Origin of the sequence: Paenibacillus sp. LjRoot153, from assembly GCF_964253085.1 — a bacterium.
Taxonomy (GTDB): domain Bacteria; phylum Bacillota; class Bacilli; order Paenibacillales; family NBRC-103111; genus Paenibacillus_E.
The window spans coordinates 2,824,899-2,882,569 of record NZ_CAXUQH020000001.1 but is presented as its reverse complement, the minus strand read 5'-3'; the positions used below and the strand labels follow the sequence as shown (position 1 = coordinate 2,882,569).

General features: G+C 43.5%; 39 protein-coding genes and 1 pseudogene (2 of these 40 cut by a window edge). 5 read left to right on the top strand and 35 right to left on the bottom strand.

Features of this window, described 5'->3' with window-relative positions; all coding sequences use genetic code 11:
- From ACSQ8P_RS12260 to ACSQ8P_RS12220, 9 genes are all read right to left on the bottom strand, one after another.
- Positions 1-164, bottom strand: partial view of an S-layer homology domain-containing protein gene (locus ACSQ8P_RS12260; protein WP_436235429.1) — the start only. Its footprint begins 1,714 nt before the window's first position; only the first 164 of its 1,878 coding nucleotides appear in the window; it begins with the start codon at positions 162-164; the stop codon falls past the left edge of the window.
- 220 nt (positions 165-384) lie between these two features.
- Positions 385-2,739 (bottom strand): family 43 glycosylhydrolase, encoded by a 2,355-nt coding sequence (locus ACSQ8P_RS12255; RefSeq protein ID WP_436235428.1) that lies wholly within the window; start codon positions 2,737-2,739, stop codon positions 385-387.
- 20 nt (positions 2,740-2,759) lie between these two features.
- A complete protein-coding gene (locus ACSQ8P_RS12250) occupies positions 2,760-4,772 on the bottom strand; it encodes an alpha-L-arabinofuranosidase C-terminal domain-containing protein (protein ID WP_436235427.1) in 2,013 nt (670 codons plus the stop codon).
- 23 nt (positions 4,773-4,795) lie between these two features.
- Positions 4,796-5,689 (bottom strand): carbohydrate ABC transporter permease, encoded by an 894-nt coding sequence (locus ACSQ8P_RS12245; RefSeq protein WP_436239510.1) that lies wholly within the window; start codon positions 5,687-5,689, stop codon positions 4,796-4,798.
- 13 nt (positions 5,690-5,702) lie between these two features.
- The gene (locus ACSQ8P_RS12240; protein ID WP_436235426.1) at positions 5,703-6,659 is read right to left on the bottom strand and encodes an ABC transporter permease; all 957 of its coding nucleotides are present in this window, start codon (positions 6,657-6,659) and stop codon (positions 5,703-5,705) included.
- 27 nt (positions 6,660-6,686) lie between these two features.
- Positions 6,687-8,285, bottom strand: a complete 1,599-nt coding sequence (locus tag ACSQ8P_RS12235) for an extracellular solute-binding protein (protein ID WP_436235425.1) — start codon at positions 8,283-8,285, stop codon at positions 6,687-6,689.
- 119 nt (positions 8,286-8,404) lie between these two features.
- Positions 8,405-9,997, bottom strand: a complete 1,593-nt coding sequence (locus tag ACSQ8P_RS12230; protein ID WP_436235424.1) for a response regulator transcription factor — start codon at positions 9,995-9,997, stop codon at positions 8,405-8,407.
- Positions 9,998-10,000: 3 nt separating this feature from the next.
- On the bottom strand, positions 10,001-11,779 hold the full coding sequence (locus tag ACSQ8P_RS12225; RefSeq protein ID WP_436235423.1) for a cache domain-containing sensor histidine kinase: 1,779 nt from the start codon (positions 11,777-11,779) through the stop codon (positions 10,001-10,003).
- An 85-nt stretch (positions 11,780-11,864) separates the two neighbouring features.
- Positions 11,865-13,652, bottom strand: coding sequence for a family 43 glycosylhydrolase (locus ACSQ8P_RS12220; protein WP_436235422.1), 1,788 nt, complete (start codon positions 13,650-13,652; stop codon positions 11,865-11,867).
- Between the two features lie 221 nt (positions 13,653-13,873).
- Here ACSQ8P_RS12220 and ACSQ8P_RS12215 point away from each other — a divergent pair, with 221 nt between their 5' ends.
- Complete coding sequence (locus tag ACSQ8P_RS12215; protein ID WP_436235421.1) at positions 13,874-14,716, top strand: helix-turn-helix domain-containing protein; 843 nt, start codon at positions 13,874-13,876, stop codon at positions 14,714-14,716.
- 238 nt (positions 14,717-14,954) lie between these two features.
- Here the strand turns inward: ACSQ8P_RS12215 and ACSQ8P_RS12210 are convergent, their stop codons facing one another.
- The gene (locus tag ACSQ8P_RS12210) at positions 14,955-15,803 is read right to left on the bottom strand and encodes a helix-turn-helix domain-containing protein (protein WP_436235420.1); all 849 of its coding nucleotides are present in this window, start codon (positions 15,801-15,803) and stop codon (positions 14,955-14,957) included.
- A 169-nt stretch (positions 15,804-15,972) separates the two neighbouring features.
- On the opposite strand from ACSQ8P_RS12210, the gene ACSQ8P_RS12205 reads away from it, so the two are divergent.
- Complete coding sequence (locus ACSQ8P_RS12205) at positions 15,973-17,040, top strand: Gfo/Idh/MocA family protein (RefSeq protein WP_436235419.1); 1,068 nt, start codon at positions 15,973-15,975, stop codon at positions 17,038-17,040.
- Between the two features lie 57 nt (positions 17,041-17,097).
- On the opposite strand, the gene ACSQ8P_RS12200 is transcribed toward ACSQ8P_RS12205, so the two are convergent.
- From ACSQ8P_RS12200 to ACSQ8P_RS12175, 6 genes are all read right to left on the bottom strand, one after another.
- Entirely contained in the window at positions 17,098-21,714 is a 4,617-nt protein-coding gene (locus ACSQ8P_RS12200; protein ID WP_436235418.1) for a family 16 glycoside hydrolase, read from the bottom strand.
- An 80-nt stretch (positions 21,715-21,794) separates the two neighbouring features.
- A complete protein-coding gene (locus ACSQ8P_RS12195; RefSeq protein ID WP_436235417.1) occupies positions 21,795-22,445 on the bottom strand; it encodes a hypothetical protein in 651 nt (216 codons plus the stop codon).
- On the bottom strand, positions 22,400-24,064 hold the full coding sequence (locus ACSQ8P_RS12190; protein ID WP_436235416.1) for a glycoside hydrolase family 2 protein: 1,665 nt from the start codon (positions 24,062-24,064) through the stop codon (positions 22,400-22,402). The genes ACSQ8P_RS12195 and ACSQ8P_RS12190 overlap by 46 nt, the downstream gene beginning before the upstream one ends.
- A 133-nt stretch (positions 24,065-24,197) precedes the next feature.
- A complete protein-coding gene (locus tag ACSQ8P_RS12185; RefSeq protein ID WP_436235415.1) occupies positions 24,198-25,826 on the bottom strand; it encodes an extracellular solute-binding protein in 1,629 nt (542 codons plus the stop codon).
- 28 nt (positions 25,827-25,854) lie between these two features.
- Positions 25,855-26,745: a carbohydrate ABC transporter permease gene (locus tag ACSQ8P_RS12180; RefSeq protein ID WP_436235414.1), complete on the bottom strand. Its 891-nt coding sequence runs from the start codon at positions 26,743-26,745 to the stop codon at positions 25,855-25,857.
- 31 nt (positions 26,746-26,776) lie between these two features.
- Positions 26,777-27,739, bottom strand: coding sequence for an ABC transporter permease (locus ACSQ8P_RS12175; RefSeq protein WP_436235413.1), 963 nt, complete (start codon positions 27,737-27,739; stop codon positions 26,777-26,779).
- Between the two features lie 278 nt (positions 27,740-28,017).
- Here ACSQ8P_RS12175 and ACSQ8P_RS12170 point away from each other — a divergent pair, with 278 nt between their 5' ends.
- Both ACSQ8P_RS12170 and ACSQ8P_RS12165 read left to right on the top strand, forming a co-directional pair.
- Positions 28,018-29,694, top strand: a complete 1,677-nt coding sequence (locus tag ACSQ8P_RS12170; RefSeq protein WP_436235412.1) for a sensor histidine kinase — start codon at positions 28,018-28,020, stop codon at positions 29,692-29,694.
- Positions 29,672-31,234: a response regulator transcription factor gene (locus tag ACSQ8P_RS12165; RefSeq protein WP_436235411.1), complete on the top strand. Its 1,563-nt coding sequence runs from the start codon at positions 29,672-29,674 to the stop codon at positions 31,232-31,234. The genes ACSQ8P_RS12170 and ACSQ8P_RS12165 overlap by 23 nt, the downstream gene beginning before the upstream one ends.
- 62 nt (positions 31,235-31,296) lie before the next feature.
- On the opposite strand, the gene ACSQ8P_RS12160 is transcribed toward ACSQ8P_RS12165, so the two are convergent.
- Both ACSQ8P_RS12160 and ACSQ8P_RS12155 read right to left on the bottom strand, forming a co-directional pair.
- Positions 31,297-33,636, bottom strand: coding sequence for an FAD-dependent oxidoreductase (locus ACSQ8P_RS12160; RefSeq protein WP_436235410.1), 2,340 nt, complete (start codon positions 33,634-33,636; stop codon positions 31,297-31,299).
- A 141-nt stretch (positions 33,637-33,777) separates the two neighbouring features.
- Positions 33,778-35,658 (bottom strand): right-handed parallel beta-helix repeat-containing protein, encoded by a 1,881-nt coding sequence (locus ACSQ8P_RS12155; RefSeq protein ID WP_436235409.1) that lies wholly within the window; start codon positions 35,656-35,658, stop codon positions 33,778-33,780.
- Positions 35,659-35,759: 101 nt separating this feature from the next.
- Between ACSQ8P_RS12155 and ACSQ8P_RS12150 the strand changes: the two genes are divergently transcribed.
- Positions 35,760-36,158 (top strand): helix-turn-helix domain-containing protein, encoded by a 399-nt coding sequence (locus ACSQ8P_RS12150; RefSeq protein ID WP_436235408.1) that lies wholly within the window; start codon positions 35,760-35,762, stop codon positions 36,156-36,158.
- A 153-nt stretch (positions 36,159-36,311) separates the two neighbouring features.
- Here ACSQ8P_RS12150 and ACSQ8P_RS12145 read toward each other — a convergent pair whose 3' ends face one another.
- From ACSQ8P_RS12145 to ACSQ8P_RS12065, 17 genes and pseudogenes are all read right to left on the bottom strand, one after another.
- Positions 36,312-37,157 carry a carbohydrate ABC transporter permease gene (locus tag ACSQ8P_RS12145; protein ID WP_436235407.1) on the bottom strand — a complete coding sequence of 282 codons (846 nt, stop codon included), beginning with the start codon at positions 37,155-37,157 and terminating at the stop codon, positions 36,312-36,314.
- Positions 37,142-38,056, bottom strand: coding sequence for a carbohydrate ABC transporter permease (locus ACSQ8P_RS12140; RefSeq protein WP_436235406.1), 915 nt, complete (start codon positions 38,054-38,056; stop codon positions 37,142-37,144). Before ACSQ8P_RS12140 ends, ACSQ8P_RS12145 begins: the two co-directional genes overlap by 16 nt.
- Before the next feature lie 73 nt (positions 38,057-38,129).
- Positions 38,130-39,527: an ABC transporter substrate-binding protein gene (locus ACSQ8P_RS12135; protein WP_436235405.1), complete on the bottom strand. Its 1,398-nt coding sequence runs from the start codon at positions 39,525-39,527 to the stop codon at positions 38,130-38,132.
- Between the two features lie 194 nt (positions 39,528-39,721).
- Entirely contained in the window at positions 39,722-41,314 is a 1,593-nt protein-coding gene (locus ACSQ8P_RS12130) for a response regulator (protein WP_436235404.1), read from the bottom strand.
- 24 nt (positions 41,315-41,338) lie between these two features.
- Positions 41,339-43,117 carry a sensor histidine kinase gene (locus tag ACSQ8P_RS12125; protein ID WP_436235403.1) on the bottom strand — a complete coding sequence of 593 codons (1,779 nt, stop codon included), beginning with the start codon at positions 43,115-43,117 and terminating at the stop codon, positions 41,339-41,341.
- 166 nt (positions 43,118-43,283) lie between these two features.
- Entirely contained in the window at positions 43,284-43,715 is a 432-nt protein-coding gene (locus ACSQ8P_RS12120) for a hypothetical protein (RefSeq protein WP_436235402.1), read from the bottom strand.
- 29 nt (positions 43,716-43,744) lie between these two features.
- Positions 43,745-44,134, bottom strand: a pseudogene (locus ACSQ8P_RS12115) (AbfB domain-containing protein); the annotation flags it as partial.
- A 15-nt stretch (positions 44,135-44,149) separates the two neighbouring features.
- Positions 44,150-44,635 (bottom strand): hypothetical protein, encoded by a 486-nt coding sequence (locus ACSQ8P_RS12110; RefSeq protein ID WP_436235401.1) that lies wholly within the window; start codon positions 44,633-44,635, stop codon positions 44,150-44,152.
- A complete protein-coding gene (locus ACSQ8P_RS12105) occupies positions 44,571-44,981 on the bottom strand; it encodes a hypothetical protein (protein WP_436235400.1) in 411 nt (136 codons plus the stop codon). Before ACSQ8P_RS12105 ends, ACSQ8P_RS12110 begins: the two co-directional genes overlap by 65 nt.
- Before the next feature lies 1 nt (position 44,982).
- Positions 44,983-45,918 (bottom strand): glycosyl hydrolase, encoded by a 936-nt coding sequence (locus ACSQ8P_RS12100; protein WP_436235399.1) that lies wholly within the window; start codon positions 45,916-45,918, stop codon positions 44,983-44,985.
- A gap of 85 nt (positions 45,919-46,003) precedes the next feature.
- Complete coding sequence (locus ACSQ8P_RS12095) at positions 46,004-47,428, bottom strand: glycosyl hydrolase family 28 protein (protein ID WP_436235398.1); 1,425 nt, start codon at positions 47,426-47,428, stop codon at positions 46,004-46,006.
- A gap of 218 nt (positions 47,429-47,646) precedes the next feature.
- Positions 47,647-49,407 (bottom strand): histidine kinase, encoded by a 1,761-nt coding sequence (locus tag ACSQ8P_RS12090; RefSeq protein ID WP_436235397.1) that lies wholly within the window; start codon positions 49,405-49,407, stop codon positions 47,647-47,649.
- The gene (locus ACSQ8P_RS12085) at positions 49,404-50,918 is read right to left on the bottom strand and encodes a response regulator (RefSeq protein WP_436235396.1); all 1,515 of its coding nucleotides are present in this window, start codon (positions 50,916-50,918) and stop codon (positions 49,404-49,406) included. The genes ACSQ8P_RS12090 and ACSQ8P_RS12085 overlap by 4 nt, the downstream gene beginning before the upstream one ends.
- 105 nt (positions 50,919-51,023) lie before the next feature.
- On the bottom strand, positions 51,024-52,457 hold the full coding sequence (locus ACSQ8P_RS12080) for a DUF3502 domain-containing protein (RefSeq protein WP_436235395.1): 1,434 nt from the start codon (positions 52,455-52,457) through the stop codon (positions 51,024-51,026).
- Positions 52,458-52,711: 254 nt separating this feature from the next.
- A complete protein-coding gene (locus tag ACSQ8P_RS12075; protein ID WP_436235394.1) occupies positions 52,712-53,626 on the bottom strand; it encodes a carbohydrate ABC transporter permease in 915 nt (304 codons plus the stop codon).
- A gap of 31 nt (positions 53,627-53,657) precedes the next feature.
- Positions 53,658-54,632, bottom strand: a complete 975-nt coding sequence (locus ACSQ8P_RS12070) for an ABC transporter permease (RefSeq protein WP_436235393.1) — start codon at positions 54,630-54,632, stop codon at positions 53,658-53,660.
- A gap of 185 nt (positions 54,633-54,817) precedes the next feature.
- On the bottom strand, positions 54,818-57,671 hold the 3' portion of the coding sequence (locus ACSQ8P_RS12065) for a galactose-binding domain-containing protein (protein WP_436235392.1). It continues 4,760 nt past the right edge of the window; the window shows 2,854 of its 7,614 coding nt (coding positions 4,761-7,614); the start codon falls outside the window, past its right edge; the stop codon is at positions 54,818-54,820.

Sequence of the window (57,671 nt, the reverse complement as noted above, 5' to 3'; positions counted from 1 at the left end):
AAGGATGTACCTAATTCAACATCTGCATCGCCGATCGTAAGCAACACAGGAGTTTCCACCACGGATTCAGCCAGCGCAGCGTTCGGCATGAGTTGAATACTTCCAGCAACAAGCAGAAGGGCTAGCGAGCTCTTGACAGCTTGCATCTTCAAATATTTTTGCATACAAAGTCCTCCATAGATGTAAATAAAATAAATATGCATTCACGGTAGCCCGCAAAAAAAAATTCGTTTTATCGTCAGTAAACTCCTTTTATTTTCGACATCATTCTACATATTTCATAAAATTACCAATGTTAATAGTTCTAATTGCCTATAAAATAAAAACAAAATCACCCTCAACATGCCTTTTCGGGCTCTGAATGAGGGTGATTATATCTTGTATTTAATGCTTCGCTGTTACGGTCAGAGGTGAAATCGTCCAAGCTGTCGATACGCCACGAAGGCCGACTCGCCCCAGAAGAAACGCATTTGGATCTTTCCATGTCAGGATAGGTTTATCGCTATCTTCGGAGAAAACTTCGATTGATGTTCCTTTTAGCCTCACTGAAACATGGTGGGTTTGACCAGGCTTAAATACAAGAGTTCCGGATGCAGCTTCCATGATATTTTCGTAGTTCACACGCCGCAGCAGGATTTTATCGTTATGAAAAGCAAGCGTGTAGCCCATGAAAGCATCTTTCACCTGATCCTTGAAATCGGACTCGTTCGTCGTCCTCAGTAGGACGCCCGCCTCGTCCGACGTTGTTGCTTTAAGCGTCACATCGAAGCTTACGGTGTAATCCGTCCAACCGGAGTCCCCTCCGAATCGATTAACCAAACCGACAGCTGTCGGCTCGATGACGGTCTGCTCAAGCACAGGTACAGTTCGACTTGCTTCCACATACCGAATCGCGACTTCACCCTTCCCCCCGTGCAGCGAAAGCCATTGTGTTCCTGCCTTCAACTCAAACTCGCCAAGCGGAACTTTTGTCCACTCCGCCTTATCGGCGAATAAGGCAGCGTCCAGCTTGATGGCTTTCATATTTCCGTTGCTTTCAATCATCAACGTTGATCCCTCTGAGGTCTTAGCTGCACTAACAGAAAGCAGATAACTGCCATCCTCGCGAACGGTGACAGGAAAGTTGAGTCCGTCATCCTTCTTAGAAAGGACTACAGCATCACTGCCATCAGGCGTTATGCCAGATTGAATGACTGGATTGCCTTCGAAATCAGCATGAACAGCTTCCAATGTACCCGGTAGCGGTTTGATTACTTGCGTATCACTGCTGCCGTTCGCTTCATTCGAGAAGGCCGTGTAATGCAGATCAGGCTTTACCCCTTGCGGCCACGCATAGCCAATTCGCCCTGCCTTCCCAGCCATGGCAGCTTGCTCGATCTTCAGCAGCCCATCCCAATAGAGCAGCGTACCCGATCTTCCAGACTCGATGCGGATCGTATGAACCTTCTCGAGATCCGTACCCTTCGGCAGCGGCTTGGTCGCAGCAACCTCTTCGACGCCCTTCACGCGATCGATCAGTGAAAGCTCCATTGTCGCTTTATTCACACGTACGATACGGTAATTGTCCGCATCCCCATAGGCGAATATGGCATCCAGCGAAGAGCTTACACTTGTCAACTTATCCCATCTAAAATTGTATTCGGCCGTGTATAGACTCGCTGTAGCTGCTCTTGTCAGCAAAGCCTCTCTGCCTCCCGCTTGACTAGTGGACTCCCACTTGTCAGCAGATGGCGCAGCACCCGGGATATCGTGAAACACCGGCATCCTTGGCACTTCCTGCGGTGAACCGTGTGTCGGCCCGAGAACAGACATTTTGTCACCGTTGAAAACCAACCGATCCAAGTTTAGTTTGCGAACAGGAGGGCCTTCTGCAGACCGACCGACTAGGTTGTGGTAAACCATATAATACGAATCTAGATCAGGACCCATGACTGTCGCACTGTGGCCAAGACCGTTGAAATCATTGGCTGTGGAAATCAGAATCGGATTGTTCTCAGGGATTTTATAAGTACTAACTGGAGATTCCTGATTGACCCCGTAGTTGACACGGTAGCCTTTACTAAATACGTGATTTCCCGTGTAGGTCATGAAATAACGGCCTTTTCGCTTGATGATCATCGAACCTTCCGTCCAGTGGCCGAGTGTCGCATTCAGCTGCTGATCCGGTTCAATCGTATAGGGATCCGTCATCAAGCTTGCCATGATACCGTTAAATTTGGCATGCGTGAAATACCATTTCTCATCATCGTCGATAAACACAGAGCCATCGATTGTGAAGCCGAGATTGTCCGTTTTGTTCACGAACGGGCCTGTCGGCTTATCGCTTTGCAGGACATAATGCCCCTTGCCAGCTGGTGAGGTATACATATAGAACGAGCCGTTCCAATAGACGACTTCGGGTGCATACGCACCTTTGCTAATAGATTCCTCGGTTACTAAGCCTTCATAGCGCCAGTTCACAAGATCGTCGGAGCTCCAAGCTTTGACTCCCACTCTCCGATCCTTCGTACTGCAATAGAGATAATATTTACCGTCAAAACGGAGAACATAGGGATCCCCGATGCCGTAATCCTCCCATTCCTGGTCCAATACGAACGGATTCTGGTATGTCTGACCTAAGGATATCGCCATCCTGTCCGTCCCTTTCTTTCCCCCTAGCCGGGGCATAATCGTCACAATCGCCGAAAGAAGAACACAAGCAACTACAATCCAAATCCATGCCTTCTTAACTTGTCGCATTCGATTATCCTTTACTCCCATTAGCAAGTGATTTCTAATACGTAGACAGAGGATGCCTTCAGCTCACAGGTCACTTGAGATTTATGAAATGCAATGTCATACGCTTCACAAACAACGGCACCTGGATTGTGCGCACTGTTGAAGCAATCGGCATGATCCGCTGTTAAGGTCAATAGACGGGCTGTACCCGACTCCACAAAGCTATTCAACTGTACTTCCGTTACCGTGTCTTCGAGACTTCGATTCACCATAAAGATCGTTAGTTTATCTCCATCAGCATTTTTGCAAGCCACAACATCCAAATTCGGCAGATCCGCTAGCTTAGGCGCTGTAGGTATAAGGTTATTCACGCTAAAGCTGCCGCACTCGGTATGACTCTGAACGACATAGCCTAAGTCTCTGTTTGCATACATCTTCATGACATAATAGGTTGGTGATCCATAAATGGTTAAGGAGTTCTCACTTCTGCCTGAGGACTTACCTCGAAACTGATCCGCATAGAAATCCCCTACTCGGATGCATCCACCAAGCCAGCCATTGACTAAATCAGAGAAGCTGCCGATCTCGACTAGGTCGCTGTTTCGGATAAATTCATTCAAATTGGCTGCATTCGCAGCTGCTGCCTCAAGGGTGTGTTCATTGGGAAGCCCCTTACGGATCGTATTCGGATAGTACATCGTATTGTATTCGGTGATCGCCAATTTCAGATGCGTGTAGCGCGAATCGGAGTTGAACAATTCTCTCACTTGGCGAATAGATTCCCGTGTCCATTCAGGATAGGAGAGGATCGCCTTATACCGCTCTTCTTTCGGCGTGCGATCATTCATCCCAAATCGATTGTAGCCGTGATACAAATGCAACGTTAAGTAATCCATATGCTCTGCGGCTCGTTCGAGTAGGATTTGGTTCCAGTCCAGCTTGTCATCTCCACATGCGAGCAGCTTAATCTCAGGATCGATTGCCTTCATAGCTTGAGCGAATCGCACGTAACGATCTGCGAATTGTTCTGCGCTGCAATGCCCGACCTGCCAAGGTCCCCAGACCTCGTTGCCAATCTCCCAGTACTTCACACCATACGGCTCTGCATGCCCATTCGCAGCCCGTAGTTTCCCCATTGGTGTGTCCAAACCGCCATTACAATATTCAACCCATTCGGCTGCTTCTTCCGGCGTGCCTGAACCATCGTTCACACAAATAAGAGGTTCGACATGCAAGTCACGGCAAAACTGGATAAACTCATCTGTACCAAAATACTTATTGGTCCAGCCTCCCCATGCTTCGTTAATCACACAGGGACGCTCATTCACAGGACCGATCGCCTGCTGCCAGTGATAGGCACTAATATAATTCCCTGCAAGCCGCATCATGCCGGCGTTCAAGTCCCTGGTCATATCCACAACTTCTTTGCGAACGTTACCAACACTGTCAGACGGAAGCAGCGAAATATGATCCAGCCAAAGCATCCCTGTGGATACATGATCCTTCCAGCGTTCATGCTCCGCAGGCACATATAACCTGAACTCCGCTTCTTCACAAAACCGACTGACCTTGATACGAGATGCATAGCGTTTCCAGTTATGACTTTCGATCTCAATTTTGGTGGAACCCAGCACTTCTCCACTCGTTGCGTCAACGATCTGTACTGTAAGGAACTTTATTTCGATAGAAGCTCTAGCATAGAGAGATAATTCATAGCCATTCTGATCTTCTTTCACAGCAATCGCTTGACGGATCCCTGCGTAAGCCTCGTCGTCGCTATACATACGAACCATCTGACTATGTCCGGAATGATATGTAGCAGCAGGTTCGAGCGCATAAATCGTGCTTTTCCCATTTGTGTATGGACGCCAGCTTCCAGAGAGCCCTCTATACGTTACATCGTTGCTTTCAAAATCCATATCCGAGAGCGGATACGCCAACATCGCATCCATATGATCTCGGATATCTTCCACGAAATGTCCGAATATATAAGGATTAATCCTGTCATCACTGACTTGATTCGCATTCACCTGAATTTTAGCTTTTGCTTGCATGAATATAACGCTTCCTTCCGTTCTTATCCTTTTAATGAACCAATCATAACGCCTTTCACAAAATGCTTTTGTACAAAAGGATACATCAGTAGTACCGGCAAGCTGGAAATAATAATGACGACATATTTGATACTTTCTGCAAGTAGAATTTTAGATTCAAGTCCAACACTGCTGTCCACCACATCGGCTTGACTGACCATCAGTACTTCACGCAGTACAAGTTGTAATGGGTATAAGTCTTTGCTGCGAATATAAATCAAGGCATTGAAGAATGAATTCCAGTGCCCTACCGCATAAAATAGGACCATCACTGCCATAATCGGCTTTGATAACGGCAAGATCACATGGGTTAACAATTTCCAGTTCGAACACCCGTCCATATGGGCCGCTTCTTGGATCTCCCAAGGGATGTTGGATTGAAAATAAGTTCTCATTACGATCAAATTATAGGTGGCAATCGCGCCGGGAATGACTAGTGCCCACATCGTATCCACCATACCTAAATTCTTCACAAGGAGATAAGACGGGATGAGCCCCCCGCTGAAAAACATAGTTAGCGTTATAAAAACCATGAAAATTCCCCGCCCAGGAAGGTCAGGTCTCGACAGCGGATAGGCCGCTAATGTCGTCATGATCAAATTGATAATCGTTCCTACTGCCGTATACAAAATGGTATTTCCATATCCGTTCCATATTTGCTCGTTGTGAAAGACATTCCGATATGCCTCTAACGTGATCTGTTTAGGCAGCAAAACCACTTCCCCATTCAAGACCAATAATGGATCACTGAAGGAGGCACTCACGATAAATATGAGCGGGTATAGGACCACGACGACGATAAGGAGAGCCACGGCGTTAACCACAGCATCGAATATTTTCTCATCCGACTTCCTCTTCTTGAGCATTTGTGCCTGCATCATAGGTCCCTCCTCACCAAAGACTAGTCTCCGCCTTTTTACGGGCAAAGCGATTCACGAGTAATAATAATACCAGGTTAATGACAGAGTTAAACAAGCCAATAGCTGCTGTATAGCTGTATTCGCCTTTTAAAATACCTGTTGAGTACACGAAGGTGGAAATCACATCGCTGGATTCCAAGTTCAAATTATTTTGCATGAGTAAAATTTTCTCAAAACCTACATTCATGAAATGTCCGACATCAAGAATAAGCAAAATGACGATGACCGGAAGAATGCCTGGGATCGATACGTGCCAAATGCGCCGCATCCGGCTGGCGCCATCCATTTTGGCCGCTTCATACAACTGCGGATTGACTCCGCTGAGCGCTGCAATATAAATGATGGACTGCCATCCCATATTTTGCCATATATTTGAGCTAATGAAGATCGGCTTGAACCACGCTGCCGAATCGAGAAATCGAACCGGATCTCCGCCAAATGCCTCAATAATGGCATTCAAAGGACCACCGCGCGGAGATAAGAACAACATCAGCATCCCTACCATAACGACGATGGAGATGAAATGAGGGATATACGTAATGTTTTGCACAATTTTACTGAAAGCTTTATTACGGATTTCGGTAACAATTAAAGCAAGAAGAATAGGGATTGGAAAAGCAAATAATAAAGAGAACAAGTTAATCGAGACGGTGTTCCATAACAACCGCCAGAAATAATAGGATTCTACGAATCGCTGGAAATGATCAAGACCCACCCATGCACTTCCGCTAATCCCCTTCGCCGGACTGAAGTTTTTAAACGCAATTTGCAAACCATATAAGGGTCCATAATGGAATACAAGGTACCATACAATGGGAATGAGCAGCATCAAGTAGAGATCATAGCGACTACTCAACGTTTTAAAGAGGCTGGAGCGCCTCGATTTGGTTCGAGACGCAACGCCTGCTGTCTTTGCTGTATTGTTCATCTGTAGCCCTCCAGCCGTCAGTTGTACTTATTTTTGCTGTTTGAGATTATCATAGGCGGCTTGATACAGCTTTTGCAGTTCATCGATTTTCATTTTTTTCAATGTATTCTGGAACTCTGCCCACTTATCAAAGCTAAGGGCTCCGGCAATAAATTTCGTGCTTTGCTCTTCGTAATATTTATCAATATCGTTGCGGAGGATATTGATCTGTTGCGCTGTTTGCTCATCGAACATAGGCGCTGCATAGCGAATCTTCGGCATGTAAGGATCCAGCTTCTTCTGCGCTTCTTGAACCTGCGGTGGATTAATGAAGGAAGCAACCTTATCACTGATCAGATGAGGCGCTCCTCCTCCGGCATATGGAGTGATTTTGGATTGATTGCCTGATGCCAAGAAGTCAGCCGTATAATATGGAATCCCATTACGCAATTCATAATTTTCGCCTTGACGACCGAATCGCAGCAGTGTAGATCCTTCATCGCCGTAGAAATAATCGACCCAACGCATCGTTGCTTCTGGATTCTTGTTCACTGAGGTGATGGCAAAAGCTCCAAAATCCCTTGCTATTGGAGCTGCCGCACTCTGCAGTCTGTCGCCATGAGGTCCCTTAGGAGGAGCTATACCTATATATTGATCCTGAACGGCCAGCATGGGATTGTTCGTTTGATCAAAGAAGAAGCCGGTATTCCCTGTCCCTTGCTTGGCTATATATTGAGCTTCCTTCTGAGTAAAAAGCTCTGGATCCAGCAGTTTTTCCGAATACAGTTTATTCAAATACATTAACATCTCTTTGTTTCGGTCATTCCCCATCCAAATTTGCACTTTGTCATTTTCAAGGTTAATGTAATAGCCGAGTTGTTTATCTAGTCCGAATGATCCACCCATCATGTCTGTAACCGGTATACCTAAGCCAGGACCACCACTTGCACGTGCAGTCATCGGAAGCTCGTCTTGTTTGCCGTTACCGTTAGGATCTTTATCTCGGAAAGCTTTCAACACCTCGTACAGCTCGTCCGTAGTCTCAGGTTCCTTCAGGTTCAGCTTCTTCAGCCATGCTTGGTTTATCCATTTTTTATCGGTTCTGGCAGCGTTGACGCTCACAATACCTGGGATGGCATAAATATGACCTTCGGGTGTTGTAATACCTGAACGGATCTCAGGATAGGTTTCCATTAATTTTTTAAGATTTGGCGCGTAAGCATCAATCAGCTTCTCGAGTGGGATTAATTGACCGCCAGAACCATAACGAGTTGCCTCTAAAGGCGTAAGGCCCGAGCGATACATAACATCAGGGAGCTCATTCGATGCAAACAACAGGTTCTTCTTCTCTTGGAAGCCATCCGTTGGCGCTTCAATAAATTCAACTTGGATATTGCTCATTTTCTCATAATCCTTGAAAACTGGCATATCCTTGAACGGTCCGTTGGCGGGTGCAATTCTTGTAAACATTTTCAACTTTAGCGGCTCTTTAACGATGGGAAAGCCCGCTGTAGAAACACCTTTCGACTCATCCGCTGGGGTTTTACCCTCAGTCTCTTTACTAGGTGTGTCCGAACTGCAAGCGGAAAGTGTCAAACTGGAAATAACTAATGTTGATAAAAGTACTGTCCCCCAATTTCTTTTCATGCTTTCGTTCCTCCGATCAAGTTGTGTTTTCAGCCCTAATAAGAAAGCGTTTTCTAAGGGTTGATCTCAGTATAAGGAATTATGACTTTCCGGTGATTCAACATTTATGACTTTCCATTCTACTTTTTTGACTGTTTCAGCTGGTCCATGTACACCTGAGGTGTCATCTCTGTAATGCTTTTAAAAACCTTGAAAAAATAAGTATAGCTTAAGAACCCGACCTCACTGCTGATCTGTTTCAACGCATACTTGCCTGACTCCATGAGCATGCAGCTTGTTTGTATGCGAACCCGGTTCAAATATTCCGTGAATGTCATTTGCATTTCCTCTTTGAACAGTCTGCTTAAATACGATGCATTCAGATTAAGGGAACTCGCCGTGATGTCCAAGGAAATATTGGAAGCGTAGTTGTCCGCAATAAACTTCAGTGCTTTCGAAATATGACGCGAATAGGATCCACCTACACGCTGTTTCTTGATTGCCTCAATAAGGCATACATAGTAGTTTAACATCCACTGCTCAAGCTCAGAGACGCTTCCCATTCGCCCAAGTTCTGCCCTTGTGGGGATGTGCTCGATATCTTCTAAGGCTGTCTGCGGATTATGCCGCTTCCAAGCCATTTCTACTAGATGAAGCATTTCACTGACAATCATTTGTACGGTCATCCCATATACAGGCTGGCTGCGCAGTTCAGCAAATATCGTAGTAATGAATTGGCTAGCTCGTTCGCCATCCAATTGCTCCAGAAAAAGCAGCAGCTGCTTCTGTTCTTTCATACATGGAGAGTCTTTCAATAAGGATGTGTTCAAGACTTGATCGTGTCGGACGTTCAACTCTTGGTTCGCTTTGGTATAGCTAGGACCAACCAGTCGCAAATTCCCGCATAGCGGCCCTATCGCATAGACGCATTTTAAGTTAAGGAATTTCTCGAGAGAATGAGATAAAGCGCTCATTGCTTGAGTCAATAAAGTCGTAACCGCATGTTCGCTTCGATCTTCTGAGGAAAATAAGACCATAAAGCGACCTTCCCCTACATAGCCTACCGTTCGTTTCTGAACATCGCCAATCGCCATCTGCATGACTTCGATCGCCTGAAGCACCAGCCGATTTTTCTGTACATCGGTTAAGGACTCCGTCAACAACAGAAAAGGTACGATTTGTACAGCAGCAGATCCATAATTAACCGAATTCGAATAGAGCTGATTATCTCGTGCATAAGACTGCAGCACTTCACTAGCATTATCGACATCTCTAGCCAAATTAGCTACATGCTCGCGAAGAATAACCGGACTTAGACGTTCAATCATTTGGGATTGCGCATTTCGAGCTTCTTCACTCTGCAGCTCCTGGACGGCTTTATCGAGAATTGACAGAAGAGCAGACGCTTGTAAACGATGTTTGAGCAAGTAATCAATAGCCCCATTCATAAGACAAGTCCGGACATAATCATAATCGTCAAAGCTGCTCAACATAATCATTTTAACCTTAGGAAATCTTTCCTTGATCTCCCGGCTTAGCTCTACCCCATTCATGATCGGCATGCTCACATCCATGATCACGATATGCGGTGTCATTTGTTCCATCATGTCAAGTGCCATAGACCCGTTATACGCCTCACCACATATCGTGAACCCATGCTTTCCCCAGTCCAACATACTCTTCACATCATGACGTGCCAACGCCTCATCATCGACTAATAATACTTGAAACATCATTCATCCCTCCTGAAGCAAGTGATTCTTAACTGGCAGCAACGGAAATCTAATCTGCACCGTCGTATACGCATCTGGTTCACTATAAACAAACACCCCGTATGGCTCCCCGAACAATCGTACAATGCGTTCATGCACGTTTCGAACACCCATTCCACTGAAGCGAGTATTCGTCTGGACTTTATTTACTTCAAACAGCGCCTCGATCTGTTCCTTGGACATGCCTTTGCCGTTATCTCTGACTTCGATTCTCAGCTCTTTGTTTTCCTCATAAATCCGAATCAACACCACGCCCTCATACGCTGATGCGGCTAGTCCATGAAGGATGGCATTTTCTACAAGAGGCTGCAGCATTAACTTCAGAACGCTATGTTGTAAAAGCTCTTCATTTTCGACTACGATATCCAGATGCAGGGGCTCTACATATTTGTATTTTTCAATGGTGATATAACTGCGGACATACTGTAATTCTTCTTGCAGCGTAAGAAATTCATTCGTATTCCCGAGTACACCGCGCATCAGCTCTATCAAGGATTCGGATACCTCAACGATATTCGGCACGCCATTAATCTTAGCCAAATACTTAACCGTGTTCAACGTGTTATAGAGGAAATGCGGGCGTATTTGAGCTTGCAAAACGGCCAGTTCCGCTTCACGTTTCTCTTTCTCGGTCGTTACAATGCCTTCAAGTAATCGCTTTAATTCCTCAACCATGCTTTTGAATACGTGATATAGCTGCCCTATTTCATCCTTGGAATGAATTTCGACTGCTGGAAGTGTCATATTGCCTTCCATGACATGCATCATCATCGATCTTAGCCTTCGAATATTTCTTGTCATTCTGGAGGAAACTTGTAACGTCCCTATGACAATAATCACAAACACAATAATAGCTACTGTCGCTAGTACATTACGAATCCGCGTCGTTTCCGTCAATAAAGACTTCATCGGAACGAGCGCCACTGTCGACCATCCTGTATAGTCCGATTTCCGAGTAATGACGAGGTAAGATTGCTGGTTAATAACTCTTTCAACCGAACCGTCCGTTCCAGCCAGCCGCTGATTGAATTGAACGAAGGTTTCCTTATCAAACACACTCTTTTGAGATTCATATATGAATTCGTTTTTCCTGTCAACAACGTACAGCATACTATCCGGTGTCGGTTTGACATCATAGATTTTCTTAATAAATTCGTCATTGAGATCGAACATCACCATACCGATTAAATTTCGGTTATAACGGAGTTCCCGACCGGTAACGATGGAGTTATTGAAGCCTGTTTGATGAAAATAAGCATGGCCTGAGCCATTTTGAAGTAAAGCATCCATCATCGGTGAGAATAACACGTTCTTGTCAAGCCAAGGAGAACCGACGAAAAACACCTTTTGATTCAACCCAATGACAGCCACTCGTGAAATGTAGGATTTGTAAGCAATCAAAGCTGATAAAAATTCCTCGATCCGCTTTTGCTCCTGAAACCACTCGTAGCTTGGTTCCTCTGTCTTGCTAAGCAGCGTATCCAGCACTGTTTTATTCGTAGCAACGACCGTATTTAATCGACTAACCTCCTCCAAGCGGAGATTTAATGATTCGTCTGCCTGCCTTATGCTTTCGTTAACGGAAGTAATCGCATTATTCTTCACAGTTTCTCTCATATATAAATAAACAATACTAGTCACAGCAACGATGCCAATCAGAGTAACCAGACTAAATGCGACAAAGATTTTCCCTTGGATGCTCACCGTCGGAGAAATCAACTTTTTAATGGAGAATAACTTCATTAGCGGAAGGCTCCTTTTCCATGTCATCTAATATAGAAAGAACATGAATCCAGCCCAATCATGAGCTTGATTCATGTTCTTTATATTACTCACAACTAGGTACGATGCATAGCCCCTCTTCGTCTTCTTCTACCCCAAGCAAGACAATTCCTGGACGCGTCCGGAAAGGAGCCGTTCGATCATTGCCAAAAAATGTAGACATGAGTCTGCCGTCATGATCAATAAACATCGTTCCGTGGCCGCCATGCGGGACTGCCAATCGTCTAGGGGTGTACGGGCCGTACAGCTCATCGGCAACAGCATACATCAAATCGTATGTACCGTCGACGCGTTTATCACCGTTCCATTCTGCCGCTCCCAGAATATACTTGCCCTTATATTTCACGATGAATGCACCCTCGTAGCCTACGCGCTGACCATCCGAACATAACAACTTGCGAGGGTCTTCCGCAAAGCCCGTCATGTTCGTCTTCATCTTGGCAATTTTACCGTCCTGCCAAATAAAATAGACTTGACCATCCTCATCTTGGAACAGACTGGAGTCAATATCCGTATTCGTCATCCGTCCCATATCGATATACGGTCCCTCTGCATGTCCGGTTACACTTTTAATCATCCCCGTACCGCCGCCTTGAAGTGAATACGTGATCCAAAATGTACCATACACATAAATCATCTCTGGTGCCCAAAGACAAGGATTCTCATAAATGTTGTTCTCCCAGGTGCCATTCTCGGACAAATCCCATACCTTCGCTATATGTTTCCATTCCTTTAAATCTGGTGAACTCCACAAATGAAGCTGGTCATTTCGGTCCCAAAAATTGTGATGCGGCTTATCCGAAGTCCCCGTCAAATAATAAGTTCCATCTGGCCCCGTGCTAATATGTGGATCACGAATCGGGAAGTCCGCGATGGGGTTAAGACTTCCTACCCCACCTTTTTCAAGCAATAAATCCTCACTTGGTCTAATAAATCCTTGGCTTACCAAGGACATTGGTACAACGGAAGGATAATTCTCGACCAGTGAATAGCTGCCGCAACCCGAAAAAGAGGCATACAAGTGATTGTCTGCATCGGTAAATAAGGAGATTTGACCGCCATGAGGAAGTGCCAAATACCGCCTGCTGTAAGGACCATAGATCGATTCGCTCACCGCTACAAAGGTATCTACCGCATCGCTGCCCATCCTAGCAAGTGCATCTGCGCAAAACATGTAATAATACCCATCTTGTTTGTGTAAAAAAGCCCCATATGCTCCTACCTGTACATTCTGACTATACGAAGGATGATCCTCCCGCCCCGCAACCTTCCAAGGTTGTACCTCAGCCATTCGAGGCGTTTCTGCGAGACCGGTCATGTCCTCCGTCATTCGAGCGATGTTGCCATTTCCATAAACCCAATAAACCGCTCCATCATCATCCTTGAATAGCGAAGCATCCTGCCCGTCATCCGTTATTTTCCCCAGATCCCGAAATAGGCCCAGGACAGATGCTGATAAGCTTTGGAGTAATCCCGTGCCGCCTTCCTTTAACCCATAGGTAATCCAGTACGTCCCTTTCACATAGTGGATTTCCGGCGAACAAATACCGTTAGTGCCACTACTCACATTCTGCCATGTGCCGTCTTGCTCCAAGCTCCATATGCTTGCCGGACCGATCCACGACTTTAAATCGGTGGATGTCCACACTTGTATATTTGAGCCATCCGTCGTGCCGGTCAAATAGTAGATATGATCCGGTCCCTTACAAATACTCGCATCACTTAACGAGACATCTAGAATTCGTTCTATGGGTACAGCCGTTTCCGAATAACCTGTACAGGCGGACCATTCCGTCTCAGGATGCGGAGGCTGTATGATAAAATCGCTCTTCATTCTAGGATTCCTTTCATCTTCTCGGTTGTGTTTGTAGGATAAGTATAACGTGCTTCGTACAAACGCTTAATAGAGAAAGTGGTACGCGAGGTGAGGAAAAGGGACATCTATAATTAAACATAGATGTTGATCTTAATCTCGGGTTCTTGGTAGAATTACCGGAAGAAGAAAATTAATAAACGGGTACTTACCAAAGAGGAAGGAAGGAACGCCATATGCACATGATGATAACTAAACCTAGCAAATCTGGTCCCATTTATCACTTGCCATTGGTAGGTGAGCCTCCTCCTCTGAGTGTACAGTTCTTGGGAATTAATTATTGTGAAAAAGATTACAGCAATATTCGAACGCTCGCTACAATTACCGTATTCGGTTTTGTACTCTCAGGTCAAGGATCTGTAAAGGTCGGTACCCAAACCTATACCTCGTGTCAGGGAGATATATTTATCCTTCCAGCAGGCTGCTACCATGAAGTGAGCTCAGACATTCATCACGAGGAACAATGGAGTTATATTTGGTTAAACATAAGTGGAAATTGGATCCTAAAAATGCTCGAAGCCTACCAATTACTTCCTCATATCGTAACGAAGGATAGCGGGTTGGAGCATTTGTTTATAGAGGCTATTGAAGCTGCAAAGCAAAAATCTGTCGAGGACATGCAAGCCGAGCTTCAAATCATCCTCATGCGAATGATCGTGGGCCTCTCTGAAACGTTGCGCAAAAGAGGCAATACCTTAACTTCCACGGTTCAGGCGATCAAGCAATTTTTGGATAACAGCATCCTCCATCCATTCGACTCGCGTGGGCTCTCCTCCCATATTTGCCTTTCTATGAAGCAAATGAATCGCTTATTTAAACGAGAAGTCGGAACGACCATCTATAATTATGTTATTACTAAGAAAATAGAATCCGCTAAACTGATGCTGCTCGACACACGTCTGACCATAAGCGACATTGGTTATAAGCTCGGATATGACGATCCGCATTATTTTTCGAACCTGTTCCATAGCAAAACCGGTGTAAGACCAAGTGACTTTCGAAAGATATTTAGTCAAACGCAATAGGTAAAGAGGCCGGAACAAACTGGACTCCTGTTGCGAGCAGTGATGGTCCAGGTCCTGTAAAGTACGTCAAATTCCCAACCGTCAATGCTCGGTATGTAAATGTGAATCAGCTGGGTACGGCAGGCAACTGGTGGACGATCGCTGAGTTAAATCTGTATCAATAGAAAGCAAACAAAAGGTCATTCTGCTCAGCAGATTGACCTTTTGTTTCGTAACCATCCAGCTATAGCATCTGATTTCATAACTCGCTGCCGAAAGATCTCCCTTCGTCGAGTTCCCGATGTTGTGTCCGATATTCAGTTGGACTTTGCCCATATTTGGAGCGAAACGCGCGGCAGAAGTAAGGGTAGCTGCGGAAACCGGATGCTTCGGCAGCGTCCTCAAGCCGCATGTCACTGTACAGAATACGGTCGCTGGCAATAGCTAGACGAACCTCGACGGCATATCGCATAGGCGGCACGCCAAAAGCCAGCTTGAACATATGGGAGGCGGTTGACGTACTGACGCCATTGCGCGCGGCCAGCTCCTCCAGCGTGAGCGCTTCCGTCGCATGCTTTTCAATATATTGCTTGAGCTTATAAGCAATGAAATGTTCCTTGCGGCCGACGCCGACCAGCAATTTAACGATGGACCGCTCAAGCGTCAAGCAAAGCAACTTGGCGCAGCAGGCAATTATTTCTGTGTTGTTCTCATGTAAATTCCGTTTTTCATAAATTAACCTCCGCCACAGGCTAAGCAAATCATCATTGACCTCAATGTGAGCGACATCGGTTAAGGTCTGATTGGAGAGCCATTGATCGACCCATTCCCCCCCACATACCACATAGTAATCCGCACTATCGACAACGCACTGTCCATCCAGTCCGCTCTCTTCGCCTATGAACAACTGATAGGTGCCTCCTGGTCTGGAAACAATCAAATCTCCGGAACGAATATGATGCGAAATACCATTCAGATCAACACGGCAAGTACCATTCACTTGCAACCTTATCAGTACACCATCCTTTCTACGTTCCAACTGGTTGCGGAGTGGTGCTCGATGATGGGAATAACCCACATCTATATAACGAAATCCGTAATTTTCCATGGTCGTCACCCTCATTCACTTTCAACAATAAAATGCAAAATAAGTCAACTTGTACAAGATCGGATATTCCGCCTCATAAACACATTTCTTATAATAAATTTGCATGAACAGATAAGCAACAAAATTATATGGTAAGGCATGTGTGACCTACACGAAGGAGGAACGAACAATGAGAACAACCTATCGAATTGGCATCGCTGGAGCTGGCGGCATTTTCAAAGAGTCGCATTTGAAGGCCTGGCAGGAAAATCAAGAGTGTGAGATCGTCGCCATCTGCGACGTGAATGAAGCACGTGCATACGAAATGGCTGAGTTGTCGGCTGCAAAACTCGTTTACACCGATTATAAGCAAATGATCGCTGAGGCAAATTTGGATGCGATTGATATTTGTACGCCGAACCTGTATCACTCGGAAATTGCGATTGCAGCTTTACAAGCGGGGATCCATGTCATCTGCGAGAAGCCGGATGCGGTCTCTCCCGTCGAAGCGCAGAAGATGGCTGATGCTGCAGCCCAAAGCGGCAAGCTGCTCATGACGATCCGCAATAATCGCTTCCATCCGAATGCACAACTCCTGCAGCAATTTGCGAAAGAAGGAGGCCTCGGCGAGATCTATACCGGGCGTTGCGGTTGGCTTCGCCGCAGGGGCATCCCCGGCAAAGGCGGTTGGTTTACGACGAAGGAATTGTCTGGCGGCGGCCCTTTAATTGATTTAGGCGTTCATTTTATTGATATTGCGGTATGGGTCATGGGCAATCCCAAACCGGTCGCCGTCAGCGGCGCCACGTACCGTAAATTTGCTGACAACGAGCTATCGGACTCGAAGCATAGCAGCTTCGGAGAGAAGCAGACTGGTGGAACGTTCGATGTGGAAGATTTGGCTATAGGCTTTATCCGCTTTGACAACGGCGCCACGCTGCAAATCGAGTTTAGCTGGGCTTCCAATATTGAAGAAGAGACGTATTTTGTCGAGCTTCGGGGGACGAAAGCCGGTGCAACTTACCGAAATTTCGAGTTAGGTCTATTTTCAGAAATGAACGGCCAATTAATGGATACCAAGTCTTCCCGTACACAAGGAAAACCAGTTAAGATGCATCATGCCAATATTAATCACTTTATTGATTGCTTGGCAGGTCGAGCAGAACCAATTATTCTTCCGGAACATGGCGTGGAAATGATCCAAATCTTGTCCGCGATTTATGAATCAGCAGAAACAGGCCGAGAGGTTCGCCTCTAGGTGCAGGAATGAGAAACGGCGGAACGCATGAACTGCGTTACCGCCATTTTTTATGAACTATGGAGCTAATTTCACCTCAACATCATCAAAATAAACTTTTAACAGATGCGTGTACACACCAATCTTCCCTGCCGAGAATGTGCTGTCTATAGCGGTAAGAATTAGATTCCCATTCACATAAGCCTGTAGCGTATTCCCTACCACAGTGAATCGCAGCGTATGGTACGTGCCAGCAGCAAGTGGTGTAATCGCAGCTGAAATGGCTAAGTCAGTTTGAACGCCATTTTGTAACTTACTGATGTAGACTTTCTTTGTAAAGGTGTCATAAGACATACTGTAATAGTTGTTATAGTCAACGAACCTCACCACCAGACCCATTCGGCCGCTCGTTGCATCCATTTTCCCCTTAGCTTCTACGCTATAGTTGGTCCATGTTGATGTTCCTGCGACTGACTTCGTTCCTCCTTTATCTGCATTATCAGATAAGTAAGCTTTGGAGCCGTATACGTCTGATACTACGGAGTAATTCCCCCAGGAAGAAACGACCGACCACCCAAGCGCGTTACCTGACTCGAAATTATTGGTCAGAAGCGTGCTGTTCGTCGTGACGACGGTTTCACTGCTTGCTTCGGACTGATTGTTCGCCGCATCTAACGCCTTGACCGTGTAGTGATACGTCGTAGCCAGGTTCAATCCCGTATCTTTGTACGTATTCACCGCACCATTAACGGTACCTATGAATTGCTGGTCACGATAAATAGCATAGCTAGTTACCCCTGTATCATCGGAGGATTGTGACCAGGACAACGCTACTTCTGTGGATGATAAAGCAATGGCCGTTAGTCCTGTTGGTGAAGTCGGCGGCGTCAAGTCAGGATTCGGAACGAGATTCACCATGATGTCGTCAAAATAACCTTTCAACAGGTGCGTATATACACCGATCTTCCCAGCTGGGAAAGCATTATCCGTTGCCATGACAAGCAGTTGCCCATTCACATAACCCTGCAAAGTATTTCCCGACATGGTGAATTTCAACGTATGGTATGTGCCAGCAGCAAGCGGTGTGATCGCAGCTGAAACGGCTAAGTCGGTAATATTACCGTTTTGCACCTTACTAAGGTAAACTTTCTGGGTGTAGCTTTCATATGTCATACTATAGTAGTTGTTATAGTCAACGAATCTAGCTACAAGCCCAATTCTGCCTTTCGTTTGGTCCATTTTAGCCTTGGCTTCTATACGATAGTCGGTCCACGATGATTGCCCTGCAACAGACTTCGTAGCCCCTTTGTCCGTATTGTCAGACAGATAGGCTTTCGTACTGCCGTCCGTTACCACGGCGAATGTTCCCCATGATGATACGACAGACCACCCATTCGCGCTTCCAGACTCAAAATTATCTTCCAGCAGCGAGCTTTTTGTCGTCGCTATGGCATTACTACTTACATTAGAATGATTATTCGCTGGATCAAATGCTTTCATTGTGTACGCGTAGGTAGTACCAAGACTTAAACCCGTATCAACATAACTCGTGCTCATCCCATTGACTGACGCAATTTCTTGCCCATCTCGATAAATAATGTAGCCAGCTACACGGTCATTATCGGTAGACGGGGTCCAAGAGAGTGATATTTCATATGACGAGAGCGGGGTTGCTGTCACATTGGAAGGTACGGAAGGTGCACTGACATCTCTGTATGCAACGAGGAAATTATCATAAGAAACAGGACCCATAACCCGCTGTAAGACTTCTAGTAATTTTGTTAAAAAAGAGCTATTTGAACTTGTGATCCCTTCATTCATATATCCCTTAATTGCGCTTCCTAGCGATGCTATCCATTGTTGACTAGCCGCACCAAAAGGGAATCCTGCTGGCAGTACGAGATCCTTGGTTAGTATACCTGCGGATCCATTTGCAATCGTGCTATCTGTCGCTGTAACGACTAATTGACCATTGATATAGCCATTTAAGCGATTACCCGCCACGTCAAATCTAAGTTTGTTCATGACATCTAGCGGCATTGACAATCCAGAGGTTGTTTGGAGAACAATCGTTTGATCATTGTTCTGTCTCTCGATGGATGCCTTACCAAGTAGTGCATCATAAGTAAAGCTATAATACTTGCCTTGATTCACGTACCTGGCAAGGAGTCCAATCGTATTCTTAAAACTTGTTAGGCGAACATCAGATTCGACGAAGTAGTCCGTTCCATAGGTCTGTGCGACCACAGAAGTCGACTGCTTTGTCGTCCGATATACATGATTGCCATTCGTCTCCGTTTGAACGCCAAAGTTCCCTTTGACCGTCGTCCATTCCGCTGCACCTGACTCAAAATCCGTGGAATAAAGCGGATCGTATACGAGCTCAAAGGCTAATCCTTTATCCGTGTCTAAGGTAACAGACACTACCTGACCATTCACGGTCACAGGTACTTCCTGAAGACGCGCTCCATTTAGTGCAAGCTTATAGGCTTTGTATCCACCTGCAGGTTTCGTCGTTGTTAACGTGAACTTAGCCCTTTGCTGCTTCACTAAGGTTGGCAGTGTACCTTTGTAGTATTTGATTTCACCAGAAGGCAGCGAAACATATTGTTCCCCTGTAGCTGCTACATCCGTTGTATAGACAAGGAGCATACGATGACTATTTTGCAGGGAATTCCCATCTAATGATGATGCAAAAAAAGTTCCTTTATAGACATCACCTGTCACTGTCGCTTGCCCCAGTGCGAACGTATGATTATTCATTGTTCCCGCTGCCGCGATGACTTTCGGCGTATTCACAAAGTAGGTGTCCAGATTGAGATCAAATGTAAGCTCACCGGTATCTGATAGCAGCTTATTCTGACTCAATGCAGCTAACATTTCAGCTTTCTTGTTCGCATCATCCAACGAATGAATGAACAATTCGGCCATCTGTCTATTCGACATCGAAGACGAAATTGGCAGTTTGTTGGCTTCTGGCAGATTGCCGCTAGCAATCTGTTCTGGTGTGTTGTCAGGCGTGATTTTGTACACAGTTAACGGCACATTCGGTTTATCCCCATACACAGACACGGTCTTGAACAGATGCGGAATGTACATCATGTTCGTCAGATACGCGTCGCCTTCTGAGGCTGCTGCCTTATCGCGCGACCATGTGCGATCCCATACGAACACGAATTTCGGACTTGCGGCTTGAACTGCCCCATTTCGGAATAAGAGCGCCGCTTCTGCCTCCGACATAATAGCAAGCGGATCGCCTACGATAGAGAACTCTTCAGGAGCACCTAACTTCATATTTTTATAAGCATCCCCTATATTGACGCCGAAGGAGTATCGGTTCATCATGTCCCAGCCTTGGTAAGCCCCAACTGCGCCATTGAAGATACCGATGTCTTCACGCCCTTTGGCGGGTTGCGTATCCTGAAACTCCGTAAGCACAAATGGTTTGGCATATGGCTGCCTTAATGATAGGGCTGGATAGTAAGATCCAAAATTCGTATCCGTCGGCCAATCCTTCGGATAATTGGCAATTGTAGTGCTATTAAACGCCATACTTAGACGAGGCTCCTTAAGCGGATGATACTGATAGCCGCTCCCAATACTATCGGTGAATCTATGGTTTGAAAATTGGTAATAGGCATGTGTTTCATACACATCCGACGCTTGATCGCGCCAATAGTTCACATTCGGGCTATAAATGTAATTTAATCCGCCAATAGGCGCTTTAACACCAAGATCATCTTTCAAATAAGTTCTCATCGCATTTGAGACATGAATGGTTTTATTGGAATAATACGCACTAAGCTGATCCTTAATGTCCCCTGCTGCATCCCAATAATTGCTTGGGAAACTAAAGATGTCTGGCTTACCTATCGAGTCCAGATACTGGTTGAAATCATGGAGCATATAATCGCGCAAAGGCACCTTCATGCCGCTAAGATTCATATTCAGAAGCAAGGATTCATTCCACGGGCTAACACCGATTAGAACGGGATCATGCTTCAAAGGGAGACCCGTATAGGGGTTAACATGGGATAGCCACATGTCTGCAATCGCTTTCCACATGTCGAGCGCTTGGGGGAGAAGGGGAAGCAAATAAGGAGATTTCGTCCCATCTGCGTATTCGCCAAGTCCCGGTATATTTTTAAAGTCATACAGGTGAAAAATGTCAATCGTTACGTAAATACCTTTAGACTTCAACTTCGCAATAAAGTACTCCAATCGATCCAAACGATCCACATTAAGTTGTGGCGTTGTCGATCCATTTTGGATGAAAATGCCTTGTGCCCAATCGGCCATTGCATCCTGTGCATGTATTCGAACTGCGTTATAACCTAAACGTGCCAGGCGATCCGCAGTTTGATCCGCATCATCATGTGAGCCGTAGAACATATTCCACGTTATATTGGCTCCGTATAACTTCACCTTTTTTTGCGGGGCTTGCTCAAAAGTGTAGTCGCCGTCAGCCCCTTGTTGGATGAAGCCATATTTACCTGCTGGTGCATCATTCAATCCAGATAAATCCACGGCACTGCCAGGAACCGTCATCGGCTCTGTATCCATAGGCTTCCATACATCAGCTGCCTGAGCTATCGGGGCATGGCCTAGGATACCGCCGCTGCCAATAACAGAGAGCATCATGGTAAAAATAAGTAAGGAGGTCAAGCCTTTACGGATCGATTTGTACATCATCATTTCGCTCCTTTAATCGAGATTTCAGTCGATCCCTCCATGTATCCAATGCCACAGTACTGGGCTATACTAGCCTGTGCTTTTTAATTGAGCTGCTGGATTCGCTGTGGAACAGACACGATTTGATCTTGCAGCGCCACCGTTTGAATTACCACCTCAGCCGTCATCACCCCCTTCACCATCGCTATGCAGCGAATGGTTCCTGGTGTTCTCGTTGCCTGAATATACACAGCGCCTCTGCCGGCTTCCAAGCTGAAGGGATTCTCACCAATCAATCTGCCTGGACCCTCGACATGGAAGGAAACCGCATGATGAGCAAGCTGAAGTGTCTGCCCCTTGCTGTCCTGTAAAGCAACTACCACTCGGGTGCAATCTGCACCGTCTGCGATAAGCTCGAGATCATCCGCCAGCAAAGCCAATTGATCTGGCATCCCCACCGGAAACAGCTCATGCTCGGCTACTGCGGCGCCGCCGATTTTGCCAACAACCTTGAGACTCGTTAGCAGACTCGATCCCCACTCCCACCAACTACAGCCTGTGAACATAATCGGCGGATGGGGCAAGCTAGGGTAATTCACATAGTCAGGGCGCTCTGAAGCAACCTTAACCCCATTAATAAATAAATCTGCTTCTTCACAATTCGTAAATACAGGAACAACATCCCGAAAGTCCTCATTAAAGGAAGGGATTAAATATCGGGCAATAAACACGACGGGTTGCTTGCTGGGCTCCATCTGACTACGGTAAAAATGTGCAGCAAACTTCGGCAATCGGAAAATATCACAGACACCGTGATAGCAAATGCGATCACCGGAGCCGAAATCCTGATGCGTATTATAGTCGAACGCGCACCAACCAGCTGCTCCCGCAACATAAGGCACACCATACTGCCCGTTCTGAATCTGAGCATGGCCAAGGGCATGCTTGATTTGTCGCTCCACACTGTCATACGACTTCGTCGGATACATATGCCCCATATATTCCGTAATGAGATACGGCAATGGTTTGGCTGCAGGATTTTCCCTTCCCGATTACGTGTGAAATCGTTGTACGTAATAACATCTTCCAAAAACTCGCTGCTATGTATGGCGCGTACGCCGCCGGTAGCCCGTGATGGATCCAACTTGCGAGCAAGCGCATTCGTCCGTAAATAGAACTCCGTATCATCCTGAGACTCATTGATACGAACGCCCCACAAGAAGATCGAAGGGTGATTGCGATCACGTACGATCATTTCTTCCAGCTGAACCAGCGCCTTGTTCTTCCACTGCGCATCGCCAATATATTGCCAGCCCGGCAGCTCCTCAAAGACAAGTAATCCAATCTCATCACAGCGATCGAGTAAAGATGGATCTGCGGGATAGTGAGAAGAGCGAACAAAGTTCAGTCCCAGCTCCTCTTTTAGAATATCCGCGTCTTTACGCTGTCCTCTCTCACACATGGCTCCACCTAGATAGGGAAACATTTGATGTCGATTCAACCCGCGCAGCTTGAACGGATTGCCATTGAGATAGAACCTCCCATCCTTACGGAACTCGGCACTTCGTATGCCTACCCTCGTAGATAGATCGTCGCTTTTAACGCGTTCCACCCCGATGTCATACAAGGCCGTCCTCAGCACATACAAATAGGGATCGTCGATGTTCCACAAATGCGGGTTTTTCACGTGCAGTGTCACCTGTCTAACTTCCGACTCCCCAACCTCAGCAATGATGGATGTGGTGACTTGCTCTACTACTTTTCCCTCACAATTGATCAAGGACGTGTTCAGGATAAACGTTGTCGCTTCCCCGCGATTCCTAATTCGAAATGTGCCTTCCATCGAAGCTTCCTGAGAAGTCACATCTCTCCACTCATACTTGGCCCATTCGATATACACAGCGCTCGTCACGATTAGTCGGACATTCCGATAGATGCCACCGAACAGCATATAATCCACCAAACGCCCTTCTGGCGGGATATCTGGTCTACGTGTAGAATCAACTCTGACCGCAATCACATTCGATTCCCCAACAACAACCCATTCACTTATTTCGATTGAAAATGACGTATAGCCCCCTTGATGCTCGCCGACGAAAACGCCATTGACATAAACCTCCGCAACAGACATCACACCATCGAACTCCACAAGAAGACTACTCCCGCTCCAATCTGCAGGAACCTCAAAGTGACGGCGATACCAAGACACAAACTGATAGTCCGTTTCGCTAAAATAGTGATGGGGAACAAGCTTATTCGTATGCGGTAGATGTACCTCTTGGAAATGATCATCCTTATAGTTCTTGTGTTTGCTCTGCGGATCATCCTGGGCACAGAATTGCCACTCCGTGTTAAAATTAAAAATCTGTCTCATAGGCATAATCCCTTTCTTCTTACTCCGTCTTCCCTTGTTAATAAGCGCAAGAAGGCATATGCAAGCGTGTGAAGAAAGCTAACCACTCACGAACGTCGCATATGCCATTGTGCTAATCTATACAATTAAAGCTTTATTTCTTAATATTCGTCGGCCATACAAACTGGACACCTAAGGCTTTCTTTGCTTCTTGGAATTTCTTGTTTTGATAGTCAATCAGCTTTTGAGAGCCAAGTTTTTCTTCTTGATCAATGCCTTCTTTGTAGAGTTTCTCTACATCCTCTGGTGCTTTAGCCAGAATCATTTTCGCTCTTGTTTTGACACGAACTTCTTCACGTTTTGCATTGATTCCCGCTTCTTCTGTGCCGCCAAGCGGTGAAGTGGATTCGAAAGCAAGCATGTCGTACGTGTATTTACTGAAATAAATATTCGATTTGGTTCTTTCCGTTTCTTGTACACCGTTTACTGGCAATGTGCGTTGAACAGGGATATAGTTAATCAGCCAATCTAACGTGCCATTTCCGTATTTTAATTTCGTTTTCGCTGCATCCTCGCTTCTAGCCTTAATAAACTCATCGGATAATTTAACCTTACCATTCGCATCATAATCCCACGTAATGCCTTTAGGACCATAAGTCACATTCAAACTCATTTCATCGGACGAGAGATAATGCATGAGCTTAATAATGCGATCCTGATTTTTGGCTTTACTGCTAACCATCGTCAGTGTCCAACCTGAGGCTTGAACTGGATCAATAACAGGCTGTTTGCCTTTATCACCGAGAACCGGTCCGACTGAAACGAAGATCGCCTTCGGATCCTTGGCATATAAGGCATCCCATTTAATCGCCTTGTTTGTAAGCGCAAAGACTGCGCCATTATTCACTTTCTCGGTAAGCTGTGACTGATTCAACGTTTGACTATCTTCTGGCAACAAACCTTCCCGAAATAAACGGTTGAGGAACTGATACGCTTCCAATGTCTCCGGAGTTCTTTCACGATCAACAAGATTTCCTTGTGCATCTTCACGTGGAGCGCCGAAGAAACTGGAGATGACCCAGCTCTCGAAATACGCTGGTACGACGTCGAAGCCATTATATTTCGTCTTTGAATCCTTTACTTTACGCAGCGCTGCAACCAAGCCTTCCTTGGTACTGAAGTCCTCAGGTTTGATGCCTAGCTGATCCATAATATCTTTACGCGCATATAAGCCTTGGTTGCTGTAAATGGTATCCCCTGGTTTAAACGTTTCTTTGGCCCAGAAATAATTGGCATACCCATAGAAATGGCCATCTGGATTACGGAACCAATCCTGCATGGATTTCGCCACATTAAACGATGGATCATGCTTCTTAATCAACTCATCTAGCGGAGCAACCAAGCCGGATTTCTCAAGTACACCGCGCTGTGGCGCCCCCTTATCCACCGTAATCATATCTGGGATATCTCCTGATGCGATAAGAGCGCTTAATTTATCATCATTACCTGAAGTAAATTCAATGGAAACTCCCGTATCCTCTGTAATTTTCTTATCCAGTAAGTTGTTAACTGGATCCCAGTTCTTTTTGTAGGATTCTTGATCGACGAACCAAGTTATCTTGATTGGAGATTTATCATCAGGTTTTGCTGACGCTGACGCTGCAGCTGCTTCGGATGCCTTAGGCGAAGCAGCCACCTCAGCTCCCTTATCTGCAGAACACCCTACTAGCAAAGTTCCAACTAACGTTGTGACAAGCCCCATACTAACTAAACTTTTCTTCATTTGCTTTGCCCCCTTTGATATTCGTGAACTAACCTTTCACAGAACCAATAAGCACACCTTTAACAAAATATTTCTGCAGGAATGGATAGATCGCGACGATTGGCGCTGTTGTGGCAACCATCATGGCTAGCTTCAACGTAGCTGAACTAACATGCTTCGCTTCTTCTGGCATAAAGCTTGTCGCTTGCTGACTAAATGATTCCCCATAGGAAGCATCCGTCACCATACGCATCAGAACCAATTGAACAGGCTCTAAGGATGACTTCGTCGTAAACATCAGCGCATCCATGTACGAATTCCAATGATAAACCCCATTAAACAAGGCAATTGCGGCTAAGACAGGCTTCGTCAACGGCATCACCAATTGCAGCAAAATACGATATTCCCCCGCCCCATCCATCTTAGCCGACTCGATAATTTGTTCAGGGATCGTCCGAAAGAAGGACATAATAATAATCATATCCCAAACACTGAACAAGGTGGGAATAATATAAACCATAAAATTGTTTAACAGGCCGATTTCTTTATACAGCAAGTATGTCGGAATAAGTCCACCATAGAAGAACATGGTCGTGAGCATAATAACGAGATATATGTTGCGACCACTAAGTCCTTTACGTGACATGCCGTAGGCAACGAGAGCTGTAAAAGCGATATGCGTGGACATACCAAGCAGCGTTCTGCTAATCGTAATGAAAAACGCATGATAAATGGTCGTATCCGAGAATACAGCTTTATAATTCGCGATCGTAAATTCCCTTGGCCATAAATACACGCTGCCTCGCAAGTAATCCAACCCGTCATTAAAAGAACCAACCAAAGCAAACCAGAACGGAGCCAGCGTTACAAATACAACTGTAGACATGAAGATGATATTACCGATGTCAAACCATTTGTCCCTTCTGGAACGGATATTCATTTTGTGTTCCTCCTTACACGCAGGCATCCTCTTAGAACAAGCTGTTGTCTGTCACTTTACGAGATACATAATTAGCAGCAAATAACAGAATCAGGGCAACCACTGATTTCGCTAAGCCTACCGCAGTCGAATAGGAATACCTCATTTGCCTGAGGCCTACCTTATAGACATACGTATCGATTGTTTCACTTACATCCAGATTTAGCGGATTCTGCATGACCATAATCTGCTCGAAGCCCGTGTTCAATATTGAGCTTATCGCAAAAGTGAGCATAATCACGACTGTCCCCATAATGGCTGGCAGTGTCACATACCACATCCGCTGAAATCTGCCTGCACCGTCAATCTTGGCTGCATCATACATTTCCTGGTCCACACCGGCAATCGCTGCGATATAAATAATCGCTCCCCAGCCAATCCCTTTCAATATTTCAGCGCTAACCATAATCATCCAGAACAGATGCGGTTTCGCAATGAAATTAATCGGTTCATCAATGATATGCAAACTCGTAAGTAAGAGATTGAGAATCCCATTTGAAGGCGATAGCACCGTCAGCACTAATCCTCCAAAAATGACCCACGAAACAAAATGAGGCAGATAAGAAATCGTTTGTACGAAGCTCTTGAATCGTTTCTTATTCAGCTCATTAAGGAAGAGTGCAAACACGATGGGTGCAGGAAACCCAAGAACCAATCCCATAAGATTCATCGCTAGCGTGTTCCGTAGTACATTCAAGAAATTCGGATCATTCAGAAATTCTTGGAAATGTGTAAACCCAATCCACGGCGAATTCATCACACCCAAGAAAAGATCGTACTCCTTAAATGCAATCAGAATGCCATACATCGGAATGTACGAGAACACAAGCAGAAACAAAATCCCCGGCCATACCATGCTTTGCAGCGCGAACTGACTCTTGAAGCGCAGCCATCTGCCCGTCACTGATAATCGTGGCGACCGAACACGTTGTTTTGCATTTACGGCTCCATCCACTTGACTTACCTCCCCGATTTACTGCCCCAAGTCGTGATAACCAGATGACAGCGTTCTCTATAATGCTAACTCTACTTCTGCTATAGCAAAGCAACTTCGGAAGCATATTCTCACTATACATTTTGAAAGCGCTTATAAAAATATCACTATTTTAGTTTTGATACCTTCATTTGGGCTCTGCCTAGTTAACGAAAGGTTTAGCCTGCCTTTTGTCGAATACCTCCCTACAAACATCTTTGGAGAAAGAAGGAGTGACATTGCAACGTACCTTTAATGCCATGAGTATCAAAAGTAAAGTGACGCTAGCCTTTATTTTTTTCATATTAATCCCCTTCAGTGTGCTTGGACTCTACACGTACAATCAATCACAGCGCTACATGCAAGATCAACTGCTGGCCAATTCACAAACCACCGTTAAACAGATCAAATATACGATTGAGAATAAAATCGATCTAATTGAAAGCGTTAGCAATAACATAACGTTTAACTACCGCTTGCAACAATTTCTCGGAGAGCCGTATTCGTCCGACTCCAATTCTTTAGATACGTATTTCAATTTCGCTGCTCCACTTGTTAACTATGCGATGTTATTCCAGAAAATCAACATCCAGAAAATTTCTATCTATACAAACAATGTTTCGATTCCAGAAGGTTTTGGTTCCTTTTTCTCCGAGCAGAAAATTAAAAAAGAGGCATGGTACGATGCCTTTATGTCTTCGGATCAGAAATCTCTCTGGGTGCTGGATACGAAGCAGGAAGACGGTAGTGATATTTTCCGCTATATCCAGAAAATGATCTCTATTGAAGGCTATTATCTAGGAATTACGATGGTTGACGTGCGCTCAGTTGATCTGCTTGAACCCGCTGAGGGCCCCAATGTTGTGAATCAGCCTGTTTATATATTGGATGAAAATCAAGGCTACGCCAAGGAATCCGGCTTTTTATACGTCGCTGACTCGTTAAAAGAGGTCCAGCAAGTCATCGTCATGGCGATCCCGCTTCCTCCGTTACTCGGTTCCTTGCAGGTTGTGGCTAACCTAGCTTTTATTCTTACCCTCATTGTTCTATTGTTTGCTTTCTACTACATCCTCAAGATGACGTTAAGTAAAATGAAAACGAGCATTAAACAGATGGATGTCGCCATTGAAACAGGGTTTCAGCCCATCCCGATTGTACGAAAGGACGAGTTCGGTGTCATCACCGAGAAATTCAACATTTTACTTAATAAAATAACCCTGCTGTTAAGCGATATGATCAAAAAAGAGACCCTGCACAAGGATGCACAGCTCATCGCACTGCAATCGCAGATTAACCCACATTTTATCTATAATACGCTGGATATTTTTAGTGCCAAAATGGAAATTGCGGGTCAGTATGATGTGTCCGATGCCATGGCCGACTTTGGTAAAATGATGCGCTATAATATGGACGGTGACGCTAAATTCGCAACACTCCAAGATGAACTTCGTTATCTCGGGCAGTATATGACGCTTCAGAAGGTCAAATACGGAGACAGTATTCATTTCCGGGTCCATGTCCCCAATGAGCTGCTTTCCATTCAGGTCTTAAAATTTATTCTACAACCAATTGTCGAGAATAGTGTGAAGCATGGCTTCGCTAAGCAGGACACACTCGATATTGATATTTATGCTAGCCAAGAAACTGATTTATCCATCCGTTTATGTGTAAGAGATAATGGCATTGGCATCGAAGCAGCACGGTTGGAAGAAATCAACGAACAATTTCGCACTTCCTTGTATATTGCCAAAGGTGATAAAGACCGAGAAAGCATCGGTTTAGGTAACATTAATGAACGATTGAAATTATTCTACGGTGAGAATTATCCCTTACAAATCAACAGTATCCAAGGCCAATTCGCCGAAACCATATTAACCCTTCCTTATGACGTAAGAAGAAGCGAGGAGAATGACGATGTATACCGTATTAATAATTGATGACGAAGAATTAATTGGCAGCGGCGTCAAAGCCAAACTAGAAAGGGCCAATGTAGCTGGTATACGGGATATTTATGTCGCGAACGGTGGTCTACAGGGACTTACAATGGCTAAAACCTTACAACCAAACATCATTATCACGGACATTCGTATGCCCGAGTTAGATGGCATTCAATTGATTAAAGAACTTGCCCCGCTGCTAACACGCACCAAATTCATTATGTTGAGCGGCTATGGTGATTATCCCTACGTCCGCGAAGCATTCAAATATGGCGCACAGGACTACTTACTGAAGCCTGCGTCCTCCGATGAGCTTGGCCAGCAAGTACAGTCCGCCATTGTAAGTATTGAGAAAGATACCCTTAACGACCAGCTCTTCGAAAGGAACCAAACGGATGCAAGAGCGCTGCTTATTGCTCGATTACCCCTAGTGATCCACGGGTCGAACGTTGCGATGAGCAGCAAAGATTCCGAGTCACAGCAATCACTCGAAGCTTACTTTTTTCATCCTTTGTTCGCCGTTTCGATGCTATCCTTCGACGATGTTACCTTTAGCGAGGAGCATTTGGATAGGGTAAGTGAATGTCTAGAACGATGCGTTCGGGACGCTGATTTAACGCCGTATCTACGCTTCCTAGCTTTTCATGATGTGCAAGGATATGTGTGCCTTGTGTTTAATTATGCTGCATTCCATGCCTTTGAAACCATTCAAGGTATACTCGGCAAAGCTGTTATCCTGCTTAGGAGAGGCAATCCGCGAACGCCAACGGCCTCGATTAGCCAATCTGGACAGAGCTTGGACGATTTATCGCGGCTTTATAAACAAGCACATAGCGCGATGTCTGGGCGAATTTTACGAGAACCAAGCGAGGTCTTCGTGATGCTTGAACCGCAGGGTAGGACAGATACTTGGCTGCCTGCCAAAAAGGAGATGGAGGAGTTCAAGCTAGCTGCGGAGACACTGCATGTGGAACGAATTGGCCTTTGGGTTGACCGCCATCTAAGTGATTCTTTGCGCGCACAGATGTCTTTGGAGCAGCTCAAGTCGATTTATAATCTGGTGCTTTCTGAAATCCATCGCCATGTCCATGAGCGTTTTCTTTTTGAAGAGACCGAACGCGCGACTGCTTTTGACACCTTCCATACTTTATGGGAACTCCGGCATTATTTAAAAAGCTACGCCACAGATACGAAACAGCTGATCTCGGAGCAGGCTAATTTGGGCGAAACCGTTATTACGGTAGCGGAGTCCATCGTTCGTGAGCATTACAGCCGCGATCTGCAGCTAGCCGAAGTGGCCAATCGGGTATCGATGAATTACTCGTACTTCAGCAAGCTTTTTAAGGAACGAACCGGGTTAACTTTCACTGCCTATTTAACCAAAGTCCGCATGGAAGAAGCCCAGAAGCTGCTCAAAAACCCCACCTTACGGATCAATGAGATCTCAGAAAAGGTAGGGTATGGCAATCTCTATCACTTCTCGCGTGCTTTCAAAAACTATTTCGGTGTTTCCCCGAAGGAACATCGGAAAACGATGTAATAGAAACTGCCCCAGTTCCATGTACAAGGGAACTGGGGCTAACATCCAATGATAGGATACGTTTAATAACAACGCACTTCAAAGATTGCAGCAGACGGATCTCCATTGGTGGCAACGATTACGACACGCAGTCTTTGCGTTTGAACAGGTTGAGCTAGTGTATAACGGCAATGGCGCTGGTAATTCTCCTTTACCTCTAGGAGCTGCTCCCAAGCACCGCCAATATAGGCTTCAATCCTATAGTCTTTCGGACATTGCGGGTCACGATAAAACGGTGCATACCCATGGTATTCCCATAGAAGGCTGCCCGGGAATGTGAGCTCAATCTGTGTAATCGATTGAAGCTCTTCCCAATTTAGCTCCAACCATTGCGGAAGCGTGTCGCGCGGATCTGAACGCCACAGGTTCGTAAAACGATAAGGTCGCGTTACGCCACTAATGACATGCTCAGGGCTGTACGCATGCTGCGGAGGATCCACGCGGAAGCTGCGCGTCGGACCGTTCCAATCCCGGCGCATCTTGCCCTCCCCCATTTCATACGCGCACGTATGGCCTGGCACAATGCCATCCCCGCAATGCCAAGCAACGTGGGGATTCGCTAGTAAATCCAAACGCACATAGGTCCCTGACTTCAGGCCATCATCCTCGCTCAAATGCAAATCCCAATCGATCCACTGGTATTTCCCTGGCATGATGTGCAGTTCCGTTGTGGCCAGCGGTGAATTTGCATCGCAACGGTAGTCCCAAATATGATCCACCGGAATGAGTTTCGCTTCCACGATTTGAGGGGTGTCGCTCGTATTCGTCACACAGACAGACACTCGATTCAGTACTCCCTCCGAAATGGCAATCCATTGTCCCTTTCGTTGAAGGAGGAACTCTTCTTGATGACCCGGCTCGCCAGATGCTTGCAGCTCCGCCTTCACTTCCGAACCCCTACACGCAGCTTGACTGCTAGCCGTAACTTGCGCCTTGCGTGCTAAATCCAACTCGTCCTCGTTCGTCGTGTTCAGGAGAAAACAGCCGTCGCGCAGCAGCGTTTGCTTCACTTCTTGTATAGCCTGACTAGGTACCTCCGCGAGTGCTAATCCATGCTTCAATGCAATCGCAGCCGACGTCCCCACGGCCTGCCCAATCAACGCGGTTGTCGCCATTACGCGCACCGTCCCTAATGCGGCATGCGTCACAGAGATATTGCGACCGGCCATCATCAAATTATCGACATCCTTGGCAATCGTTGCCCGCAAAGGAATGCCATAAGGGCCACAGTAGCTTTTCACCATATAGGCAGACGTTTCATCATAGCCTTCAGAGCTGGCATGCTCACTGGTAGGCGCAAGAAGTCCCCCCGGTGTGTGCAGATCAAGGAACCAGCCACCGTAAGCAATCTCATCCTCAAATACCGTCTTATTCTGTGGATCATGCTCCGTCATCAGATATTGCCCCATAATTCGGCGGCTTTCCCGTTTGCCCGGCACTTGGCCAATCCAGTCTATGGCATGATTAGCTGCCAGCTCTTTCGTGAGTGGATCCTTATTCTTGATCCAATCCCAAATACCTAACACATACCGCGTCAGCTCATGACGAATATCTTCACTTTCATAGATGGTGTGCCAAGGCATGCCGATCTCGATCCACCAGTAACCACCGCGCATATCATTCGGATTCCGACCCTGTTTATAGAAAAAGTCTGGATTATCGAGCTTCGCAGCCCAATCAGGAGCGGTGAACGGTGCTGGGTAGCCCAGATCCTTCGTTTTAAAATGAATCGAATTCCCCATCACATCTCCGCTGGCAGTTAGTGGTGCATGCGGCTCGCCATATTCCTCCCGTCCTTCCGAACCCATCCGCCATTCACAACCTGCCCGGTCGGCAACGATGCCGTCGCCTGTGCAATCCACGAATACATCCGCGACAAGTTCGATCTCCATCTCAGCATTAGCTACGTAACCCACGACCGACGCAATCTTGGGCTCACCCGCCATCCGAACATCCACAATGGACGTGTTCAAGTAAAAGGTCAAATTCTCTGTTCGCAGCGCCATATCATACATCGTCATATCCCAAACGCTGTTCGTCCAACCATTCTCAAAAATCGGCTCATGATTTCGCGCGCGTTCCTCAATCAATAACTCCGATATGATTCCGGTTTCCTTCGCATATACATGAAAAGCAGCTGCGCCATGCGGCGTCACTCTTACTTCAGATGAACTATTCCCTCCGAATACAGGGCGATCCTGAACCAGACATGTGTTGGCCCCATGTCTAGCCGAAGCAACAGCCGCACAGAAACCCGCCAGTCCACCCCCGCAAATGACAACGTCGTACTTCTCTGTTTTTTGCCCATGCTTTCTTGCTGAATGATTACCTTCCTTGCCCGTATCCCTGAAGTTATTAACCATCTCTCTTAGTCTCCCTTTATGCAGCCACACCTATTCCTCGATAGATGACAGCGTTTTCTTAGCCTCCTTACAATGTATCCTGAATAAGAGCGTAATAAAATATCACCATTTTTGATTTGATGCCTTCATTTTGGCATCGAATTATCTAGGTACAAATTTGATGGCATCCGCGATAACGAATCCGGTTGTCCCCATATTGCTGATAATCACATTTCCCAAAGTTCCGGCACTAAATACGTAGCTCCCAATGAAGTTCCACTGCCCTCCGTTTGCCTGCTGATTAACTGTCTTACTGTACGTCCCGCCAGCAGAGCTTACAGTGACCGGTACATTGTTGGCTCTGTTCGTATCGGCATTCCACCACATGTACACATCATAAGTGCCTGCAGATGCGATATCGGGTGAATACTTAACGCTCTTGAATCCCTTCGCTGTATCCCCGTCATGCAGATAGTCTGCACCAACTCTTTGGCTGCTGTAGGTACTGACCGTCCAAGTCCCTGTCTGAGTTATTCCTGTTGGATGACTGTTATCCATAAGGATTGTAGGTTCGTATGCGCCAATACTTGGCGGATTGCTCCTAACGTTCTTGAAGTAATCCTCTGCTACATCGGTTAGATTATTCTTCCCCTTAGCAATACACGGAGAAGTGCCCTGCAGCTTGAAATAGTCTGGTCCGAATGTGCCGCCTACAAGCAATGGATTGCCAATGACATCATTCACATTCGAAGCAACACCAGTAACTGCGCTGGACCAACAGTTATTCGAGAAAATCAATCCCGCAGTCTGATCTACAAGTTGTAAATTGCCCGTGTTCGACTTGAATATATTGTTTTCTATCCTTGTGTTTACATGGCTTGCACCACCGGTAATGGATATATTCGTACTTGTTGAATCAATAAAAGTGTTGCCTGCAATGATGTCATTATCCAAGCGAGTTCCTGTTGCTAATCCCGTGTTCCAATAAGAAAAATTCTTGCTGTTCCCTTTCAGAAAATTATTAATAATCTTCCTGTTGTAGCCGGCTGTAAAACTTTGAAAAGGCTCATCCGCTATGGCAATTCCCATACTTGGGCCTCCATCTCTGAAATAAATCGCATTCCCCGTATTGTAGATTAAATTTCGCTGTATAGTTACGTCGTGAGCCTTATCTACATAGACCTCCAATGCATAATTATCATAAATTACGTTATCCTCCAATACCACATCATGAGTGTTGTACCACAAGCCAACCCCTTCACCCCAGTTGTGGTAAATGGTGCTGTTCTTAATTGTTCCATAGGCGCTGCCTCTGATCATGACAATTAAAGGCCAGTTCATTTCAATTGATGATCTGCTAAAACGCCCAAAATTGGCATTCTCCCACACCCTATTGCCGTCCAACGTAAAATAATCAACATTCTCTAACTGTATCGCCTCACCACGGTTCTCATGAATATTCGAATTTCGAATGATAATATCATGATATCTGGTTGACCCCGAGTTACCTGCATAAATTCCAGCTCCGTAGGATTGAGTCAATTCAAGGCCATCAATGGTAATATAATTGGCCGTAATACTCATCAGCGGATTCCAGGAAAGCGTGAATTGCTGTCCGTTCGTATAGGTCACTCCGTCATTGGTAACGTTAGGTCCCGTATACGTAACGGTTTGAAGACCGAGACTGTGATTCGGGTACGTATTCTGACCAGAAATGACTGGCGTCTCCCATGGATATGCCTTGATCGTAATTGGGTTACCGCTTGTTCCTGAAGTAGTAATACTGATCGTTGAGGTAATATTGTACGTTCCGCCTCTCACAATAACAGTGGAACCAGGGCCGGCAACCCCTGCCATATTTACAGCTTGTTGGATCGTAGCAACGGGTTGGCTCAGCGTACCAGGATTACTGTTGTTTCCTGTGTTAGACACATAGTAGGTTGTTGCAGCAGCTTTGACTTCTGTCTGATGTAAGATTCCCAAAACAATCAGTACAAGGGTCATGATCAAAATCTCGATTACCAATGAGGATCTCTTTTTCATGTTTTTTGTTAACATCATCTAATCTCCTTTTCTGGACGAAGTAAATTCGAACGTCATTTGTATATAAGTCAACGAATCCTTTTCGGGCTATTAATATCAGTATGCAAACCATGGAACTTTTTTTTGAACTCTATCATGACTTCTCACATACATATCCCCTTACAAAATCCGATCGCACGGTACAGAGGCTTATTCACTATCTTGAACAAAAGGAAGCCTATAGTCTTGATTCCGAAGAGATTTCAGCCTATCTCGAAATGAACTACAGTTACTTATGTGAAGTATTTAAATCGAAAACGGGGAACACCATTCAAATGTTTAACTCACAAATTTTTATGGATAAAGCAGCAAAAATGATGAGAGATACAAATCTAAATATATCCGAAATCAGTGAGATATTAGGCTTTAAAAACCCCTTTTATTTTAGCCGAGTTTTCCGTAAGGTTAATGGTATCTCCCCCTCAGACTACATGAGCAGAATTTATAGAACGAACAAATAATAAGTACAACGATCTGACTTTTAAGATCCCCCTTCTAACAGAAAATTAAAAAGATCACCTCCAACTGGAATCATTATCCAGCTGGAGGTGATCTTTCTTTTAGTCCAAAACCGCAATTACACAAAATCTACATATTACCACTACATAGTAGTTCTAACCTTTGACTCCACTTGATGCCATGCCTTCTATGAAGTATTTTTGAGCGAAAGTGAACAAAATAATAGGCAGTAGTACAACAATTGATGCCCCTGCCATTTGGAGGGAATAATTAGCGCCAGCAGCAGATGTGAAATATTGAAGTCCCACAGTAACTAATTGTTGTTTTTGGCTAGAGATAAATATAAATGGACTCGCAAAATCGTTCCAAATGTACACGAATGAGAAAATAACCATTGTCATTAAAGCAGGAATTGCAAGTGGGAGGATAATTCGATAATAAACTTGATAATGCGAGCATCCATCAATAATAGCTGCTTCTGTAATCTCTTTAGGGATCCCCACAAAAAATTGCCGCAAAAGGAATAAAAAGAACACATCAAAAATGGCTGGAATAATTATCGCCCAATGTGTATTTAACAAATGCAAGTACTTATACAGTAAGTATCTTGCAACAATTGTTGTATCAGATGGAATGGCTAATGTGGATAAAGATAGGAAAAGCAATATATTTCTACCCTTGAATTGTAGTCGAGCAAACGCATAGGCTGCCATCGTGACAAAAAAACCACGTAATAAAATAGAAAGTACTACTACTTTAAACGAATTCCATATCCAAAGAAAATAATTGGGATTCGCGAATAAAGCTTTATAATTCCCCCAATAAATATCTTTTGGAATAATATTGGCAAGCGGTTTATCAAATGCTGCAGCTGTAGTTTTTAGTGAGGCAGATATCATAAAAATAAAGGGGAATATCATCAAAAGTGCAATAATTAGCACCATAATTGAGTACAACATTGTTGATGCCGTTATTTTCTTTTTTTCTAATAGTGTACCCATTTCTTTTGAACCCTCCATTGTATAGCCGAGATCACCATAATAATTAAAAATAATAAGATTGCTTGTGCGGCTGAGTAGCTGTAATGATTGAGCGAAAATGCTTCTTCATATATATTTAGCGAGCTAACTCGGGAAGATGTCCCAGGTCCTCCTCTTGTGAGTGCGTTGAAAATGGTGAAATTTTGAAATGACCCTATTGTAGCTGTAATCACTAAAAAGAAGCTAGTTGGAGAAACGATAGGGAGAGTAATCTTGAATAATTGTTGGATTTTAGTTGCTCCATCAATTTCAGCAGCCTCGTACAAATCCTTTGAGACTCCTTGGAGAGCTGCCAAATAGACGACCATTTGAAAAGGGAAATTTGCCCAGGCCGCGACTATTGCGGTGGTAAGGATGGCAGTTTTGCTGCCAGCAAACCATAAAGGCGGATTTTCAATTCCGATCACATTAAGTAATGAATTTACAAAACCACCAAAAGGATCAAATAGCATTGAAAATACAAGTGAAATGGCAACGATGTTTGCAACATAAGGCATCAAAAATAATGACCTACTAAAGCTTTTCCAATAAAAAGCTCTATTTAATAAAACAGCCGCAAAGAAACCTACAATTGTCAATAACGGTACATAAATGATCGTATAATAAAAGCTTTTGAAATAAGCAGACAAGGCGATCGAATCTTTGAAGATTGCTATGTAATTATCTAAACCGGCCCACTTTAATGTGTTTAGTGCTTTGAAATCATTAAAGTCAACAAAACTGATAAATAAAGCATATAGAAAAGGGGCAATTCCAAACATAAGAAATCCAATAAAAAAGGGGATTATAAATATAAAGGCGGCCTTAGCCTCTTGTTTTTCTAAACTCATATTGTTTTTCTTTTTATTTAACTTGTACAACCTCTTCACTCCCTAAATCAAAGGGCACTTATTTGCATAAGTGCCCTTATAAATAAATTCTTTTAAATGATGCTTACTTTGCCGCTTTCGCTTTATTAATGGCTTCATCTGCTCGAGTTTTTATTGATTTGATTGTATCATCCAATGACTTTTGTCCCACAAGATACAATTCAGCTTCCTGCAATATTGTCTTTCCATATTCGGTAGCAATTGACCCCGTAATTTTTTCAGGTTTAAGACCAAGATTTGGTGTCAAATAAACCTCACTAAGATTTTCAGCTGTAATACCATCAGTAGTAGGGAACGAAGATACCATTTCATTAAAAATGTTATTCACTTCTTCTTTGTTCAAATCAACGCGTGCTGGAATTCCTCCTCCGTACTTATATGAATTTTCTGCAAACCACTTCACAAAATCAGCTGCTTCCTTCGGATGTTTTGAATATTTATTTATACCTGTTCCACCCGTAACGCCGATATTATTCTTTCCTTTTGGATCAACAGGCGGTTGTGCAATCCCAATATTCCAATCGCGAGGATACGTTTTTTTATCTATAGGTGCAAATGAAAACCATGTTCCAGTAAATATCATTCCGAATTTCCCGCTCATAAAAGCATCATATGGAATTTTCTTCGTTTTCATTTCGAGCCAGCTAGGTTGAATCTTTAATTTATTACCAAGATCTCCAAACCATTGTAAAGATTCTTTAAAATTAGGATCATCATAATTCGATGTCCCATCTGCTTTATATCCATCAATACCTCTTTGCGCTGCTAAAAGATACATCATATTATCATAATCAGGCATTGTTGAACCATAAATTCCTTTACTTGCATCAGTTAATTTTTTAGCAGTCTCAATATATTGATCCCACGTCCATTCACCTTTTGGATAAGGTACTTTTGCATCATCAAATATCTTTTTATTATAATAAACAGCCCATGTTCCAATCGTGTGAGGAAGAGAATATATTTTGTCACCAGCGAATTTGGTTAAATTTTTGCCGAACTCCTTTTCATAGTCGACTCCTGCTTCCTTATAAATATCATTCAATGGTATAAGCCAATTATTGGTTGCATACTTAGCATGAATAATTGGATTTTGAAGCGGAATAAGATCCACATCCCCTCCTGCAGAAAGATCCACATCGATCTTTTTGTAGATGGCATCTCCATCACCAGCAATGGTTTCAAGCTGCACCGTATTGCCAGATATTTTTTTATAATCTTCCAAGAGCCTCTTTGTAGAAGGTAAATTGCTATTTCCAGAAGTTGTATACCACTTTAGTACGACAGGTTCTTTTTTCAATGTGGAAGTTCCCGAACTAGAAGAAGAAGATGAAGGTGATTCTGAAGATGTTATGCTTGTGTCGGCAGCCTCTTTCGTTCCACCACAACCTGCCAGAGATATGCCGACCATGCCAAAAATGAGTGACGATACGACTACTTTTTTTGCCCTTAGATTTTTCATAAACCATACCCCTTTTAATGTTTTTGTCTTCTTTTAAAGTATAGGCTCTTTAAGGAGTCACTAAAATGTAATATCTTTCTACTTTTTAACTTATCTTTATCTTAGATTCATATTGTGAAACTGATTTTGTAATATTTAAAGAAAAAAATGTACTTATTTGTGATTTCAACCATCTCACAAAGCACATTTTTACATTATCTATATTTCAGAGGAGACTCCCCTACATTTTTCTTAAACACTTTACTAAAGTAATATTCATCCGCATAACCAACTTCTCTTGCTATTTCAGCGTTTTTTAAATCTGTCGTTTTTAACAAGAACTTTGCTCGACCAATCCTGACTTCCGTAAGGTAGTCAATAAAATTTTGCCCAGTTTCTTTTTTAAATAAGTTACTTAAGTATGCAGGTGACAGCTGCAGATACTCAGCTACTTTTTCTAAGGAGAGCTCTTCTTTATAATGCTTATTGATAAATTGTTTAGTTAAAAATACTCTCATACCTTCTTTATTTTCCACTAATTGCTCGATTATTCGATGTTTTAACCGATTAATCCAGTCGATAAAATCAACCTTTAAGCTCATTTTTGTGATCTCACTATACATTTCTTTATTAATAATTTCTTTACCAGCTAGATGGTAATTATCCACAAAACTTTGGAATAAATAAAAGATTGTATAACTGAGCCCTGTCAAAAGTTCCTTCGTAAGGTTATTAGATCGACTCATTTCCTTCACCAGTAAATGTAAGGCATCATTAATATCTTTCACTTCTCCATCGAGCAGTGCCTTTTCAACTTGTTTCATTTCCATGGACAAATCATCCGTTTCTTGCAAGGACTTCTGACTTACATCGCGATAGTAAATATTACTTCCTCTTGGAAATATAAATTTAAAGCGTACTGCTTCCTTAGCTTCCCTGTACGAATGAATTATTTGCTCATAACTCTGGTGTACGCTGCCAATACCAATGCAAACTGATGTGCTTAAATATTTACGTAATGTGGTTCGTATATTTTCAGTTAATTCATTTATGGCATTTCCAGATTCCAATTCTTCTCTTTTCCTCAATGATAAGATCGCAACAAATTGTTTGGGATGAAGACTTGTAACGTGCCCAAATGCATAACTAGCTATGACTTCATCAAGAATGTTCAAAATAGAGTAATCCAGCAAATGTGGGGACTCCCCGTATTTTTGGTAAATAGTAAAATCATCCACTTCTATATTTAGACTAATAAGGTTTCCTTCAGGAAAAGATATTTTATTCAATTCTAGCTGTTCAATTATTTCTTCTCTACTCTGAACAATTCCTAATATTACGTCTTTATAAAACTTATCTCTGTGAAGAACGGCGTGCTTAGTAGGTTCTATTTGAGATGAACTAACTTTCTTCACCGTATGATCTTCGGCAGATATTATCGAATTCCTTAAATCTTTCAATATCCGAATTAAATGTTCTGGTTCTAACTCTAGTTTCAAAATATAATCTTCTGCCCCGTTCTTCATTGCTACCTTGACATATTCCAAATCATCATGCGCACTAAGTATAATAAACTTCGCATGATGCTCTTCTTGTCTCAATTGCATGAGTAACTCAATCCCTGTCATAACAGGCATTTTGATATCCGTTAAAATAATATCAGGATAACTGGTACGAGCAATTTCTAACGCCTTTTTCCCATTCTCCGCTTCTCCAATAAGCTCAAAACCTAACTCTTCCCAAGGAATTATCGTTTTAATACCAATTCTGACAAGTGCTTCATCATCGACAATAAGTACTTTTAGCATCTTTAACTCCATCCGTTTATAAGATCATAATTCGTGAGCAATGATTAAAGGAAGTCTTATATGAACTTTCGTAAAAACACCTACTTCACTTTCAATTTGAATACCATACATCTCACCGTAGATCATATTAATTCGATTATTTACATTTCGCACACCGATCCCAATGGTGCCATCTGGATCCGCAATATGTTCATTTTTTATTTTTGAAATTTGAAGCTGAGACATCCCCACTCCAGTATCCTCCACAATAATTCTGAGTATTGAATCCTCTGCTGAAACTTTTATTATAATGTCCCCTGGTTCTTCTTGAGGTTCAATGCCATGAAATATGGCATTCTCGACGATAGGTTGCAATATAAACTTAACACATTCCGCTTGGAGCAATTGTTCATCTACTTCATAATACACCTGAAATTTGTCTCTGTATCGGGTTTGTTGAATGTATACATAATCCCTTATCATCCCTAATTCTTCACCGAGAGTTATCAGCGTGCTCCTGTGTTTAAATGTATTCTTCAACAATCTTCCAAGTGCATCTACCACTTCTTTTATACCGTCCGCCTTTTGAATAATAGCCATCCAACGAATGGTATTTAAGGTATTGTATAAAAAGTGAGGGTTAATTTGACCTTGAAGCGCCTTTATTTCTGCATGTCTTTTTTGTTTTTCTTCTTCTATTACCTGGTTAAACAAAGAGTTAATTCGTTCAATCATATAATTATAAGTTACGCTTAGAAGACCAATCTCATCAACACTCTTAACATTTGATTTAACGACCAGATTAGTACCCTTTACATCTTTCATGGTCAATGTTAATTGTTTGATTGGACGTACAATACTTGCCGAAATATAAAACCAAAGGATTCCCGAGAATAAAAAAGAAACAATGAAAACGATCGTAGTAATTTGAAAAATAATTTTATTATCCTTAGTTAGCATCTCCATGGGAACCATTTGAATAATTCTCCAACCATACTTTTCTATGTCATAGGTAGAAGCAAGAAAAGATTGCCCATTTTTCTTAATTTCGAAGCTGGAACTATGGGTTTGTTGAGGAACCTCAATCCCCTCAGACTCCAAACTCTTAGCAACTTTCTGCTCAGGAAATACTATTTTGCCAAGCTGGTCTACAATATAGATTTGGCTTTGTGTATTCGGTGATACCTTAGTTAATATATCAGTAAAAACAGACGTATCTAAGCTCAAGTAAATACTCCCGATACTGCTGGTACTAGTATTGTTGATTTCTCTGGAGATAGAAAATACTTGCTTCGATTGAGACAACGAGGATTCACTATCATGTACGCCAATCCAAAATACTTTCCCTTTTAACGTTTTCATTTGCTTATACCAGGCTGATTCCTGAAACTGCTTGGTATCAATAAAATAAGCATCCTTCCCATACATATACTTACTTCCGTTATTCCCCAAAACAAATAGAGAAGTAATGTAACTATAGTAATTAGAATAAAAGGAAATATTGTCAAAGACCTGATCGACTTTTTTTAAATTAATAAAGTTCTGTTGTTCACTCTCCATATCCGAACTAATCGCATCTTGAATATCCTCATTTATGTAAATCAGCTCCGTAATTTTCTCAATTCCTGACAATTCCTTCATAGTGGAATTTCCAATATACAAAAGATTTTCTTGGAACGACTGACTAACCTTTTCTTTCAAAATATCCACAGAAACAAAATAAGAAGTCAAACTAATTGCAGTTGTAGGGATGACCAAAACTAGAAGGAAAGAAATAAATATTTTATTTTGAATACTTCTTTTAAAAATACGAATTAAATTCATTTAATCCCTTTCCTTACTCTCCATGAGTGGATAAAACTATAAAACTCAAATAAAAGCCGACGTTAATTAATCACCCCATAAATTAATATTTTATAAATAATTATTCTACTTTTTTATTAGTTTACCTCCCCAAAAATTATTCCAAAACTATCAAAAGAGCATCAGGTTATGTTTTAAGCCTAGTTTCAAAAGCCTTACACACGAAATTGCTGAATTTAACAATTCCATCGCCAGTTGCATCCAAAGCAATGCGAAGACTTAGAAAACCTCCCAATACGTTGTGGTGGAAGCCAGACATTTCGAAACCGTGATCCTGTTTGGACCACTGTCCTCTCCAATCACGGAAGAACAAGCCCAGCGTTCCTTCTCCATCGCCTTCCACCTCAATCGAAACTTCTTCCGTATACGCATGGTGCATCGGAATGCACAAGAGCGGCTCGGTACGATTGTTAGAAACTGCCTTCAATACCACGTGATTATCTTCTATTTGACAATCGTCAAGGCGTTCAGCGTCTGTCTGCCAAGGGTATAAACTAACAATCAATGGATCCGGATAGTCGCCCGCCAGAATAGCATGAATCCCATGAATTTGTGACATGATTAGCCTCCAATTGATAAATAAATTCTTCAATAAGCCAGTTGAAAAGTCGCAAAAGGTTTATCTTCTTCACACTCGATTACCGAAATCCGAATATATTCGCCATCGACGATAACAAACAACTCCGGATAGACATACGATCGGAAAGAAGACCATGTCGGATTGCTCAAACCCTCGGAATGGATGAAGGTACTCTCCTCCCGAAAGGTTTCACTATCTTCCCATTCACTTACTCGCAGCACGAACTGCTTGATTCTCAAGTAGCTGCCTGGTTGATGAATGGATTCGAACGATAAGCCTTCGGAAGACGCTAATCCAGGAATTACCTTCCACTGTAAGGAAGTAAATGGATCTAAAGGGCTCGGCGATAACTTCGCAACAGTATCATCAGCTCTCAAATAATAATCTGGCAGTGCATAGGACCTAAGCCTCCGCTATTCCGGCGGGTTGTACACTTGCGTAAACCTATTCCACTCTGCCATGCCTATGCTTATTATCGAAACATGCTTAGCATTCGGAGGAAGATGATACTCGCGCCGATTCATCGGCCGCCAATCCCAATTGCTTAGGTCGGCAGTCTCCCAGGCATAAAATTTGGCGTTCACGGGCATATAACAATCCCCGTACAGATACCATTTGTCCTCATCCAAGGCACGGATGATAACCGGTCCCTCGATCATGGGCTCCCCTATAGTTTTTGCGTAGACCGCAGCATTAAATCTTCCCGGTTGCAGCGAAGCTGCAGCAGCGCCCTTTATCCTCTTCCCTTCTCGTGGTGCCTCATCCGGAGCCCTTTCGTCCTTGAAGGATAAATAGTACACCGAATCATGCTGCGTTATTGACGCGTCAATGACATCATATCCAGGATCGAAGAAGACTTCTGGTTCCGTGACGCTCAGGAAATCCTCCGTATAGTTCACATAGATCCGATTGCAAACGAAGCAGCCTTCCCGCTTCGAAACGAACTAAATCCGGTGAATCATAGCACAGTATCGATTCACTATTCCACATATTCGTCCCGACAACGATATATTGGCCGTCTTGCTTTCTGAAAATGAACGGATCTCTCATCCCGCGTTCGCCGATCTCGGGAAGCAACACAGGCCGGCCATCATTTAGCGGCGTCCAATTCTTCCCATCCCGACTAGCCGCGAGATGCAAAGCAAAAGTATTCGCAAGACCTTTCGGCGACTCGGTAAAGTAGCCCATCATATAACCGAAATATCGATCAGCTTCCAGCCCGTCTCCTGTCAGATTTTCAAGCATTTCATGCATCCCCCTCTTCTGGCTGCAAATTCAGCTCAAAAGGCTGGTTTCTATCGCATACTAGAACACCGTCGATGACATCGAGCTGCGCTACTTGAATCGACGATCGTTGGTTCAAGTAGGAACTAACGGCACTAGAATCTTCAGTCCGACTCGGATGCGTAAAATAAAAGATATATGCTTGCTCATCCTGAACGACAACATCCGCATGAAGTCCGATCGTATTGTCATCTTCTCTGCTGCCTGGCTGATCAAGAATCAGACCGTTACGCTCCCACGCCTCCAAATCGTCTGAACGGTACACCGCCTGCCCTCTCCATTCATCAATTATCATCCAATAATGCCCCTTGAACCAAAATACATTAGGCCCTTCGTGCGCTTGATGAGTTAGGATCGGCCCGACGACAGTCCAATCTGACAGGTTCATGCTATCGGCCGCATAAGTGACAGATCCATTGGATTCATCCTTATACCACATCCGGAAGCGTCCGTCCGGCATTCTATAAATGCAAGCATCGATGACACGGTTTGAACTGAGTTGAACGGGTGAACGGAATGTCCATGTCAGCAGATCCGGACTTGTATAATACAACATTTGGCTCAGATTGCCCGCCCAACGGTCCGGTACGCCTTGAATGTAACTGACATACATATGGTACAGGCCATCGTGCCAAATGATCTCCGGCGCCCAGAATGTGTTCCTGCCCCATTCAATATCAAGGCCGGGCAATATTCCACGATAAACCCAAGTTTGTCCACCATCTTTCGAGGAAGCGACTCCCAGGTCTGTTCCGTGCACCCAGGCAACATTCGAGCCTTCAGCCGTTGCACGCCGATTCGTATAGATCATCCACCATTCCTTCATTTGTCTATTCCACACAAGAACGGGATCCGCTGCCCCGTCATAGATCGGATCGCGGAATAAAGGTGCTTTCATCTCATCATTCCTCCTCGATTTTTAAAGAAGCATTTAAGACTGGTGAAGCTCCCTCACTCAAATGTGCTATCTCCAATAAGTCAACTTATTCAAAACGTACATTGGACGCGAACGGTCCTATATTCACCTTGCCTTGGACTGCATCTGTTATTTTTATATCATTCTTATAAAAATCTTTCATTAAGACATTTTTGATATCCCTATCCTCGTCAAATCCACAGATGGATGAAACCACATCCTCGCTCCCGCTATAACGAATATTGTCAAATTCCACATGTGCAATGCCATTCCCTGGGACTGGATTATAGTCCGGGTTCCAAATCACACGAATGTCGATAATTCTCCCTAATTCAAAAGGCTCTATACGAATGTCCCGATAGGTCACATGCCTAACGATATTTTTATCTCCCGCATTGATTGTAAGACATCCACGATACCCATCCTGCGGCTCATGATGCTCCAAAATGTCTATATTCTCGAAAAGGATATTCTCGATTAATGTTCCTTCTCCATGATAATCGCCATGCGTTCCAATCATCGTCGGATGTGCCACATCGGCCCAAAGCACCGAATTTTTGACCGTAATATTCTTAGCGTCTCCGTAGTACCCCCAACGATGTCCATAGATTGCAATACAATCATCTGAATTCCGCATAAATACATTGTCGATCTCTACGTCACAACACGACATCATATCGATGCCATCTGACCAGCCCCGAGTACTGAAGGTCTCGAAATCTCGTATGCGGATTCGCTCCGATTGCCCTAAGTAAATACTATAATGAGGAGGATCAATGACGGCGATGCCTGACACCTCGATATCTTTACTATACATAATGCGTACGCCTCGGAATGCTGAGAATCGACCGAAATCTGCCAAGTAAATTAAGCCTCTGCCTGAGATTTTCACATTCGCTACGCCATCACAAACGAGTGAACCAACGAGGACGGCACCACCTGCCAAATAAACAGACATTCCCGAAGGAATGTTCAATAACACCTGCTCAATATGATGCATGCCTGGTTTAAAATAAATTGTATGTATGCCTGTTTCCAGCCGTTCAACCAACATTTCAGTTCGATGTATACCGGGATCGATGACGACAACGCCCGCCTCTTGTGTGTTGGGTTGTTCTGATTCAATTTCTTTCGCAAACAGATGTAAATTATGAAAACGGTCTCCATTTATTTCAATAGACAGCTTCTGAGGTTGCTTCAACGTGAATTGTAGTCGCTCTTGATCAATCGTGTCAGGTAGGACACCTGCAGAAAGCGGTCGAATTTCGACGTTTTGGATAACGTTGAGGTGGCTGATGACTTCAACTTCTACTTCGCTGCAAAAATCGAAGCTGACCATTGCCGCTTCCCTAACATCGTGCATATCGACTTTCACTAATAGTACGTCTAGTTCTTTCCAATCCCCTCCGGGTGTACGAACATTTACCGAGAAATCTTTGTTTCTCGGAATTGGGTTAGGTATCGCATAAGTAATAAGTTTAGATTTTTCCATGTTTTATATATTCATCCTCCAAAACTGATAATCATACCATTTTACAAATAGCAAGGTAATCGCTTACATATTTGCTCACAACAATTTTATCAACGCGATAGAAGATGGACTATCCTAATTTCTCAAGATTCCTTGTACTTTTCATGTTTTCCTACTCAAACAGAACACCCCCAGTACCTGAAAGTTACTGGGGGGTCACATCAGTATAAAAACCATTTTTAAATGTTATTTGAAGTACGCACCACTGGCACATCAATTGTTACACGAGTTCCCGTACCAGAACCACTTTCAAACCGCATACATTGGCTTTCACCAAAGTATAATTCCAAACGTTTCTCGATATTTTTGACCCCATATCCACTGCCGTGATATCCAGGTCTTTCGCTTAAGTCATTATTCAGGCCGATTCCATCATCCTCAATAGATAATAGCAATCGCTGATCTTTCATGGTTGCCTTTATAGTGACAGTCCCCTTGCCATCCGGCTTCTCTGTAATGCCATGCACAATCGCATTCTCAACTAAAGGTTGGAGCGTGATCTTGGGAAGTAAACAATCCAAAAGTTCTTCCTCTACCTCAATTGCAAATGTAATCCTGCCTCTAAAGCGTCTTTGCTGAATATCCACATAAATACGGCACATGCGAAGCTCATCCTTCAGCGTAACGAGATCCTCACCTTTATTCAGAATAAGTTTGTAATAATCCGATAGCGCATAAACCACTTGCTGGATATTGTCCCTTTCTTCTCTTTGGGCCATCCAATTCAACATATCAAGGGTGTTGTATAGAAAATGTGGATTGATCTGGGATTGGAGCGCTTTAAGCTCAGCCCCCTTCTTTTCCTGGCCTAAACGATACTGCTCCTGAAGAAGCTCCTGAACACTATTTATCATATAGTTGTAACTTGAAACCAGTCGTCCCATTTCATCGTCGCGGGGCTCTATATCGAGTTTCCTAAGCTCTCCTAGTCGAACCTGATCCATCTTCCGAGCTAACAAGAAAATTCGAGCTGTGATGGATCTAGTAACGGGGAATATAAGGATCATTAATGCGACAGCAACCAACACATAGATCGTAATCATTTGTGTACTTACGATATTTACAGCTTTTGATGCAGCCGTTTTTGGAATAATTGAAGTCAGAAAAATACCGGTTTTGCCAATTTGATTGCATCGGAACAAGTAATCAAGGTTATTCAACTTCATTTCAACAAAATCGCTTTTTGTTTCCTTGATTAGTGAGGGTCGAATGACCATGTTTCTTACATGAGTTGAATTGACATTGTCACTACCCGCAATCAGCTGTCCCTCTTCATTTATCAAATAGACAACCTGCTCAGGCACAGTTCGCGTTAAGTTATCTCGTATTTTCTTCAAATCCAAGTCGATGGTCACCAAACCTATCGAGTCACTGTAGTTCCTCATATCCCATAAAATTCTTCCTAAAGTCAAATACTTATGTGAATCGATAACACTCTCATTTTCGTACAACACCCAAGTAGGGCTTCCAGCATTGTTGATTACTTCCTCAGACCACTTCCGACCTTCAATTAACTTTAATTTGCGGAAACGTGTATCTGTTCCTGATACCACAAACCGATCATCGATATAGTAGGTAATATGTTCGCTCTCCGAACTCTCTTCCAATGTCTTTGTATAGGTTTCTATTTTGCCAAAATCAATGAGTTGTTCACCAATATCCTTCTGTAAGGGATCAGATCCTAAAGCGGATACAAGTGCATCATTTAAAATGACCATCGTCGACAATTTCTCAATGCGAGTCAATGTCCCAGTCAAGGAAGAAAGGGTTTGTTCATAGTTTTGATTGGCTGCATAATTTTGAGACTTCAGCGTCGCACTTGTTATTTTTTGGTAATAAATAATAAATGTAATCATCAGCGGGATAAGACCTACCAAGGCGAATAAGAATAGCAATTTTTTCTTTAAGGATAAGTTAGAAAACCAAAGTTTCACCTTCATTTCATGATCATCTTTCTATACTCAACAGGCGTCAAATTCGTTGCAGCACGAAAAACTTTCGTAAAATAACTGGCACTTGCGTAACCGCACAGCTCCGAAACCATATTTATTTTATAATGCTCATTCGATATCAATTTTTTGGCCAGCTCCAATCTGTAATCGCCAATGTATTGCTTAATCGTTACCCCGGTTTCGTTCTTAAATAACATGCCGAGATGTGCTGTGGACAGATGAACAGACTCTGCTATTTCACGCACATCCAAATCTACATGGCTGCAATGGGAAGTAATATAGGACATCACATCTCTTACGACCCTGGAATATTGGGATGAATCCTCCAATTCCTCCACATATAAAGCAAGTAGCTGCTGGATAAAATTCTTAATTGCAAAGATTGAACGACATTTATGGATATACATTTCTAGATCGTTCGTATTGAAAATGTGGTTCATTTTATTTAAGAGTGAGCTTTTCTCGTGCAATATAGCTTGCGCAAAGGAAGTGAACAATTCACAAACCCGTTCTTTTCGTGGATATTCAAACTCGCAGAACTGCTTACAGACCATATCAACCCAAGCTGCTAATTGGGTAGGCTCATGCTTCAACAAACTGTAGAATTCCGAATAGAGCTCAACTCCCAATCCTGGGGGAGCATTTTTTCTCTGATTCAAGCCGAACATTTGTAGATTTGGATGATAAAAGGAACTTTCTAATGCACGCCATGCTGTTTGATAGCTTTCGGCAACCGTTTCTAAATGAAGCGCTTCCTTTCCAACGCCTACAACCCAGCCTTCATTTTGTTTTAAGAGAAGATCAATTACATATAAGATTCGCTTCCGGTCATGCTTTTTAACGGACAAGATAGAAAGGTACTTGTTATTTTCAAGTACTGTACCTAGTGATGGGATGTGGTAGGAGCTCCAATAATCGTTAATAAAAGCTATCCAACTATCTTGTACTTCCTCATCTGTTCCTTGTGAGAGTACAATGCACATATATGTACTATCCACGGGAAAATCAGTTTCCTTGCAAATCGAAATTACTTCTTTCACGTTCATGCTTTTGGATTTCAACATTGCCGCTAGCTTTTGGCGTTGTAAGACCATGTTCTGATTCATCATACTTTGGTGTTTCTGCTTCGTACGAATAAATTCTACCGTCTTCTTGATCGCGGCTTCCAAATCTGTCAGCCTAATTGGCTTCTCTATATAATCTACGGCAGATAGTTTAATTGCACTTTTTAGATAATCAATATCCATATATCCACTCATGAATAACAACTTACTTTCACTGGAACAAACAGCCAATTTTTCCGCGAATTCAATACCATTTAGCTTCGGCATTCGAATATCTGTCAACACAATATCGGGTTGAAAATCCTCCACAATCCGGAGTGCTTCCGCACCATCTCTAGCTTCTTTTATCTCTTGAATGCCTAATGTTGTCCAATCCATCGATTCCATTATGCCAAGCCTGGTGTAATCATCGTCATCTGCAATTAATAAGCGCATGGGATCGTACTCCTTTAAGATCACTTTCATAAGTTCATCTTAGCATATCTGATAGGTGAAATGCAGGCATCCCACCCCTATTCGGGATGGGATAAATATGGAGAACTATTTCTTTTTAGTAGCTGCGAATGTATCCAGTTGTTTCTGCAAAGCTGCCATATACTTATCGAAGCCTGCACCTTTAAGCTGTTGCTTCAAGGCTTCTAGATCAGCCTCTTGGTTTTTCTTAACCATACCCACTACCAGAGGCAGGGCAAATTGTGTTCTTACTGTTTCTAAACTTGAATTTTCAGCAGCCAGTTCAGACGTATTAAATACAAATCCTTCGTACGGATGCGTTTTCAAAGAAGGAACAAGAGCTTCCCCAGCAGATTTTAATTTTTCATAAATACCTTGCCATTCAGCAGGATATTTCGGTTCTGGATTCATAAAACCATCACTTAAGCCTGTCCATGCTGGCTTTTTATTTTTTGCATCGATTCCATCTGAAGAGACTGCACCATTAACCATTTTATAGTTTTCACCTTCAACACCGAAGCTTAGCAAATTATAATAAGTCTGATCCGCATGTGCTTTTTCGATAAATTTCAAAGCGGTTTCAACGTTCTTACTGTTGGCTCCAACTGAAATTTGCGTTGTTGTCTCATTGGAATGCGATGGCAAGAATATCGCTTTGGGATTCATCATTGAAAAGTCTACCCAATTTAATTCAAATTCAGGATGAGCATCTTTAATGGTAGAAATATAATTGCCACTTACTGCATAGAACTGGTTGTTGAACTCAAGTGGTTTTTTACCAGCTTTCATTAGTTCTTTGGTTTTGTCGCCTTCGTTGCCCTGCGAAGCTAGAACATCATGGGCAATAATCCCATCGTCATACCATTTTTTCACATATCCAAGAACTTGTTTAAACTCTGGCGTATCATAAATACTCATTGCTTTGTAGGGTTCATCCATTGACGCCACCGTTAGAGCCGTTCCATTCAAGGATGTAACTGTTAAATACTTATTACCAGCAACCATAGCCCATACGTTGTTAACTGCACGCTTATCAATAATCATTGGCGTATCTGGAAATTCTTGCTTAGCTTTATACAAATATTTCTCTACCGTTTCAAGATTTGTGATTTCCGGTAATCCCCATTTCTTTCTCAGGTCTTCACGGAACAGCATGCCTTCCCCAGCAGCAATACCCGGTTTATTCAATTGGGGGATGCCGTAATTTTTACCATCTATTTTAAGACGAGTTAGAATATCTCCGTAGCGTTCAGTAAGCTTCGGCGTGCTCTTCAAGTAAGGTGTTAGATCTGCAAAAGCATTTTTAACTGCAAAGTTTTTAAAATCAGACCATGCTCCGCCTACATAAAGATCATATTCCTTAGCCACAATGGAACGGCTGATTTGGTTCTTCTCATCGCCCCATGGAATGAAAGTGAATCTGACTGTTGCATTAAGATCCTTCTTAGTAAGCTCATCCAACTTCTTATAGAAATTAGCCATTCCGCTAGCTGGCTCTGCGCCCATTGTGATCGCTTTCAATTCTACGAGTGGACCGGGTGCTTGCGATGCAGCCGGCGTCGTCCCCGTTGATGCACCTGGAGTTGAAGTTGCAACTTTGTCGGATGAACATGCTGCAAGCGACACAACGGATGACACGAGTACTGCGGATAATACGGTTTTTAGTTTTTTTGATGCTAACAAGAAAATCCCCTCCAATAATTTTTATATATGTTTTACAGAGGAAGCAATCCGAAGGGAAGCTTCCTCCAGTCAACAACAGATTCGATACAGTGTCAACCTTTTACTCCGCCAATCGTAAGACCAGATACGAAATAACGTTGGGCAAAAGGATAGAATAAAAGAACAGGACCTGTAACCAACATAGCGGTAGCCAACTTCATCGTTTCTGAAGGTAAGGCATCCATTACTATCTGAGAGTCCTTGACCGCATCGGTCATCCTAGCTAGCATCCTGTAGAGTAAATACTGCAGGCCCCACTTATCCTTGTCAGAAATCAGATAGAGACTATACCCAAACCAATTGTTCCAATAGCCAAGCGCTAAAAACAAACCAACCGTAGCAGATACGGGCTTGCATAATGGAATGATGATCTGCCAATAAACACGAAAGTCACCTGCCCCATCAATCCTTGCCGACTCGACTAAGGAGTGAGGAATTCCTTTAATATAATTACGAAACAAGAAGATATTAAATGGGCCCAATAATCCAGGTAGGATAACAGCCCACAACGAATGATTTAAATGAAGAAAGGTAGTATTAACCAAATAAGAAGGAATTAATCCGCCACTGAACAATGTAGTGAAGTAGATAAAGAAAGCCGCTTTATCTCTGTGTTTAAAATCAGTCCGTGACAGCACATAACCGCTCATGGAGGTTAGCAGTAGTCCAACTACCGTCCCAACAAGTGTTACGTAAATGGTGACCAAGTACGCATTTCCTATTGTGTCCCCTAAATTACTAAATACGACTTTGTAAGCTTGTAATGAAAACTCCTGAGGAAACAGTTTATATCCGTTAATCGCGACCTGGCTTTCATCACTAAACGAGCCAGACAGTACAAGGACGAAGGGCAATAGACAAACGATGGCAAAGAACGATACGATCGTAACCGCGATCACATTAAAAATTTTGGTACCAGCATCCTGTTGTATCGTATTTCTTTGCTTTTTAATGGATAATTCAGCCATAATAAACTCCTTTCATCTGAAAAATAGCAAGTTAGAAAAGTGCATTTTCCTTATCAGCTTTTTTCACAATATAATTAACAGTTAAGATGACAATTAAGCCAAATACAGATTGAAACAGTCCAGCCGCTGAACCTAAGCCCATACTAAAGTTGACAGTAAGTGAGCGATATACGTAAGTATCAATAATATCTGTTGCATTTAAGAGGAATCCATTTTGACCAATAATATTCCAGAACAAATCAAACTGCCCACGCATGATACCACCTAATGAGAATAGAAGCAGTACAATTACTGTTGGTTTGAGTAGTGGTAATGTAATGTGAATGATTCGCTGCCATTTGGAAGCACCGTCCACATAAGCTGCCTCGTAAATACTCTCATCAATCCCCATGATGGATGCCAAGTAAATGACGCTGCCATAACCCAAGCCCTTCCAGATCTCGACAGCAACGATAATGAATGGCCAAACGGCAGGTGTCGCATAAAAGTCAAACTTCTCAAATCCCATTGCAGTGAAAGCGCTGTTAATTACACCAAAATCATAATTGAATAAGTTGTAAACAATCGAGCTGATAATAACCATGGAGACGAAATATGGCATGAACATTAGCGTCTGTGAAGTCTTAACAAACTTCTTATAAGTAAGCTCTCTGAGAAGAATAGCGACAGACATTTGAAAAAAAGTGTTCAACCCAATAAAAGCAATATTGTAGAGAATTGTGTTTTTCGTTAATTTCCATATGATGGAGTCAAACCCACCTTGGAACAAAAACTCAAAGTTTTTGAACCAGACAAACTTACTAGCGATTCCTTTGCTAAAATCATAGTCAACGAAGGCGTAATAGACGCCAAACATCGGCAGGTATGCAAATAGGATAAAGAATACGATCATTGGGGTTAACATGAAATAATATGTTTTATGTTCTCTGAAATCCGAAAATAATTTTTTCTTTGTTTTTTTCTTTGTATTTTCTTTGGTTTGCACAGTTATGATTGCTTCTGACATATGATCTCCCTCTCCTTCTGTTTTAATTTTAACAAAGGCAAAGTTAAGGGCATATATCACTTTTCTATGATTTCTTGTACTTTTTAAAGCGCATACATAAAATGTAGAACGCTTTCTTCCAGCAAATAAATGGCCCAATAACAAAGAAGGAGTGCCCGCTCAGGACACTCCTCTTCTCGATTAATTTAATCATTCAATCCCATCATCCTGGCAATCAGAACAGCTGCTTCCGCCCTGGTTGCTTGTGCTTTTGGAGCAAAGTTACCTAAATCTTGCCCTTCCATCCATCCCGCTTCACTCATGGATTTGATGTCTGAAGCAGCAAAGTCCGCGATTTGTAATGCGTCATGAAAGGCTGCAGATGCCCGTGTTTTAGGCAGCTCGATTCCTGCCGCCTTCAAGATACGCACGCTCATTACTGCCAATTCCTCACGAGAAATGGGTTGGTTTAAGCCAAAGCTTCCGTCCTGGTACCCCGAAACGATCTTCTTGGCTTGTGCGGATGCCACCGCATCAGAATACCACTCCCCAGCTTTCGTATCCGTGAAGGTAGAAGAATAGCCCGGCTTTACCAAATCGTAGGCTTCCATTATTAGCTTCAGGAATTCTGCACGGGTAATCTCCTGTTGAGGAGCGAACTCGTTATCCCCTACCCCGTTCACGATATAACGGGAGGCTAACGCGTTAACGCTGATTTGTGCCCAAGAATAGGAAGCCATGTCCTTGAAATTTACAATGCTCGATACAACCGCATATGTACTGAAGTGTTTAACTTTGAATACCAACTCCCCAGTAACCAGATCATACTTTGAGTTCTTGACTACTTCCAGTTCACCCTTGCCATTGATGTAAGCAGCTATCAGATCGTGGTTCTTTTCGCCAGGTTTCAAGGTATACGGGATACGGATTTCCACGGAATTATTGTCTTTGAAAGTACTGACTGTTTGACCGTTGACCGTGAGATTGAATTCAAATACAGGCTTATCTTGAAGCAGCTTGGAAACAGAGGCCGGCAATGTCGCAGGATTGACCGTATCGATGGTTAGCTTTACAGCGTCTCCGACTTCCAGATCTTGAATCGCATCCGGTGCCACATTCATTGTCAACAAACTGGATTTAATGACTACTGTCTTAACCTTTTCTTGTTTCGCCTGAAGCAGAGCATCCGACGGCAGCTCCACTGCTAAAGAAGTTACCGCATCTTTTGACTTAATTTCAATCACCAGTTCTTTATCCTTGCCTTGGACTGCATTGGCTATCGCCTTGCTCAAGCTCTCGTTGTTCAAGATCACTTGTGCGGCCCCATCTTTCACAGTCGAGTTCACTTCGATTTGAGCACCCGTTACAACGGTTTCCGTCGGTGGAGGCGTAGGAGTAGGTGGCATAGGGTTACCACCCGTATTCCCTTGAGCCGTCTTCGCCGTATAATTTGCACTCGACTTGGAGTTCCCAGCTGCATCGAATGCCACTACTTTGAACGTATATGCCGTGTCGGCAGTAAGTCCGTTAATGCCGAAACTATAGGTATTGCCAGTAACCGTACCAGCTTTGATCTCTCCTTGATATACATCGTACCTGGTTACCCCGACGTTATCTATTGCGGCCGTCCAACCCAGCACTAGGGAACTTGTGGTTACTGAAGATGCATTCAGATTGGTAGGGGCCGTCGGTGGAGATAAATCCGGGGCTTCCAGTGTACTCACGGTATAGTCAGCGCTAGGCGTTTGGTTCCCGGCAGCGTCAAATGCTACTATCTTGAACGTATATGACGTATCTGGCGCAAGCCCCGTAAAGCTGTAACTATAGGTATTGCCGGTTACGGTTCCCGCATGCTGCCCGTCCTGAAGGATGTCATATCCTAATACTGCAACGTTGTCAGACGAAGCGGTCCAGAATAACTCCAGAGAAGATGAAGTGATGGAAGCGGCATACAGGTTCGTCGGCGGCAAAGGGGCACCTTCATCAAGGACAGTGACGTTTGCGATAGCTGGCAAGTTCGTTCCATAAACAGCTCCTGTAACTGTAAAGGTGCCAGACGTGCTAAATTGGGATGGGTCTAAAGCTACCCATGACACAGGTACAAGTTTCACGGTCTCATCGCTGTATACAGCGCTAACTACAGTCGGCAACACAGGAGCTGTACCTACTGTTGTGATGACTGCCACGCTGCCGAGACTGACAATAACTGGCTTAACGACTAAACCTTGCATGGCTTGAAGCAATCCGGATGCTGCATCGTCTATTTGTGTCTGCGTACTACCGGTATTGTGAATGGCTGCCAATCCTACTAATTTGGCTTCCTGTACAACGGCATAGCTATCTTCATAATAGCTCCCTTCCTGTAATTCATTTGCTTTTCCAAGCAACAGGGTGAGTAGTGTAGAGTCTAAAGGTTTCTTGTAGAACTCCAGCTCGGCGATATTGGCGTTACCACTAGGTGAATAGTAACGCAAATACCGGTATGACGTATCGTCGGTAATCGGTGCTGTAAACCATTTCTCCGTTGTAACCCCACTTATCGTATAGAGGTTAATATAATTCGTGCCATCATTGGACCCTTGAAGGATTGCACCATTAGCACGGGCAATATTCCCGCTTCTCGGATAGAATTTGAAGCTACCCAAAGATTGGGCATTGCCCACTCCAAAATCTACCCGAATCCATCCAGGATTTGATGTTGTATCCGTGGCGGTGCTAAGATTGCCGTCAAATGCACGCCAGCCATTGGCTTCTGGCGAGCCTGCGCTTGCATTCGGATAGACTACAGTGGAGGCAAGCACCATATCCGAAGTAACGGCGATTTTCTCAGTAGCAAGTGTGAACCGTGGTACCAAGGAAGCTTCCGCTTGGGCTAGTTGGACAGCGAGTTGTTCCTTATTGGCCTCCGGCTTCTCCATACCTTTCCGGATTCGTTCTACTTCATTCATGTAAAGATAATAACTTCCGTTGGTATATGGCGTCGCTGTAAGCACATTCAAATTGACCTTGAAATTCACAGTTTGGCTCACCGCAAAACTTCCGTTACTTACTTGGAAGATA

Bases quoted from the DNA above. Each gene is read 5' to 3' on its own strand.
- ACSQ8P_RS12195 (WP_436235417.1), bottom strand. From the start codon at position 22,445: ATGGAGCCCAGCAAGCAACCCGTCGTGTTTATTGCCCGATATTTAATC.
- ACSQ8P_RS12210 (WP_436235420.1), bottom strand. From the start codon at position 15,803: ATGGAAAATTACGGATTTCGTTATATAGATGTGGGTTATTCCCATCAT.
- ACSQ8P_RS12130 (WP_436235404.1), bottom strand. From the start codon at position 41,314: ATGCTAAAAGTACTTATTGTCGATGATGAAGCACTTGTCAGAATTGGT.
- ACSQ8P_RS12070 (WP_436235393.1), bottom strand. From the start codon at position 54,632: ATGTCAGAAGCAATCATAACTGTGCAAACCAAAGAAAATACAAAGAAA.
- ACSQ8P_RS12160 (WP_436235410.1), bottom strand. From the start codon at position 33,636: ATGGTTAATAACTTCAGGGATACGGGCAAGGAAGGTAATCATTCAGCA.
- ACSQ8P_RS12240 (WP_436235426.1), bottom strand. From the start codon at position 6,659: ATGAACAATACAGCAAAGACAGCAGGCGTTGCGTCTCGAACCAAATCG.
- ACSQ8P_RS12205 (WP_436235419.1), top strand. From the start codon at position 15,973: ATGAGAACAACCTATCGAATTGGCATCGCTGGAGCTGGCGGCATTTTC.
- ACSQ8P_RS12125 (WP_436235403.1), bottom strand. From the start codon at position 43,117: ATGAATTTAATTCGTATTTTTAAAAGAAGTATTCAAAATAAAATATTT.
- ACSQ8P_RS12245 (WP_436239510.1), bottom strand. From the start codon at position 5,689: ATGCAGGCACAAATGCTCAAGAAGAGGAAGTCGGATGAGAAAATATTC.
- ACSQ8P_RS12100 (WP_436235399.1), bottom strand. From the start codon at position 45,918: ATGAAAGCACCTTTATTCCGCGATCCGATCTATGACGGGGCAGCGGAT.
- ACSQ8P_RS12215 (WP_436235421.1), top strand. From the start codon at position 13,874: ATGATGATAACTAAACCTAGCAAATCTGGTCCCATTTATCACTTGCCA.
- ACSQ8P_RS12145 (WP_436235407.1), bottom strand. From the start codon at position 37,157: ATGGGTACACTATTAGAAAAAAAGAAAATAACGGCATCAACAATGTTG.
- ACSQ8P_RS12235 (WP_436235425.1), bottom strand. From the start codon at position 8,285: ATGAAAAGAAATTGGGGGACAGTACTTTTATCAACATTAGTTATTTCC.
- ACSQ8P_RS12220 (WP_436235422.1), bottom strand. From the start codon at position 13,652: ATGAAGAGCGATTTTATCATACAGCCTCCGCATCCTGAGACGGAATGG.
- ACSQ8P_RS12085 (WP_436235396.1), bottom strand. From the start codon at position 50,918: ATGCGCTTATTAATTGCAGATGACGATGATTACACCAGGCTTGGCATA.
- ACSQ8P_RS12165 (WP_436235411.1), top strand. From the start codon at position 29,672: ATGTATACCGTATTAATAATTGATGACGAAGAATTAATTGGCAGCGGC.
- ACSQ8P_RS12230 (WP_436235424.1), bottom strand. From the start codon at position 9,997: ATGTTTCAAGTATTATTAGTCGATGATGAGGCGTTGGCACGTCATGAT.
- ACSQ8P_RS12095 (WP_436235398.1), bottom strand. From the start codon at position 47,428: ATGGAAAAATCTAAACTTATTACTTATGCGATACCTAACCCAATTCCG.
- ACSQ8P_RS12180 (WP_436235414.1), bottom strand. From the start codon at position 26,745: ATGAATATCCGTTCCAGAAGGGACAAATGGTTTGACATCGGTAATATC.
- ACSQ8P_RS12170 (WP_436235412.1), top strand. From the start codon at position 28,018: ATGAGTATCAAAAGTAAAGTGACGCTAGCCTTTATTTTTTTCATATTA.
- ACSQ8P_RS12225 (WP_436235423.1), bottom strand. From the start codon at position 11,779: ATGAAGTTATTCTCCATTAAAAAGTTGATTTCTCCGACGGTGAGCATC.
- ACSQ8P_RS12120 (WP_436235402.1), bottom strand. From the start codon at position 43,715: ATGTCACAAATTCATGGGATTCATGCTATTCTGGCGGGCGACTATCCG.
- ACSQ8P_RS12075 (WP_436235394.1), bottom strand. From the start codon at position 53,626: ATGGCTGAATTATCCATTAAAAAGCAAAGAAATACGATACAACAGGAT.
- ACSQ8P_RS12190 (WP_436235416.1), bottom strand. From the start codon at position 24,064: ATGAGACAGATTTTTAATTTTAACACGGAGTGGCAATTCTGTGCCCAG.
- ACSQ8P_RS12150 (WP_436235408.1), top strand. From the start codon at position 35,760: ATGCAAACCATGGAACTTTTTTTTGAACTCTATCATGACTTCTCACAT.
- ACSQ8P_RS12255 (WP_436235428.1), bottom strand. From the start codon at position 2,739: ATGCGACAAGTTAAGAAGGCATGGATTTGGATTGTAGTTGCTTGTGTT.
- ACSQ8P_RS12090 (WP_436235397.1), bottom strand. From the start codon at position 49,407: ATGAAGGTGAAACTTTGGTTTTCTAACTTATCCTTAAAGAAAAAATTG.
- ACSQ8P_RS12250 (WP_436235427.1), bottom strand. From the start codon at position 4,772: ATGCAAGCAAAAGCTAAAATTCAGGTGAATGCGAATCAAGTCAGTGAT.
- ACSQ8P_RS12105 (WP_436235400.1), bottom strand. From the start codon at position 44,981: ATGCTTGAAAATCTGACAGGAGACGGGCTGGAAGCTGATCGATATTTC.
- ACSQ8P_RS12155 (WP_436235409.1), bottom strand. From the start codon at position 35,658: ATGAAAAAGAGATCCTCATTGGTAATCGAGATTTTGATCATGACCCTT.
- ACSQ8P_RS12135 (WP_436235405.1), bottom strand. From the start codon at position 39,527: ATGAAAAATCTAAGGGCAAAAAAAGTAGTCGTATCGTCACTCATTTTT.
- ACSQ8P_RS12185 (WP_436235415.1), bottom strand. From the start codon at position 25,826: ATGAAGAAAAGTTTAGTTAGTATGGGGCTTGTCACAACGTTAGTTGGA.
- ACSQ8P_RS12200 (WP_436235418.1), bottom strand. From the start codon at position 21,714: ATGATGATGTACAAATCGATCCGTAAAGGCTTGACCTCCTTACTTATT.